Source organism: Hominisplanchenecus murintestinalis (genome assembly GCF_943193015.1).
Classification (GTDB): Bacteria; Bacillota; Clostridia; order Lachnospirales; family Lachnospiraceae; genus Hominisplanchenecus_A; species Hominisplanchenecus_A murintestinalis.
The window spans coordinates 1-42562 of the sequence record NZ_CALPCM010000027.1 but is presented as its reverse complement, the minus strand read 5'-3'; the positions used below and the strand labels follow the sequence as shown (position 1 = coordinate 42562).

General features: G+C 48.4%; 28 protein-coding genes. 23 read left to right on the top strand and 5 right to left on the bottom strand.

Going from position 1 to position 42562, the window contains the following annotated elements; genetic code table 11:
• Positions 1 to 257: 257 nt before the first annotated feature.
• The 6 genes from NFR99_RS10095 (at position 258) to NFR99_RS10070 (ending at position 11781) form a co-directional block, all read left to right on the top strand.
• Positions 258 to 7313 (top strand): cadherin-like beta sandwich domain-containing protein, encoded by a 7056-nt coding sequence (locus NFR99_RS10095; RefSeq protein ID WP_251353539.1) that lies wholly within the window; start codon positions 258 to 260, stop codon positions 7311 to 7313.
• A 185-nt stretch (positions 7314 to 7498) separates the two neighbouring features.
• On the top strand, positions 7499 to 8368 hold the full coding sequence (locus NFR99_RS10090; protein ID WP_120484992.1) for a transporter substrate-binding domain-containing protein: 870 nt from the start codon (positions 7499 to 7501) through the stop codon (positions 8366 to 8368).
• A gap of 20 nt (positions 8369 to 8388) precedes the next feature.
• Positions 8389 to 9177, top strand: a complete 789-nt coding sequence (locus NFR99_RS10085) for an amino acid ABC transporter permease (protein ID WP_120484991.1) — start codon at positions 8389 to 8391, stop codon at positions 9175 to 9177.
• Positions 9178 to 9181: 4 nt separating this feature from the next.
• Positions 9182 to 9922, top strand: a complete 741-nt coding sequence (locus NFR99_RS10080) for an amino acid ABC transporter ATP-binding protein (RefSeq protein ID WP_120484990.1) — start codon at positions 9182 to 9184, stop codon at positions 9920 to 9922.
• A gap of 4 nt (positions 9923 to 9926) precedes the next feature.
• Positions 9927 to 10655, top strand: a complete 729-nt coding sequence (locus NFR99_RS10075; RefSeq protein WP_120484989.1) for a histidine phosphatase family protein — start codon at positions 9927 to 9929, stop codon at positions 10653 to 10655.
• The gene (locus NFR99_RS10070; protein WP_251353538.1) at positions 10621 to 11781 is read left to right on the top strand and encodes a polysaccharide deacetylase family protein; all 1161 of its coding nucleotides are present in this window, start codon (positions 10621 to 10623) and stop codon (positions 11779 to 11781) included. Before NFR99_RS10075 ends, NFR99_RS10070 begins: the two co-directional genes overlap by 35 nt.
• An 86-nt stretch (positions 11782 to 11867) precedes the next feature.
• Here NFR99_RS10070 and nagA read toward each other — a convergent pair whose 3' ends face one another.
• From nagA to NFR99_RS10050, 4 genes are all read right to left on the bottom strand, one after another.
• The gene (gene nagA / locus NFR99_RS10065; protein ID WP_120484987.1) at positions 11868 to 12980 is read right to left on the bottom strand and encodes an N-acetylglucosamine-6-phosphate deacetylase; all 1113 of its coding nucleotides are present in this window, start codon (positions 12978 to 12980) and stop codon (positions 11868 to 11870) included.
• Between the two features lie 206 nt (positions 12981 to 13186).
• Positions 13187 to 13915 carry a glucosamine-6-phosphate deaminase gene (nagB, locus tag NFR99_RS10060; protein ID WP_120484986.1) on the bottom strand — a complete coding sequence of 243 codons (729 nt, stop codon included), beginning with the start codon at positions 13913 to 13915 and terminating at the stop codon, positions 13187 to 13189.
• Positions 13916 to 13932: 17 nt separating this feature from the next.
• The gene (locus NFR99_RS10055) at positions 13933 to 14538 is read right to left on the bottom strand and encodes a carbohydrate-binding family 9-like protein (protein ID WP_120484985.1); all 606 of its coding nucleotides are present in this window, start codon (positions 14536 to 14538) and stop codon (positions 13933 to 13935) included.
• Positions 14539 to 14604: 66 nt separating this feature from the next.
• Positions 14605 to 16215 carry a CTP synthase gene (locus tag NFR99_RS10050; protein WP_251353537.1) on the bottom strand — a complete coding sequence of 537 codons (1611 nt, stop codon included), beginning with the start codon at positions 16213 to 16215 and terminating at the stop codon, positions 14605 to 14607.
• A gap of 354 nt (positions 16216 to 16569) precedes the next feature.
• Between NFR99_RS10050 and NFR99_RS10045 the strand changes: the two genes are divergently transcribed.
• The 16 genes from NFR99_RS10045 to NFR99_RS09970 all read left to right on the top strand — a co-directional run bounded on the left by NFR99_RS10045 (position 16570) and on the right by NFR99_RS09970 (position 38366).
• Entirely contained in the window at positions 16570 to 18048 is a 1479-nt protein-coding gene (locus NFR99_RS10045; RefSeq protein ID WP_120484983.1) for an alanine/glycine:cation symporter family protein, read from the top strand.
• A 58-nt stretch (positions 18049 to 18106) separates the two neighbouring features.
• A complete protein-coding gene (locus tag NFR99_RS10040) occupies positions 18107 to 19039 on the top strand; it encodes a diacylglycerol/lipid kinase family protein (protein ID WP_120484982.1) in 933 nt (310 codons plus the stop codon).
• A gap of 359 nt (positions 19040 to 19398) precedes the next feature.
• On the top strand, positions 19399 to 20631 hold the full coding sequence (locus NFR99_RS10035) for a galactose ABC transporter substrate-binding protein (protein ID WP_135975145.1): 1233 nt from the start codon (positions 19399 to 19401) through the stop codon (positions 20629 to 20631).
• 134 nt (positions 20632 to 20765) lie between these two features.
• Positions 20766 to 22265, top strand: coding sequence for a sugar ABC transporter ATP-binding protein (locus tag NFR99_RS10030; RefSeq protein WP_120484980.1), 1500 nt, complete (start codon positions 20766 to 20768; stop codon positions 22263 to 22265).
• 14 nt (positions 22266 to 22279) lie between these two features.
• Positions 22280 to 23350 (top strand): galactose/methyl galactoside ABC transporter permease MglC, encoded by a 1071-nt coding sequence (locus NFR99_RS10025; RefSeq protein WP_251353536.1) that lies wholly within the window; start codon positions 22280 to 22282, stop codon positions 23348 to 23350.
• Positions 23351 to 23360: 10 nt separating this feature from the next.
• Positions 23361 to 23636 (top strand): hypothetical protein, encoded by a 276-nt coding sequence (locus NFR99_RS10020; protein ID WP_120484978.1) that lies wholly within the window; start codon positions 23361 to 23363, stop codon positions 23634 to 23636.
• Positions 23637 to 23795: 159 nt separating this feature from the next.
• Entirely contained in the window at positions 23796 to 25412 is a 1617-nt protein-coding gene (locus NFR99_RS10015; protein WP_120484977.1) for a response regulator, read from the top strand.
• Complete coding sequence (locus NFR99_RS10010; protein WP_251353535.1) at positions 25396 to 27192, top strand: cache domain-containing sensor histidine kinase; 1797 nt, start codon at positions 25396 to 25398, stop codon at positions 27190 to 27192. The genes NFR99_RS10015 and NFR99_RS10010 overlap by 17 nt, the downstream gene beginning before the upstream one ends.
• Positions 27189 to 28136: a sugar ABC transporter substrate-binding protein gene (locus NFR99_RS10005; protein ID WP_120484975.1), complete on the top strand. Its 948-nt coding sequence runs from the start codon at positions 27189 to 27191 to the stop codon at positions 28134 to 28136. The genes NFR99_RS10010 and NFR99_RS10005 overlap by 4 nt, the downstream gene beginning before the upstream one ends.
• A gap of 32 nt (positions 28137 to 28168) precedes the next feature.
• Positions 28169 to 29212 (top strand): galactose ABC transporter substrate-binding protein, encoded by a 1044-nt coding sequence (locus NFR99_RS10000; protein ID WP_120484974.1) that lies wholly within the window; start codon positions 28169 to 28171, stop codon positions 29210 to 29212.
• A gap of 105 nt (positions 29213 to 29317) precedes the next feature.
• On the top strand, positions 29318 to 30181 hold the full coding sequence (gene fba / locus NFR99_RS09995; protein WP_120484973.1) for a class II fructose-1,6-bisphosphate aldolase: 864 nt from the start codon (positions 29318 to 29320) through the stop codon (positions 30179 to 30181).
• A gap of 231 nt (positions 30182 to 30412) precedes the next feature.
• Positions 30413 to 32524: a glutamine synthetase III family protein gene (locus NFR99_RS09990; RefSeq protein ID WP_135975150.1), complete on the top strand. Its 2112-nt coding sequence runs from the start codon at positions 30413 to 30415 to the stop codon at positions 32522 to 32524.
• A gap of 111 nt (positions 32525 to 32635) precedes the next feature.
• Positions 32636 to 34747, top strand: coding sequence for a glutamine synthetase III family protein (locus tag NFR99_RS09985; RefSeq protein ID WP_135975152.1), 2112 nt, complete (start codon positions 32636 to 32638; stop codon positions 34745 to 34747).
• A gap of 374 nt (positions 34748 to 35121) precedes the next feature.
• Positions 35122 to 36210 carry a PucR family transcriptional regulator gene (locus tag NFR99_RS09980; protein ID WP_120484970.1) on the top strand — a complete coding sequence of 363 codons (1089 nt, stop codon included), beginning with the start codon at positions 35122 to 35124 and terminating at the stop codon, positions 36208 to 36210.
• Positions 36211 to 36357: 147 nt separating this feature from the next.
• Complete coding sequence (locus NFR99_RS09975; RefSeq protein WP_251353534.1) at positions 36358 to 37611, top strand: S41 family peptidase; 1254 nt, start codon at positions 36358 to 36360, stop codon at positions 37609 to 37611.
• Positions 37608 to 38366 carry a sigma-70 domain-containing protein gene (locus tag NFR99_RS09970; RefSeq protein WP_251353533.1) on the top strand — a complete coding sequence of 253 codons (759 nt, stop codon included), beginning with the start codon at positions 37608 to 37610 and terminating at the stop codon, positions 38364 to 38366. The genes NFR99_RS09975 and NFR99_RS09970 overlap by 4 nt, the downstream gene beginning before the upstream one ends.
• Before the next feature lie 102 nt (positions 38367 to 38468).
• Here the strand turns inward: NFR99_RS09970 and NFR99_RS09965 are convergent, their stop codons facing one another.
• Positions 38469 to 39767 (bottom strand): HlyC/CorC family transporter, encoded by a 1299-nt coding sequence (locus NFR99_RS09965; RefSeq protein ID WP_251353532.1) that lies wholly within the window; start codon positions 39765 to 39767, stop codon positions 38469 to 38471.
• Positions 39768 to 39997: 230 nt separating this feature from the next.
• Between NFR99_RS09965 and NFR99_RS09960 the strand changes: the two genes are divergently transcribed.
• Positions 39998 to 41803 carry a hypothetical protein gene (locus NFR99_RS09960; protein ID WP_251353531.1) on the top strand — a complete coding sequence of 602 codons (1806 nt, stop codon included), beginning with the start codon at positions 39998 to 40000 and terminating at the stop codon, positions 41801 to 41803.
• Positions 41804 to 42562 lie beyond the last annotated feature (759 nt).

Genomic DNA, 42562 nt, shown 5'->3' with positions numbered 1-42562 from the left:
GTTAAAGCGAAGAAACTGAAAAAGGCGAAAGACCGCAAAGCTCTGCTTAAGAAAGTAAAGAAAGCAGGGGCAAAAAGCGCAAAAGTAACAAAATAAGCAATACAGGAAATACTAAGAACCGCTCCCGGAAAGGGAGCGGTTCTTTGCGTGCGGCAGTTTACGGCAAATTAGGATTGTGCAGTTGAGTTTTGGGGAAGTTTGGATTATACTATAATTTATGAGAGATTTGCCAGTTTACAGGGGAAGGGAAGGATTTTATGGGCGGAAAAAAAGGAACGGCATTTGTAGTGTTTTTTTGTATGCTGCTTTCCGTACTTATGCCGCAAATGGCTGTGGACGCGGAGGCTGCACAGGGAAAAGAAATTGTTATTGATGTGACAGAATATGGGGTGTCACCAGGCGGCATGAGGGATAATGCGCCTGCTATACAGAAAGCGATTGCGGCTGCAAAAGCAGCATCGGAGACAGCAGAGGGGCAGGTTGTCCTGGACTTTCCGTTCGGGGAATATCATATTTATCCGGATAAGGCTTCCGTTCGAGAGCTTTATATTGCGAACACAGCAGGCTCAGATTCCAGGTACAAGATGAAGACTGTCGGATTTTTGCTGGAAGATATGGAAAATGTGACCATTAGGGGAAATGGTTCGCTTTTTATGTTTCATGGGAAGATGACAACTTTTGCTGCTATACGATGCAGGAATATCAGGTTTGAAGATTTTGCATTTGATTTTTACGTACCCACGGTAGTAGATGTGACAGTAGAATCTATGTCAGGGAATTCGATTACTGTCCATATTCCCGAGTGTTATGATTATGAAGTAAAGCAGGGAAAGAGCATTACCTGGAAGAGTGATGTAAGTCCATATACAGGAAAGCCTTACTGGACGGAAGAGGGCAGTATATCTTCCTATCGGCAGGTATATTATACAACAGAAGGGCGGGTAGCACAGGACGCCAACCGTTTGCTTAATAATGTGGTGAGTATCCGAGAGCTGGGAAACCGCAGGCTTCAGTTCAATTACCGCGACGGGGGAAAGTCCCCTACAATTAAACCGGGGAACTGTTATCAGATGCGCAGGACAGTACGAGACCATGCGGGGATGTTTTTGTGGAAAAGCGAGGATATTGTACTGGAAAATCTGGACGTACATTTTATGCATGGAGCAGGTATCGTGGGGCAGCATTCGAAGAATCTTACTTTTGCAAATATAGACTTTGAGCCGCCGGAGGGCAGCGGAAGAGCTGCAGCAGGCTATACAGACTTCATACGGCTGGCAGGATGCGGGGGAAAAGTACAGATAACCGGATGTATGTTTTCGAATGCCTGCGGTCCGACGGTGGATATTCATGGGATTTACAATCTGGTGACAGAACGTATTTCAGACCGTCAGTACAAGGTTAAATTTACAGATTTGCAGCATCAGACGGAGGGATTCCCTAACTTTTTTAAAGGGGATAAAGTAAAGTTCGTATCTAGGGAAACTATGAAGGCAGCAAGTTCTGAGGCGATTGTTGAAGAGGTATCAGGTCCGGCGGGCGAAGGCGGCGTGCTTGCGAGCGGAAGCGGCTCTCTGAATGAAATCATTATTACGTTGAACCGGGACATTCCACTGAAAGACGGGGAGGAATATGTGGTGGAAAATCTAACCTATATGCCGGAAGTGGAGATTACCGGTAATCTGTTTAAGGAATGTCCTTCCGAGGGTATCCGGGTGGGAACCGGAAAGAATGTGTTGATTCAGGATAATGTTTTTGACGGCATGGGGAAAGCATCCGTATGTATTTCCAGCGATACGGTTGAGAAATTTGAAGCAGGTCAGGCAAGGGATGTGACGGTTGCAAATAATATTTTCCGGCGTCCCGGCTCTGGAGAGGCGGCAGTTTTGGTGGAGCCGCTTATGTCGGCAAGTATTGTAGAGGAGCCCGTATATGAGAATATCCGTATTAGGGAAAATACTTTTTATATGGAAAACAGCTATGTCCTGAGCGCCAGAAGTGTGAAAGGGCTGAGCTTTACAGATAATGAGATTTATCGGTATGCGCCGGATGTGACGGTGAGCCTGCAGACACCGGAAACGCTTCGTGTGAATGGAAAAAGCCGGCTTACGGCAGGGCTGGCGGGGAAGGTGAGTTCTTCGGAACTCTATACCTTTGACGGATGCCGGGAGGTAATGCTTTCAGGAAACAGCTACGATGCGGGACTGAAACTGGGGGGCAGCACAAGTAACATGAACGCAGGAACGGATATTTCTCAGGGAGAAGGGGAAAACCTGGATTTCAGAGGAAATGCGGCAGCGCTTCCGGCAGTGGGAACGATTGCTTATGAAGTCAGAAATGAAGATGTGGTGTCTGTGAACTACGCCGGAGAAATTACAGGGCTACGGCCAGGAACGGCGAAGGTGCGCGCCTGTACAATGGCAGGCGGTAAGAAATACGTTTCAGAGTGGCAGACAGTGACAGTAGAGGAACCGGGTGAGGCGGCGCTTTCTATCCGGTGCGGGGACGCGGATGAGACAGTAAGTGAACATGGCAGAACGCTTCATTATATTGCAGAGCAGAATCCGGCGGGAAGCAGTGAAGTTACCTGGAAAGTGGTAGACGCTGCGGACGGCAGGAGTGAGACAAGGCATGCCGTGATAGACGCCGCGACAGGCGAACTGACGACACAGTCGGACGGTGTGGTTGAAGTGGTGGCGAAGGCCGGGGCTCTGGAGGCACGGAAACTTCTCGTTATCCGGAAAGGGAACTGGATCGAAAATAAAACGTATATGGAGAATGTGAGACGGCGTCCGAATGAATGGCATGTGCTGGCTGACGGAGGGATAAAGATTAATGCTCAGAATGGCGGGATTTATAACCAGAATAAGTTTAATTATGTGGACAACCTTTATCTAAGCCACAAGGAAATATTCGGAAACCTGGAAAATGTAACGGCTGTCGTAAAGATGAAAGGGAAGACCAAAATAAATGGTGATGAGGCAGGATTGGTTTTTTACAAGGATAACGGTAATTTCACAATTCTTGGACGAAGGAACCGTGAGGGGGATCCTTTTATTCAGATGGTGAGTGAAACGGATGATGTTGCTGCGGAGGAAAATGAGCCGTATGCTGATATAGACGAAGAATCTGCGGTTTGGCTGAAGCTGGTGAAAAGTGGGGATACAATTTCGGGTTTTTATAAAACAGAGGGAAATGAAAATACGGAAGGCTGGATAGATGAGGGATGGACGTCTGCAGGCAGCTATGAAAATGCCGGGCTTGGGTCAGATTTTCGTATTGGTATTATGGCATGTTGTAGTGTGAGCGCCCGGGGAACGGCGTTTGAATTTTATGATTTGCAGGTGGGAACTGAAGGCAGTGAGTTAAAAAACGGTCTGCTGACATACCATAACACAGCGCCCGTAATGGCGGAAGGGACATGCAGCTATGGAGCCGGAGCATTGAGTGTCAGCCCTGGAGAGTTCTCAGACGCAGACGGAGATGAGCCTGGGATTCCTATCGTAAGGTGGGAGGCGGCGGATGGTCAGGCGGATACTTATGAACTGTCAGACGCAACGGGCACAGAAAATGTAAATGCATTGGATTTTGCAGGAAAATGGGTGAGGGCAGTGGTCATACCCAGGGACAGCAAGGGCTTGTATGGCGCTCCGGTTAGGACGCAGCCTCAAAGAGTAGGGACAGAAGCGGCAGTTTTGCCTCAGGCAGTGTCTATTGCCGGGGATTCTATTATAAATGTACATGGAGAAACGAAGCAATATCAGGCGGTTTTGGCTCCGGGAGGCGTGAATCCCTGGGTGTCATGGAGAGTCGTTGATGCAGATACCCAGGCCGGCACTGCCTGTGCATCCATAGATTCTGCAGGGAGGCTGACGGCAAATGCAGATGGGGCAGTAGAGCTGGTGGCAAGGACGGCAAATGGGCTGGAGGCGCGGAAGCTGGTAATTATTAATAAAGGCAGTAAGGTGCCGACAATGGATATCCTGAACTCAGACAGGGAAAACTGGAGCGTTACAGGTGAAGCGCAGGATCGGATAGAGATTAAAGCACAGCCGTCGGGGCTGTTCAAGGAGCAGGAACCCAAGAATCTATTTCTGTATACACTGGGTGAATCCATGAAGAAAGTGGAAGCGACAGTAAAGATGCATGGCAAGACGACAGGAAGATGGCAGGAAGCAGGACTGATTTTTTTCCAGGGGGAAGACGATTATTTTTCAGTGGGAAGGAAACATGCCAATTCTGACCCGGATGGAAAAATAAAAGTAACTGTAGAGGATGCGAGAGACAGCGACGACTGGGTATATGAGGGCGAGGGAGAAGACGCCCCGCCGGAAACGGATATCTGGCTTAAGCTGGTAAAGGAAGGAAACACCCTGGACGGGCTGCGGGCATATTATAAGACCTCTGAAGATGGAGAATGGAAAGAGCGGAAATATGTGGGAGGCAGCACGACTACCTGGCAGGAGGACTTAAAAGCGAAGCGTCCGAATATCCGGATGCCGCTTACAGATTCTTTCCAGATAGGATTTGTCACGGGGGGAGACAGCGGCGTGACATGGAGGGATTCCTTTGTGTTTTCAGATTTTCGGGTTCGGATAAATGACGGCGCAGAGCAGCAGATTCCGTTAACGGAGGACAATCAGGTTCCGTTTGCGCTGGGAGCCGTATGTATCTATGATGAGACAGAAGGGATACTGAGCGCTGCCCTGGGAGGTTTTCAGGATGGGAACTATGATAGAGAAGGCACGCATCTGGTAAAATGGGAAGCGGCAGATGAGGCAGAAGGAGTTTATGAGCTGATTCCGGGACTGTCAGGAAGCCGGATTACTGCACCGGCTTCCCTGAGTGGAAAATGGGTGCGGGCCGTGGTGGTTCCGCAAGACGAGCACGGCCTGTATGGAACCCCGGTGGAATCCAGAGCGCTGCGGATCGATACGCTTCCGGCACATGGAGCGGCAGAAGCTTCTCTGCGCATGGCGGTATTTCCGGAGATTGAAGGAATGGAGGAGTTCAGCCGTTATACAAAAGGATATATAGCGGCAGTTCCCCAGAAACAGGATGCAGTGCAGGCCGTATTTGAGACACTGGATGAGGCGGCATCTATGGAAGTATTCTTAAATGGGAGAGAATGCGCAGCGGAGGGGGAAAGCCGTGGATTTTTCATGAAACTGTCTGCCGGGCGAAACGTGGTTTTAGTGCGCGTTACGGCGGAGGATGGGAAAACTCAGGCAGAGTACCGTTTCATACTGAGCCGATGGGGGGATTCTGAGTCTGTGCTGCGCGGACTCAGCCTGGACGGCAGGGCAGTTCCGGTCAACCCGCTGGGCTTTACATTAGATAATCCTTATAGAATATTGCTGGAGAGGAATCAGGAAACTTTGGAGATGCTGATGACCCCTAAATCGGTAAAGGCGTCCGTGAGTGTCTGTGTGAATGGAAAAAATATGGAAGGGACGGAAGCAGAGGTACAGATGCTTCCCGGGATGAATGATATCGCAATCAGGGTAAAGCCTGAGACGCTGGCGCCGGAAACCTGTTATTATATTGAAGCGTATGTGCCCAGTGATAAGAATGCAGCTTTGGAAGAGCTGGGCTTTACGTCCGGTGTTTTCCTGAATGAGGTTTTTTCAGCGGGCGTCCTGTCTTATACAGGGACAGCCAACGAGGAAACAGTGCTGCTGACGGCGGCGGCGCAGGAGGATGCGGCACAGATTCAGTTGTATGTGGGCGGAGAGCTTTTACATGAAATGGATGGAGAGCTTAGCGGAGAGATTCCGCTGAAAGCGGGAATGAACCGGATTTGTTTAAAAGTAATCTCACCGGATAAAAGTGAGAGCAGGGAATATCTGCTGGATATTGACGGGAATGGGGAAACTTATATTGACTTTGATGAGGAGTCTCTGAGCGGGCTGGGAGATTTCCGAAAAGATTTCAGTTTTGTAGACACACCGATTAAGCTTTTGATGGAGGATGGGACGACACAGTTTTTTGCGAAAGGTGTTGGCGGATGTGCAGGAAGCGTAGAAGACCCGATGATACTGATCTACCGTATCGAAGGAATGGGCTTCACATGGTTCTCGGGATATCTGGGCGTCGACCAGGAGGCCAGGGCAGATGAGGCTTCTGTACGCTACCGGGTATATCTGGACGGCAGGCTCATTGACGACGGAGGAGGCGAAGATAATGTGCTGAGGGCGGACACCCCGGCAGTGCTGCTGGACTTTGATGTGACAGGTGCGCAGGAGCTGGTTATTGAAGTAGACGGGACGGAAGACGGCATAGAGAATGATTATGTAAGCCTGGGAGATGTGAAGTTCACACGGCCGCTGCCCGGGGCGAAACCCAGACACACCGTAACTTACCGGACAGATATGGAAGGCTGGGGACTTTTAAAGGCCCGGAGCGGGAATAAACTGACAGTGAATGGAACAATCGGTGTTGACGACGGAGAGTCTTTGACGCTGATGGCAGGAAAGAAGCCGGGATATGAGTTCTGGTCCTGGAATGATGAGGACGGCACAGAGCTTTCCAGAGAGGCTGAATTTACCATTTCCAGTGTGACAAAGAACAGCGCTTATACGGCGGAATATATTACTTCCCTGGCGGCTGCTCGGAACAGGCTGCAGACAGCCCTTCAGGAAGCGGAGAGCAGAAAGGACTTGGATCTGTATACGCCTGAAAGTGTGGCAGGGTATCTGGCAGTTCTTCAGGACGTGCGCAGGGTGCTGGAGAGCAGTGCAGATGAAGCTTCTCTGCGTGTGGCATTGGCAAGGCTGCAGAGCGCGCGAAACTTGTTGGTGAGAAAGCAGGAAAGCGGAGGTACGCCTGCCGTACCTAACCCTCCGGCCCCGCCTGCGCCGCTGCCGGTTCCGGCAGTACCGAAGAAAGGCGCTTCTTTCGCCGTGAAAGGATACCGCTATAAGGTTACAAAGTCCGATGCGAAAAAAGGGACGGTATCGCTGGTAAAAGCGCCGGGAACGAAAAAGATAGAGGTTCCGGCAAGTGTGAAGAAGGACGGGTACACCTTTAAAGTGACGGAAATTGCAAAAGGCGCATGCCAGAAAAGTAAAAAGCTTGTGAGCGTTACGATTGGCGTGAATGTAAAGAACATTGGCGCAAAGGCATTTTATAAATGTACAAAGCTCAAAACAATCCTGTTTAAAGGGAAGCAGGCGCCGTCAATTGGAAGGCAGGCGTTCAAAGGAATGAAAGCGGCGTGCAGGATACGTGTTCCGAAGAAGATGAGCGCAAAGCAGCTGAAAAAGCTGAAAAAGCAGATGAAGGCAGGGAAGAAGGCGGTATTTAACCGGAAATAAAGGATACTCCGGAAAAAGTATTGACTTTCCTACGTTCACTCACTATAATTTATTTATGGAAAAAGGCGCAGAGAGGCGGTGAAAGCGCTCTCGATGCGCCTTTTTCCCTGCCCGTTTTTTAGGAGGCGGGAAACCCTACAGAATATAGCCGGGCGGTTTCCCGGCAGGAAAAGAGGAGAGAAGAAATGAGAAAAACGAAAAAATTGACAGCGTTGGTACTTACATCAGTCATGGCAGTCAGCGTACTGGCAGGATGCGGATCGAATAAAACACCAGAGACGGCAGCAGGTGCAGACGGAGAAAAGAAAACCCTGAAGGTAGCCATGGAGTGCGGCTATGCCCCTTACAACTGGACGCAGCCTACAAACGATAATGGCGCGGTTCCAATTTCAGGAAGTTCCGACTATGCGTATGGTTATGACGTAAAGATGGCGCAGCATATCTGCGATGAGCTGGGATATGAGCTGGAAATTGTAAAGCTTGACTGGGATTCCCTGGTTCCGGCGGTACAGTCGGGAACAGTTGATTGTGTAATTGCCGGTCAGTCCATCACGAAGGACCGTCAGGAAATGGTAGATTTCACGAAGCCTTATTATTATGCATCCATTGTTACTCTGGTAAAGGGTGACGGCGCATATGCGGAAGCGAAGAGCGTAGAGGATTTGAAAGGCGTCACCTGTACATCTCAGCAGAATACGATTTGGTACAATGTCTGCCTGCCGCAGATTGCAGACGCAAATGTCCTTCCGGCACAGGAGTCTGCCCCGGCTATGCTGGTTGCCCTGGATTCCGGGAAATGTGACGCGGTGGTAACGGACATGCCTACAGGTATGGCGGCGTGCGTGGCTTATCCTGACTTTAAGCTTTTGGACTTTTCTGAGAACGCAGAAGGCGCGTTTGAGGTGTCTGAAGAAGATATCAACATCGGTATCTCCGTACAGAAAGGCAACGATGAACTGCGTGAGGCGATTGACAGCGTACTTGAGAAAATGACGGTAGAGGATTACACGAAGATGATGGATGAGGCGATTTCCGTACAGCCCCTTTCTGAATAAGACAAGGAGGAACAGAGACTATGCCAGGTGATTTTGGGGGCAGGATTGTATATTTGCTGCAGCAGTATGGCGGTTCCTTCCTGAAAGGGGCGGGAGTGACTATGGTGATTGCATTGGTGGGAACATTTATCGGATGCCTTATCGGCTTTGTGGCAGGCATTATCCAGACGATTCCCGTGGAGAAGAAGGATTCGGTGGTAAAGAGAGGGATTCTGTGGATTGTCAAATTTATTTTAAATGTTTATGTAGAGGTATTCCGGGGAACGCCTATGATGGCACAGGCAATGTTTATCTATTTTGGCTCTGCGGCAGTATTTAACATTAATATGTCCATGTGGTTTGCGGCATTTTTTATCGTGTCAATCAATACGGGAGCATATATGGCGGAAACTATGAGGGGCGGCATCCTGTCTATCGACGAGGGACAGACAGAGGGGGCGAAAGCCATCGGTATGACGCATGTGCAGACGATGCTTTATGTTATACTTCCTCAGGCGATACGAAATATCATGCCGCAGATTGGAAACAACCTGATTATCAATATTAAGGACACCTGCGTGCTTTCTATTATCGGCATCGTGGAGCTGTTCTACACAACCAAAGGAGTGGCAGGGGCGTTTTATACATACTTTGAGGCGTTCACTATTGCTATGGTTATTTACTTTATCCTGACCTTTACCTGTTCCCGAATCCTGCGGTTCTGGGAAGGCAAGCTTGACGGGCCGGACAGCTATGATTTGGCGACGACGGATACACTGGCATATACGAGCGGGATGCTGAAATACAGCGACAAGGAAAAGGAGGAGTAAAGCGATGGCTGAGACATTATTGGAAATCAGGCATTTAAGCAAGGCATTTGGCAAAAATGTGGTCTTAAAAGATATTGACTTTTCCGTGCAGAAAGGCGACGTTACCAGCATCATAGGCGCTTCCGGCTCAGGAAAATCCACGATGCTCCGCTGTATTAACCTGCTGGAGACGCCTACGGCAGGAGATATCGTTTACCACGGGAAGAATATCCTGGATGGGAAGATGAACGCCGCTTCGTACCGGGCAAAAGTAGGTATGGTGTTCCAGAGCTTTAATCTGTTTAACAATATGACCGTACTGGAAAACTGTATCGTAGGGCAGACGAAGGTTCTGAAGATGGGCAGAGAGGAAGCCGGGAAAAACGCCATGAAATATTTGGAGAAAGTAGGGATGGCTCCCTATATCAATGCAAAGCCCCGGCAGATATCCGGCGGACAAAAACAGCGTGTGGCAATTGCCCGCGCGCTAGCGATGGAACCGGAGGTTCTGTTGTTTGATGAGCCGACTTCCGCCCTGGATCCACAGATGGTAGGCGAGGTTCTGGAGGTTATCAAGAAGCTGGCGGAAGAGGGCATGACGATGTTGATTGTAACTCATGAGATGGCGTTTGCCCGGGATGTGTCCAGCCATGTGGTATATATGGCGAACGGTGTAATTGCCGAGGAGGGGACGCCGCAGCAGATTTTTGCAGAGCCACGGAATCCTTTGACGAAAGAGTTTTTAAATCGATTTACGAGAGGGTGACAGTATGAAGCTTTTAATTATCCGTCATGGAGAGCCGGATTATTCGATAGATTCCCTGACAGAGAAAGGGTGGAAAGAAGCTGCGCTTCTGGCGGAAAGGATTTCGAAGCTGGATGTGAAAGAGTTCTATGTTTCACCCCTGGGGCGTGCGAAAGATACGGCAAAGGCTACGCTGGAGGCGATGGGAAGAACGGCGGTTACACTGGAGTGGTTAGAAGAGTTTCGGCCCAAAGTGCTCCGTCCGGATGGGAACGGAACCAGGAAGGTTGCCTGGGACTGGCTTCCCCAGGACTGGATGGCAGACGAAAGGTTTTATAGTTGTGAACACTGGCATGAGTGCAGCATTTTCCGGGAAGCCGGAGTGAAAGAGGAGTATGACAGGGTCACATCACAGCTGGATGATTTTCTTGCGGTTCACGGTTACCGCAGAGAGCGGAATTACTACCGGGTAGAGCAGGAGAATGAGGATACGATTGTATTTTTCTGTCATTTTGCACTGGGCTGCGTGCTGCTTTCCCACCTGTTCAATATATCGCCGATGCTGCTGTGGCATCATCTGTGCTCTGCGCCCACGGGAGTAACCACGGTTAATACAGAAGAACGCCGTCAGGGTATCGCCAGTTTCCGAATGAGCGCTTACGGCGATGTTTCACACTTGTATGCAGGAGGCGAAGAGCCGTCTTTTGCGGCGCGGTTTTGTGAGACATTTGGAAATACAGAAGAAAGGCATTAGGGTTATGGGGCCATACAGCGGCGATGTATTTCTGTTGGATGGCTTCATCGTATATGAAGGGGGAGTTGTAGTGAAGAGAGGTATACTTGCGTTTTTGCTGTTTTTGTGCCTTCTGGCCGGAGGGATGAATATACAGGCTGCGGACAGCCTGCCTTATCAGAAGGCCGGAAGCCGGAAAGAAATGTTCACAGGAAAGGGATGGCAGACATATAAAGGAAAGAAATATTACATCGCCTCGAATGGAAAGAAAGTAACCGGCTGGCGGAAGATTGGAAACTATAAATATTACTTCAAGAAAAACGGTGTGATGGTTTCCGGACGGTGGGTGAAGGTAAAAGGGAAATACCGTTACTTTGGAAACCACGGAAAGATGAAAAAAGGATGGATGACGCTGCCGGATGGCCGGAGGTACTATCTGGATTCCAAAGGCGCCAGGGTGACAGGAGACTATTTTATTAAAAATAAAGGTTACCATTTCAGCAAAGGGGGCGTTTACCAGCCGGAAGTAAAGGTACGGATAAACCCGGAAAAGCCTATGATTGCATTGACATTTGACGATGGTCCGGGGCCCTATACAGACAGGCTGTTGAAATGCCTGAAGAAGAACCATGCAGTGGCAACATTCTTTCTGGTAGGGAGCAGTGTAGGAAATTACAAAAGTACCGTAAAGAGTGCATATCAGATGGGGTGTGAAATCGGAAACCATAGCTGGAGCCATCCGCTGCTTACCCGCCTGGATCAGACGGCTTTGGCAGCACAGATTCAAAATACCAGACGTGCTATCCATAATGCATGCGGGCATGAGCCCACCTTGCTGCGGCCGCCTTATGGGGCATATAACAGCACAGTGGCTTCTGCAGCCGGGATGCCGCTGATTCTTTGGGATGTAGACACCCTGGACTGGAAAACAAGAAATGTCCAGAGCACGATTCAGTCGGTCATGCGCGACGCAAGGGATGGTTCTATTGTGCTGATGCATGATATTCATCTGCCTACGGTTGAGGCGGCAGAGCGCATCATTCCGATGCTCCGGCAGAAAGGCTATCAGCTGGTAACTGTCAGTGAGCTGGCGAAATATAAGAAGAAAAAATTGCAGGCGGGGAGCGTGTATACGGCGGTACGCTGAGGTATGCTTTCACGGCTCGGAAGAAAGAAAAATCCCCTGTGTACGGTTAATGAATCAGTACACAGGGGATTGATATTTTCGTTGATTTATATTTCGTTTCCTTTGAAGAAAATCTTCACGATATTTAAATCTTTGTCAAGAAGCACCAGGTTTGCTTTCTTGCCCGGTGTAATGCTTCCGTAGTTATCGTAGATGCCGATTGCTTTTGCGGAATTTACGGCAGCAGCTTTTATGGCAGTTCCCAGAGGGATTCCCATATTTTTGACTGCGGAACGGACGCATCCCATCAGATTGGTAGCAGAGCCGGCGATAGTTCCGTCAGCCAGGGTAGCGAGTTGTCCCACTACTTTTACTGCCTGTCCGCCCAGGGAGTAGTCTCCGTCTGTCAGGCCGGTAGCCATCATGCTGTCGCTGATGAGGACGACGCGGTTGCTGCCGAACATTTTGAAAGTAGTGCGTACCACAGCCGGATGGATATGGATGCCGTCTGCAATCAGCTCTACCCGCACATGCTCATTATCACAGGCAGCGCCGATAACGCCTGGCGCCCGGTGTGAGAAAGAGGGCATGGCATTGTACAGATGTGTGGTATGCCTTGCGCCTTTTTGATATGCTTCGTTGGCAATGTCAAAATCTGCCGTGGTATGCGCGAGAGAAATTGTCACTTCGTCTTTGAGAGCCTCAATGAACTTCATGGAGCCTTCCTCTTCGGGGGCAATATCCACCAGCTTAAACAGGCCGCCTGCTTTTTCCTGGAGGCGGCGGAACATGTCTGCATCCGGTTTATGGATGTATTTTCCGTTCTGTGCGCCTTTCTTTGCCGGGGAGATAAACGGGCCTTCCATGTTGATGCCTACCAGTTCCGCACCGGAGGCATTATCATAGCTGGCAGCAGCTTCGGCAATCTTGGAAAGGGTATCTTCATCATAGGTCATGGTGGCGGGGCAGATGGCAGTCACGCCGTTTTTCAGTTCGTATTCTGCAATCGCGCGGATAGCTTCATGGGTGCCGTCGCAGAAGTCGTGTCCTACACAGCCATGAAAATGGATGTCGGTAAGCCCCGGAATCGCATAAAGATTAGAAGCGTCAATTACTGTATCGTCTGTGGAAGAATCTGCAAACAGCCCGTTTTCAATATAAACATCTTTTGTGACAAAAGTTCCGTTTTCTTCAAAAACGCTTGCATTTTTAATAATCATGGATGATCAGCCTTTCTGTTTGATATTTATAGTTCAGCCCGGCCAGTCTGCATCTGGCCAGGCTGAACTCTGGTTACATATTTAATTTATACTCATGGCTGATGAAATCTGCCATGAGTATCGCGCTAGCCGCAGCCGCAAAGCGGCATAATTCCTTATGTGGCTGTGCGCATCGTGTTATGCTGAGTGGCAGATTTATCTGACACTCAGCTTAATTTTGCTGCGGCAGCCTCGTCTGCCACGATGGTAACATCCGGATGAAGCTGGAGAATGGAAGCCGGAACCTCAGGGGTAATCGGGCCTTCTACCACTTTCTTGAGGATGTCTGCTTTGTCTGCGCCGCTTACGACTACAACGATTTTACGGGCAAGCATGATATTTCCGATACCCATAGTATATGCCTGTTTCGGCACATCGTCTTCGGAATCGAAGAAACGCTTATTTGCGTCGATGGTGCTTGCGGTCAAATCTACACAGTGAGTCACAGGCGGGAAGCAGTCGGCAGGTTCGTTGAAACCGATGTGGCCGTTGTGTCCCAGACCCAGAAGCTGCAGGTCGATGCCGCCTACGTCAGCGATAATCTGGTTGTATGCGTCACAGGCTTTGTCTGCGTCCGGCTCTGTTCCATCTGGCACGAATGTACGCTCTTTCGGAAGATTTACGTGGTCGAAGAAGTTGTGGTTCATAAAATAGCGGTAGCTCTGGTCATTGTCGCCAGGCAGACCTTTGTACTCGTCCAGGTTTACGCTGGTTGCTTTGGAGAAATCCAAATCACCGTTGTTATAGCGTGCGATCAGCTCTTTATAAGTGCCGATGGGTGAGGAGCCTGTAGCAAGTCCCAGAACGCAGTCCGGTTTCATGGTAACCTGTGCAGCGATAATGTTTGCTGCCTTTCTGCTCATGTCGTCATAGTCTTTGGTTTTACAAATCTGCATAGTCGTTGTTCTCCTTTTTATTCTATCACTGCTTTTGCAAAAAACTGCGGTAAGTGGAAGTTCGGCGTCTCGTTTTCAATTACCGTATAGCTTCCAAAATGAGTAAGCCCTTCACTTTCTTTAATCTTGTAGAAATTACAGGTGATGGTGTCACCGGCGCTCAAATCACTTTTGCCGTAGACAAAGTCAATCAGCTCCAGCGGTACGGTTAACTCAAGCGTCCAGTAATCCTCATATACCGTTCCTTTGCAGGCGCAGGCTTCGTGGAGGTTTGCAGGGAATGTGCTTCTGTTCTTCCGCCCGTTGCCGTATTTGGCGTGAAGCGCCCCGTTTGAGTTGGCTTCAAAGTTCAGGTACATTTCCGGAAATTCTTCCGGATAGAACTGGAAGAATGCCTCCATGGTGCTGTCTAAATGTACCGGGTCATTTGGCTGAGTGTAGACGCGCGCCGGATTTTTCTCCCGGCAGGTCATTTTCACATAGAATCCGGTTCCCGGGATAAAGGCAAGGGCGCCGGAAGTTTCCGGGCGGTAATCGCCGCCCCAGTTGTATTTGTCCACCTTGAACTGTGGGCAGGAAGTAATCTCAGATTTGTTTGAAATAGTTTTGATATGATATTTCATAATTCCCTCCAAACTCCATTTTGATACAACAAGTGTAACGCATTTATAGAAAAAATGCAACAAAATTTAGTTACCCCTCATATTCTTTAGGGCAGAATCTACAAAGCCGCGGAACAGCGGATGAGGGCGGTTTGGACGTGACTTCAGTTCAGGATGAGCCTGTGTGCCGATAAAGAAAGGGTGGTTTTTCAGTTCGACCATCTCCACGATACGCCCGTCCGGAGAGAGGCCGGAGAGTCTCATACCGTGTCGGGTGAGCGCTTCCCGGTAGTCATTGTTGACTTCATAGCGGTGCCTGTGGCGCTCAAAAATGGTTTGTTTTCCATAAAGCGCGTAAGCTTTTGAATCTTCGTCCAACACACAGGGATATGCGCCCAGGCGCAGAGTGCCGCCAAGATCTTTGATACCGTCCTGTCCGGGCAGCAGGGCGATAACAGGATAAGGAGTATGAGGATTTAGTTCGATGCTGTGGGCATCCTTCAGCCCAAGGATATTCCGGGCGTATTCTACGATGGCAAGCTGCATTCCGAGGCACAGTCCGAGGAAAGGGATTTTGTGTGTGCGTGCAAAGTGGATAGCCGTGATTTTCCCTTCAATACCCCTGTCGCCAAAACCGCCGGGCACCAGGATGCCGTTTACGCCGCCCAGAACCTCCCCGGCATTTTCTGCCATAAGCAGTTCTGAATCTACCCATTTTATGTGTACCGTGGCATGTCCTGCGATACCGCCGTGTTTCAGGGCTTCTGCGACACTGATGTAGGCGTCGTGAAGGGTGATGTATTTACCAACCAGTGCGATCGTTACTTCAGAGGTGGGGTGCCGCAGCGCGTCCACCGTGGCTATCCAGTCCTCAAGGTCGGGCTTCGGGCAGTCCAGGTGCAGGCATTCACAGGCTGCCTGGGCGAGCTGTTCCTGTTCCATGGCAAGCGGGGCTTCATAGAGGTATTCCACGTCTAGGTTTTGCAGGACATGGGCGCTGGGCACATTGCAGAACAGTGCAATTTTGTCCTTAATGCCGTCCTCCAGGGGACGCTCGGAACGGCAGACCAGGATATCAGGACGGATACCCATTCCCTGCAGTTCCTTTACGCTGGCCTGGGTAGGCTTCGTTTTCATCTCTCCGGAGGCTTTTAAGTAGGGAATCAGCGTTACGTGGATTAAAATGGCGTTTTCGTACCCCACATCGTGCCGAAACTGCCGGATAGCTTCCAGGAAAGGCTGGCTTTCAATATCGCCTACCGTACCGCCGACTTCGATGATGGCGATGTGCGTTTCCGTAGAGCCAGGATTCCGATAGAAACGGCTCTTAATTTCATTGGTAATATGTGGAATAACCTGTACCGTACCGCCGCCGAAATCTCCTCTCCGCTCCTTCTGGAGCACAGACCAGTAAATCTTTCCGGCAGTCACATTGGAATCCTTATCCAGACTTTCGTCGATGAACCGCTCATAATGCCCCAGATCCAAATCCGTTTCCGCCCCATCGTCAGTGACGAACACTTCCCCGTGCTGGATAGGGTTCATGGTTCCGGGGTCGATATTAATATAGGGGTCAAATTTCTGCATGGTGACCTTGAAGCCCCGGGCTTTCAAAAGGCGGCCGAGGGATGCGGCTGTGATACCTTTTCCAAGCCCTGAGACAACTCCTCCCGTGACAAAAACGTATTTTACTGACATAGTTCTCCTCCTTCTTCTCCATTGGTGTTTTCTGAAAACGCAGATGGAAGCCCCTGATTCCACATCTTTGTGGTATCCGGTGCTTCCATCTCTGTATTTGGCACTTCCATATATTCTTGTAACGGAAGCATTATACACCCGTTTGCCATAAAAGAACAGAGGGAATTTCAGAATTATTCCGGTCTGTAAAATACAGATTGACATACAATATAAACTACGATATATTAATGTAGGAAAGCAAAGGCGCTTGGCGGGATTGGATGTCTGCCAAGTCCTTTTTGTATCTGTACGGAAGGGATTCGGCAGGGTTTCCGTGCAGAAAATTATCGTATACGGAGGAAAGGGGAAAGAACAATGGGATTGATAGAATCGATAAACAGTGCGGTGAACGGATGGGTGTGGGGGCCGCCTATGCTGGTCTTGATGGGATTTGTGGGGATTCTGATGACCGCTCGGACGGGCGTTTTTCAGATTCGGCATATTGGCCACTGGATGAAAAAAACAATTGGAGATATCTTTAAAAGTAAAGAAGTGACTGCTCATACGACAGACAAATCTATTTCACAGTTCCAGTCACTGTGTACTGCCCTGGCGGCTACGGTCGGAACCGGAAATATTGTGGGTGTGGCGGGGGCTATTGCCACAGGCGGTCCGGGAGCCGTGTTCTGGATGTGGATTATTGCATTTTTCGGGATGATGACAAATTATTCAGAAAATGTGCTGGGCATTTTTTACCGTAAGAAAAATGCAGCCGACGAATGGTCAGGCGGCGCAATGTATTATCTGCGATATGGTTTGGGGGAGAAAAAGAATTGTAAGGCAATCGGGATCTTCCTGGCAGGGGCATTCTCCGTTTTCTGTTTTCTTGCTTCTTTCGGAATTGGTAATATGACGCAGGTCAATTCCATTTCCAGCAATATGAATTCTGCATTCGGAATTCCGACCTGGGTGACAGGGCTTTTTATCATGGCGGCCGTGGGTATTGTGGTATTGGGCGGTCTGAAACGTATTGCGGCGGTTACGGAGAAGATTGTTCCGCTTATGGTAGTTTTGTACATAGTGGGCGCTGTCGTCATTTTGGTGACACACATCGGGACAGTTCCTGCGATTTTCACATCTATTTTTAAGAGCGCATTTGGCATGAAGGCTGTGGGCGGCGGTATTGTCGGTTTCGGCATCAGGCAGGCGGTGATCCTGGGGATGAAGCGCGGTGTGTTTTCGAATGAAGCAGGACTTGGTTCTTCGGTTATGGTTCATTCAAGTTCAAATGTAGCAGAGCCGGTCCGGCAGGGGATGTGGGGAATCTTTGAAGTGTTTGCAGATACGATTGTGGTATGTACGCTGACGGCAGTATCCATTCTGGCTTCCGGCGACATTGATTTGGCGACGGGGCAGCTGGTATCCGGAGTAGAATCATCGAACCTGGCGTCTGCAGCGTTTGGAGCGATGTTTGGAAAACCGGGGGAGATGTTTATTGCCATTGCGATTCTCCTGTTTGCTTTTTCCACTGTCTTAGGATGGAGCCATTACGGAAGTAAGGCGTGTGAATATCTTCTGGGTTTGAAGGCTACAATGATATATAAGATAATCTTTACGCTCGCGACTTTTGGCGGCGCAGTGATGGGACAGAACTTGGCGTGGGATATCGCAGATACTCTGAACGGATTGATGGCGATCCCGAACCTGATTGGCGTACTGGCGCTTTCCGGTACGGTGGCTGCTATTACGAAGAATTACGTGGACCGTACTTTCCGTGGAAAGACGGTAAAGCCGATGCTGTCTGCGTATGAAGACATACAGGCAATGCAGGAAAAGAAAATAGCTTCCCAATAGAGGAAGGAAAATTATATAATAGAAGTAAGAGATTTGGATTTTCCGGAGGTTTCAGGAAATGGATGGGAAAAAGCGCAGAATCCTCTTTATTGTAAACCCCAAATCAGGAAAGGGGCTAATCAAAAACCATCTGCTGGAAATCATCGACGTGTTCGTGAAGGACAGGATGGATGTAGAAGTATATGTGACACAGAGAAAAATGGATGCGTGCCGGGTTACGCGCAGGCGCGCACAGAATTATGACATAATCGTGTGCAGCGGCGGCGACGGTACTCTGGATGAGGTTGTCACAGGCATGATGGAGCTGCCTCGGCAGCAGCGGGCGCCTGTGGGGTATATTCCGGCAGGCAGTACAAATGATTTTGCAGGGAGCCTGGGACTTCCGGCGAATATGAAAAATGCAGCAATATGTATTACGCTGAAGCAGCCGTTTCGGTGCGATGTCGGAGGATTTAATGAGAATTATTTTGTATATATAGCTGCCTTTGGGGCGTTTACGGACGTGTCTTACCAGACAAAGCAGGAAGTGAAAAATGTGCTGGGACATCTGGCATATGTTCTGGAGGGCGCCAAGCGGCTGTTTAATCTGAAATCTTACCGTGTAAAAATACACATTGGAGAAGAATTGATTGAAGATGATTTTATTTTTGGAATGGTGACGAACTCCCAGTCCGTAGGGGGATTTAAGAATATTACCGGAAAAAATGTCCTGTTAGATGATGGTGTATTTGAGGTCACTCTGATACGCAGGCCGAAGAATGCACTGGAAATTCAGGAAATTCTCGGAGCTATCCTGCGCCAGGAGATGGATAACAAGCTGATTTATGCCAGAAAGGCAAGGCAGGTGTACTTTGAATCAGAAGAGGAGATTCCCTGGACGCTGGACGGGGAATTTGGAGGTATCCACCGAACAGTGGAGGTGAAGAACTATATGCAGGCGGTTGCTATTATGGCGAACCGCGAAATGCAGGAGGAAATAACAGAGGAATAGGGACGGCTATTCCTCTGTTATTTTTTGATGATTATGATTAACGGGCAGCCTGGCACTGAGAACAAAATCCCCCGGCATGAAAGACGCCCTGGTTTTGCAGGGAAAATTATACAGAATCACGAAGCTGTTCGAAGGGCAGGGAAGAAAGAGTAGTGAAAAGCTGGCATTTTGACCAAGAAAATGCAATAGAATTTTGCCGGAATTAATAAATTCGATAGAAAATCCAAGAAATTTGTATGTTTTTATAGCGGGACAGCTGTTATAATGTGCTTAAGCGGAAGAGGGCAAATGTCTTTTTTCGCAGGAAACTGTATGGGCAGGTGCCCATAGAAAATAATTAAACAGGAGGATACTAAAAAATGAAAAAGAAAGTAATCAGCGCATTGCTGGCAACTGCTATGGTAGCAGCTATGGTAGCAGGATGCGGCAGCGACGACAAGACAGCAGCTACTCCGGCAGCAACTGAAGGCGGAGAAACAGAAGCAGCAAACGACGAAACAGAGGCGCCGGCTGGAACAGAGGCACAGGATGTAACAGAGGCTCTTGATAATGCAGGTGTTGATTTATCAACAGCAGACGTAGCAGTGTTCTACTATACATACAGTGATGCTTACATCTCATCTGTACGTACAGCACTGGACAGCAAGCTTGATGAGCTTGGCGTTAAGTACACAGACTATGACTCAAACAACACACAGGCTACACAGAACGAGCAGATCCAGACAGCTATCGCTTCCGGTGCAAACGTACTGGTAGTTAACGTTGTAACATCCGGTACTGTTGATGTTTCTTCTCAGATCGTTCAGATGGCAAAAGACGCTGATATCCCGGTTATCTTCTTCAACCGTGCAGTTGAGGATGCAGACAACGAAGGAACTGTTCTTGGAAGCTATGACAAATGTGCATTCGTAGGAACAGACGCTCCGGAAGCTGGCCATATGCAGGGTAAGATGATCGGTGAGTACCTTGTAGAGAACTTTGACGCTATCGACCTGAACGGCGACGGAAAGATTTCTTACGCTATGTTCATGGGCGAGCAGGGTAACGTAGAGGCAATCGCTCGTACACAGTACGGTGTTGAGGATGCGAACGCAGTCCTGACAGAAGCAGGTAAGCCGGAACTTGAGTACTTTGACGCAAACAACGCAGACAAATTCCAGGTTGACCCGAACGGTGCATGGAGCACACAGGCAGCTCAGGAGTACATGACCACAAACCTTTCCCAGTTCAACGAGGAAAGCGGAAACATGATCGAGCTTGTTATCTGTAACAACGACGGTATGGCTGAGGGCGCTATCGCAGCTCTTGCTGTAAAAGGTTACAATACAGGCGAAGAGGGAGCAAAAGTTATTCCGGTATTCGGTGTAGATGCTACAGATTCTGCAAAAGCTCTGATTGCTGACGGCAAGATGACAGGTACTATCATGCAGGATGCTCAGGGTATGGCTGACTGTATCTCTGACCTGGTTGCAAACGCAGGTTCAGGACAGGATGTTGTAGCGAACGTTGATACAGAGAGATTCGTAATCGCTGAAAACGTAGCAAACAAGATTTATGTTCCTTACGGAATTTACACTGGCGCTGCTGAGTAATAGCCCGGTTAAAGTAAAAGGTGCGTTTTATGCATCTGTGTAATATCATGAACATGATGTAAGACAGACAAGAAGGCGGCCGTCCACAGGTTGGCGGCCGTCTCCTTGAGTATAAAAAGACAGGAGGTCAGGATATGGGGCATGATGTTTTGCTGGAGATGAAAAATATCTGCAAGGAATTCCCGGGCGTAAAAGCGCTGGACAATGTTTCCTTGACCGTAAGGCGGGGGACGGTTCATGCACTGATGGGTGAGAATGGCGCGGGGAAGTCCACATTGATGAAGTGCCTGTTTGGGATGTATGCAAAGAACAGTGGATCAATTTATCTGGAAGGGAAAGAGATTAATTTCAAAAGCTCGAAAGAAGCATTAGACAATGGTGTTGCAATGGTTCACCAGGAGCTGAACCAGGCACTGAAGCGTAATGTAATGGATAATATCTGGCTGGGGCGTTATCCCAAGATTGGCGGTGTCATGGTAAATGAGAAAAAGATTTACAATGACACAAAAGCGTTGTTTGAGGAGCTGGAGGTCGAGGTTGATCCGAGAAGGATTATGAGTACAATGCCGGTATCCCAACGTCAGATGGTAGAGATTGCGAAAGCAGTTTCATTTAATTCGAAAGTAATCGTGTTTGATGAACCGACTTCTTCACTTACAGAAGAAGAGGTAGAGCACTTATTTAAAATTATAAATATGCTGAGAGACCGCGGCGTGGGTATTATTTATATTTCCCATAAGATGGCGGAGATTCTCAGGATTTCAGATGATATCACAGTTATGCGCGACGGTACATGGGTAGCTACCAGGCCGGCGAGCGAGATGACGATGGATGAAATCATCCGTCTGATGGTAGGACGAGAGCTGACAAGCCAGTTCCCGCCAAAGACGAACAAACCGGGTGAGGTTTCACTGGAAGTTGACAACCTTACCGCACAATATTCACTGCTGAAAGACGTTTCCTTTAAGGTACGCAAGGGTGAAATCGTAGGACTGGCAGGACTGGACGGCAGCGGCCGTACGGAGACGCTGGAAAATATTTTCGGTGTTGCCACAAGGAAGTCCGGTACAATTAAGCTGAACGGCAAAGAATGTTTCAACCGGAATTCCCGGGAGTCCATTAAAAACGGATTTGCGCTTCTGACAGAGGAAAGGCGTGCGACAGGTATTTTTGGGATTTTGAATATCCGTGAAAATACGGTTATTTCCAGCCTGAAGAAGCATAAGAAAAAGGGCATTTATCTGAGTGAGAAGTCTATGAGGGTAGATACGCAGTGGTCAATTGATGCCATGCGTACAAAGACCCCGACACAGGAGACGAAGATTCGCTCCCTGTCAGGAGGTAACCAGCAGAAGGTTATCTTGGGAAGATGGCTTCTTACAGAGCCGGAAGTTCTGCTGTTGGATGAGCCGACGCGAGGTATTGACGTTGGTGCAAAGTATGAAATTTACCAGTTGATTCTGGATCTTGCAAATAAGGGAAAAGTTGTTATGGTAGTTTCCTCTGAAATGCCAGAGCTTCTTGGAATCTGTGACAGAATCCTTGTTATGTCGGGCGGACGCCTGGCAGGCGAAGTAGATGCCCAGAATACGACACAGGAAGAAATCATGACCCTTGCAGCAAAATATGTATAAGGAGGCTGAGATTAGTGAAAGCGATTACAAATATGAAAGAAAGCTATGCCAATTTTCAGGCAATGGACAGCAAGGATAAGAATAATTTTATTAAAGAGACCTTGCTGAATAACCTGCTGTACATTTTGATTCTTATTGCTATTATTTTTACAGCGATTAAGAATCCGAAATTCATGTCAGTTTCTGCAGTTGCAACTATCGTTACCCTTTCGGCAGCAAGTATCCCGATTGCACTCGGTATTGCCGGATGTATTGTATTGACGGGTACAGACCTTTCTGCAGGGCGTGTTGTAGGTTTGACAGCATGTATTACGGCTGCTCTGCTGCAGGCTTCCGATTATCCGAATAAGATGTTCCCGGATATCCCGGCTCTGCCGATTCCGGTAGTAATCCTGATCGTTATGGCAGTGGGAGCGATTATTGGACTTGTGAATGGATTCTTCGTTGCAAAGTATAACCTGCATCCATTCATCGTAACGCTGGCTACTCAGCTGATTACATACGGTATCCTGCTTGTATTCCTTATGACAAATGGAAATAACGGACAGCCTCTGTCCGGTCTGGATAAAGGTTTTGTAGGCTTCGTAACAGGAAGCAAGATTAGCTTATTTGGCGTTGCGATTCCGAACTATGTATGGTATGCTGTAATTTATGTTATTGTGATGTGGTTTATCTGGAATAAGACTACATTCGGTAAAAATATGTTTGCCGTAGGTTCCAACCCGGAAGCTGCAAATGTATCCGGTGTAAGCGTATTCAAGACAACTATCATGGTACATACTCTGGCAGGCGCTATGTATGGTATTACAGGTTTCATCGATTCTGCACGTAACAGCTCCAATACCGCAGGCACCGGTTTGAATGCGGAGTGTGATGCAATTGCGGCCTGCGTTATCGGTGGCGTATCTTTCGTAGGTGGTACTGGTAAAATCAGTGGTATCGTGTTGGGTGTATTCATCCTTCGTATTATCTTCGTTGCCCTGACTTACCTGTCTGTAGACCAGAACCTGCAGTACATCTTCAAGGGTGGAATCATCCTGGTAGCATGTGCAATCGATATGAGAAAATATCTGGTACGTAAATAAGGAGTAGAAAATGAGCGAAAAAGTGAGAAATAGGGGCAGGATGGCAATCTATTCTATGGCGGGGTTTTACTTGCTGTATATGGCCTATAAATTGAGTTCCGGTTTACCGGACAGCAGCGGAAATACCAAAATCCTGATGATTGTGTTTATGGTATTCTTTGCTCTGGTGGGAGGCGGAATGCTGATTGGCGGGATTATAGGAGGATATAAGCTTTCAATGCCTCAGAAAGCGGATTCGTCTCAGGAAATGCTCGAACCCTCGGAAGAAAATGAGGAAGAAGAATAGCCATAAAGGCGGTTTCTTCTTAGACATATGTAAAAACGGAGGAGCTGCCGATTGGCGGCTCTTCTTTTCTGCATAATAAAGCAAAGTGGATTATGCAACAGGGCCAGGTTGCCTTCGGGCGGGCGATATAGTGAGAAAGCAGAATGGAGGCGGGGATAGATGGCACTTTATGGGGTAATGCTGGTAGATGACGAAGAAGCGGTGCGCCAGGCAATCGCCAGCAAGTTAGAATGGGAAAAGATAGGATTTGAAGTGATTGCTACAGCCGAAAATGGAGAAGAAGCTTTGGAACTGGCAGAGAAATTGCGGCCGGACGTGGTAATGACGGATATTAAGATGCCCTTTATGGACGGGCTGACTCTGTGCCACAAATTGAAGGAGAGACAGCGGGACACTAGGATTGTGATTTTTTCAGGATTTGATGAGTTTGAATATGCCCGTGAAGCAATTAAACTGGAGGTAGAAGAGTATATTTTAAAGCCGATTGATTCGGAAGAACTGGAAAATGTATTTCTTCGGATAAAAAAGAACCTGGATGCGGAGATTGATGAAAAACGGAACCATGAAAAGCTTTATGAGTATTATCAGAAAAGCCTTCCGGTCATGAAAGAGCAGTTTATGGCCGGGTTGATGGAGGGGAAGCTGTCGGGCGAATTGATTGAGGAGATGAATAGTTCTTATGAAGTGAACTTGAACGCGCCTTATTATGCGGTGACAGTATTTTGTGCAGATATGGGAACATTGGATACGGAGAACCGCAGCCTTCTAAAGCTGTCCCTAAAGCAGATTGTAGATGAAAATATGAAGAAATCGGCAGATGTGCGCAGTTTTCTTTATTTTGATATGGTAGCGGCCATCCTGCTTTTAAATGGAATGGCAGAATTAAACAAACAGGTACAGGAAATAGATCAGGTCTGTAAAGCGGCAAAACGTCTGCTGGGAATCAATGTGACAGCCGGAGTCGGACAGGCAGTGGCACATTTGGGGAATCTGGCTGCATCCTATCAAAATGCAGTAGATGCAGCGGACTACCGAGTGCTGCTTGAGCCGAACCAGGCAATTTATATCCGGGATATCCAGCCGGCGGTCAACAGAGATTTTGTGCTTGAAGACCAGGATATCCAGAAAGTCATGCGGGCGGTGAAGCTGGGAACAAGGGAAGAAGTCAAAGCGTCAGTGGATGAAATGATGAGCCGATTTAAGACTTCCAACATATCCCTCCACCGCTATCAGGTAGCCTTGATGGAGCTTCTGACGGAGTTTCTGAAACTGGGACGCTCTTATCATCTGGATTTGGAAGAAATATTTGGGGGAAATATGGATTTCTACCGCCAGATTGCCAAGTTTGACTCCCTGGATTCTCTGGGGGAATGGCTGTATCATGTATGTATGAAGTTCCGCTCGCTTATCCGCCAGGAACAGACGGATTCTGCGAAGCTGCTGGCAGGCAAAGCGGAACAGTTTATCAAAGAAAATTATGCGGAAAGCAGCCTGTCGGTGGAAATGCTTTGTGGGCACCTGAATGTGAGCGCAGCATATTTTTCAACCATTTTCAAAAGGGAGACAGGCCAGAGTTTTGTAATGTATCTCACCCATGTCCGAATGGAAGCAGCTTTAGAGCTGCTGAATAATACACAGGATAAGACCTATGTGATAGCGGGGAAGGTGGGGTATACCGAGCCGAATTATTTCAGTTATGTATTTCGGAAGCAATATGGTATGTCTCCCACCAAATATAGAATGAGTAAGATGGAGAATCATGAGACAGAAGGTTAGGAATATTTGGGAATATATAAAGGAGCGTTACCAGACGGCGAGCATCAGTTCCATTACGGCTGTATCCTTCACAATCGTTTCCGTGATATCCCTGGGCTTTGCAGGGGTCCTGCTTTATGGCAGGTTTAGCTCCAGTACAGAGGATTTGATTGCCAGAAATAATATCCAGTTGATGAATCAGGTTAGTCTGAACCTGGAAACCAGTGTGCGCAATATGATGAGGCTTTCCAATTCCATGTATTACTGCGTCATCAAAAATGTAGATTTAGGGGGGGAGAAGCTTGACGGGGAAATGAATCTGATGTATGAGTCGAACCGGGATGATTTGGTGAGTCTGGCGTGCTTTGACGAGGAGGGAAACCTGGTAGCGGCTACGCCGATTGCCAGTTTAAAGCCTTCCGTAGAAATAACGGCGCAGAGCTGGTTTCAGAAAGCAAATGAAAAGATGGAAAACCTGCATTTTTCCACGCCTCATGTGCAGAGTATTTTTGCGGACAGTACCTCACGGTATTCCTGGGTGATTTCTCTGAGCCGTACCGTGGAGTTGACCAGGGGCGGGGAAATCAGCAGAGGAGTGCTCCTGGTAGACATGGCATACAGCGGGATTGAGCAGTTGTTTGATAAAGTAAATACAGGCGGCGCGGGTTATACGTACCTGATAGACGGAGCCGGGGAGATTATTTATCATCCCAGACAGAGAGCTATTTATTCGAACCTGAATAAAGAGAATAATCTGGAGGCTGCGAAGTATGAGGATGGAAGCCATAGGGAAAATTTTGAAGGAAACGAACGTTCCGTTACAGTGAAAACAGTGGGGTATACCGGATGGAAAATTATCAATGTGGTTCCGACAGATGAATTTTATCTGGATTTGACGCAGATGCGGCTGTTTGTTTTCTTGATTGTGGTTTTTGCAATTTTGTGTATAGCGATGCTGAATATTTTTATTTCCGGACGGATAGCGACGCCGATCCGCCGTCTGGAAGCGTCGGTCAGGGAGCTTGAGAAAGGGAATCTGAATCTCGAAATCTATGAGGATGGTTCCCAGGAAATACGGCATTTAGGGAGGACGCTCCGCTCTATGGTAGAACAAATGCAATGCTTGATGGAAGATATTGTGGTGGAACAGGAAGCAAAACGTAAAAGCGAGCTGGATGCCCTGCAGTCACAGATTAATCCGCATTTTCTTTATAATACGCTGGATTCCATTGTGTGGATGGTGGAGAGCGGACAGTATAAAGAGGCTATTTCCATGGTAACGGCGCTTTCACGGCTTTTCCGTATCAGTCTCAGTAAAGGTAAGACAATTATTACGCTGGCAGAAGAAGCAGAGCATGCAAGGAACTACATGAATATTCAGAAAGTGCGCTATAAAAACCGGTTTGAGTTTACGATGGAGATAGAGCCGGGAATCCAGCAGTACAGCACGATTAAACTTGTTATCCAGCCGATTTTGGAGAATTCTATATATTATGGCATGGAGTATATGGATGGAGATGGGATTATAAAGGTGCGGGGGTATGAGAAAGACGGCGATATCCTGGTAGATGTGCTGGATAATGGACCGGGGATGCCCCGGGAAGTGGTGGACTATCTTCTCACGGACGGAAAGCGTGTCCGTAAGAAAGGCTCCGGTGTGGGGCTTATGAATGTACACCAGAGAATCCGCCTTTATTTTGGGGAACCTTATGGTCTGGAGATTATTAGCGAGCCGGATGAAGGGACGCTGGTAAGAATCCATCTCCCCAAAACATTTGAAAGAGAGGGGAGAGAGCAGTGACAAAGAAAAACTGGCTGGCAGTGGGGATTATCGGCGGGATACTGCTTCTTCTCGCTGTTATATCTTATTTCTATATGACACAGAGAAAGATTGTACAGAAACGGGTAAATATTTCAGTGGTAGTTTATGGGAGTACTGCGGAAAGATGGGTAGCATTTAAACAGGGAGTAGACCAGGCGGCTTCTGATTTCGGAGGCATTGTGAATTTTGTGGTTCTAACAGAATCGGGCAGCAGCCGTGAGCAGATGGAACAGATTGACCGCGAGCTGGAGAACGGCGCTCAGGGAATAGCAGCGGCAGTCACGGACAGCTCCGGGATGGCAGAATATATTGGCAGTATTTCGAACAGGGTTCCGGTGGTGCTGGCAGAAAATAAGGTGGAGGGGAGCCAGGCTGTTACCTGCGTGGAAGCAAATGCCTACGAGATGGGGCAGGCATTGGCGCACCAGGCAGCGGAGGGCACGGCGAAGGAAGTGCCTGTCAGCATTGTCCTTATGGGAGAAAATAAAAGCAGTCTAAAAGAGCGTTTGGATGGTTTCCGTGCAGGATGTGCGGATGAGGGGCGGAAGATAGAGCAGAACTTTTATCCAAGCAGGGATTCCATGAGCCGTATATTGGAGAGTGGAAAGGAGAATATTTTGGTGGCTCTGGATGATTTGAGCCTGGAAATGACAGAAAAGGTTATCCGTGATTCAGAGGCGGATATCAGGCTGTACGGAATTGGCAGCAGCGAACAGATTGTATTTGCGCTGGATCAGGGATATATCGAAGGGATTGTATTTCAAAATGAGTATAATATGGGATATGAAGTGACAGACACCCTGATACAGAAAATAAGGAAAGGCGTGGCAGATGAGGCTATGGAGATAGATTTTCATCAGGCTACAGGCGCCACTCTGCACAATCCGGAAAATGAGAGGCTTTTGTACCCGATTATCCAGTGACAGGTAAGCAAAACAGGAGGGAGAAGAGGAGAATGGGAAGGAGAAAATTGTGTGGAATCGCGGCGGCAGGGGGAATGTTTTTGCTTACGGGATGTTCAGGGATTTTTGGGGATGGGACAGCGGAACCTATCCAGAGCATGAAAATAGGTATCTGTACGTATGACCAGTTTGATACGTTTATCGGGACGCTGGTGGAAGAGTTTAAAGAAGAGGCGAGGCAGAAAGAGCAGGAAACGGGAGTTACCATTACGGTAGAGGTAGTGGGAGCGGGAGGAAAACAGAATATCCAGAATGACCAGGTGGAAAGCCTTATCAATAATGGATGCGACATCCTTCTGGTAAACCAGGTGGACCGCACCGATACGACGATGGTGATTGATAAGGCAAAAAATGCCGATATTCCTGTTATTTTTTTCAACCGGGAACTGGTGCGGGAAGACTTGGAACGCTGGGAAAAACTTTACTACGTAGGAGTAAAAACCCTCGAATCAGGAGTTATGCAGGGAGAAATTGTCGTGGATTTGTGCTCAGGAGAGCAGGGCATTGCTCCCTATGACAAAAACGGCGACGGAAGGCTGCAGTATGTCATGCTGGAAGGAGAGGCAGGCCACCAGGATGCATTGATACGGACAGAGTATGCGGTTAATACGATTACGAATGCGGGCATCCGCCTGACAAAATTGGATAATGAGATAGCAAATTGGAGCCGCGCGCAGGCACAGACAAAGATGAACCAGTGGCTGGAAGAATTCGGGGACAGGATTGAGCTGGTGCTTGCGAACAATGATGATATGGCGCTGGGGGCTATTGATGCGTGGAAGGAATCAGGGAAGCCTTATATGCCTGTCGTAGTGGGGGTAGACGGCACCGAAGCGGCGCTGGACGCCATGCGGGAAGGCACCCTGGCAGGGACGGTCGTAAATGATACGGAAGGGCAGGCAAGAGGGATGATGGAGCTGGCGTATTCTCTGTATTTCCAGACGCCCCTGCCGGATGATATTGAGCTGGAAGAGGACACTTATATCCGCCTGCCCCATACGGTTGTGACGGCTGAAATGCTACAGGATTTGGAATAAATATCTATTTAGCTATTTCATTTTGCGGCAAGTTGGGTTATAATACAGAAGAACGTAGTGCGTACAAGGCACATATGTATTTCATAACAAACGGAGGTAAATAAAATGTTAGTATCAGCAAAAGAAATGTTGCAGAAAGCAAAAGCAGGTCATTATGCAGTAGGTCAGTTCAACATCAACAATCTGGAGTGGACAAAAGCAATCCTGCTCACCGCACAGGAGAATAACTCTCCGGTAATCCTTGGTGTATCTGAGGGCGCTGGCAAATATATGGCAGGATACAAGACAGTTGTAGGCATGGTAAACGGAATGCTGGAAGAGCTGAACATTACGGTGCCGGTAGCGCTGCATCTGGATCACGGCAGCTATGAAGGATGCCTGAAATGTGTAGAAGCAGGATTCTCATCCATCATGTATGACGGTTCTCACAGCCCAATTGACGAGAACGTAGCAAATACCAAGAAGCTGGTTGAAATCTGCGCAGAGCATGGAATGTCTCTGGAAGCAGAGGTTGGTTCTATCGGCGGCGAGGAAGACGGCGTTGTAGGTATGGGCGAGTGCGCAGACCCACAGGAGTGCAAGAGAATTGCAGACCTGGGAATCGATTTCCTGGCAGCAGGTATCGGAAATATCCATGGAAAATATCCGGCAAACTGGAAAGGGCTGAGCTTTGAGACACTGGATGCCGTTCAGCAGCTGACAGGGGACATGCCTCTGGTACTTCATGGAGGTACAGGTATCCCGACAGATATGATTCAGAAAGCGATCAGCCTTGGCGTAGCTAAGATTAATGTAAATACAGAGTGCCAGCTTGCATTTGCAGCAGCTACACGCGAGTACATCGAGGCAGGCAAGGATCAGCAGGGTAAGGGCTTTGACCCGAGGAAACTTCTGGCTCCGGGCTTTGATGCTATCAAAGCTACCGTGAAAGAGAAAATGGAAATCTTCGGTTCCATTAACAAAGCTTAATTTAAGAGAATTGCAAAAGAACCGCGTCCGGAAGGGGCGCGGTTTTTTCTATACTGGAGAATTGCGGTTTCAGAGAATTCATTGTTCTGAAATTAGTGCTTGCATTTTCCCCTAAAGTAGAGTATCTTATATACAGATTTTAAATCTGACAATAATACAGGCGAACGAGGGCGTTCCACCGCAGGTGGAGCGCCCTTTTGTGCGTGGCTGACAAAGAAAGGATGAGGAGATATGAGTGAAAAAGTGAATGCAGCAGCGATTTTTGGTGAAAATGTGTTTAATGACAAGGTGATGCAGGAGCGTCTGCCGAAAAAAGTTTATAAAGAATTGAAAAAGACGATTAAGGAAGGCAAGGAGCTGGATCCCGTGGCGGCGGACGTGGTGGCAGAAGCTATGAAGAACTGGGCAGTAGAGAAGGGGGCAACCCATTACACCCATATTTTTCAGCCGCTTACGGGTATGACAGCCGAGAAACATGATTCGTTTATTACGGCGCCGGGGGAGGACGGAACGGTATTGATGGAGTTTTCGGGCAAAGAGCTGATTAAAGGCGAGCCGGATGCGTCCTCGTTTCCGTCGGGGGGATTGAGGGCTACGTTTGAGGCAAGGGGATATACAGCCTGGGACTGCACTTCCCCGGCATATGTGAGGGAGGATGCGGCAGGCGCGATTCTGTGCATCCCGACAGCGTTCTGTTCTTATACAGGGGAGGCGCTGGATCAGAAAACCCCGTTGCTGCGGTCTATGGAGGCGATTAATGAACAGGCTCTCCGGCTGCTGCGCCTGTTTGGGAATACGACATCGAGAAAGGTAACCCCGTCGGTAGGGCCGGAGCAGGAGTATTTTCTGGTGGATAAGCAGAAATACTTGCAGAGGAAGGATTTGATTTTTTCAGGGCGTACCTTGTTTGGGGCTATGCCGCCGAAAGGACAGGAGCTGGACGATCACTATTTCGGAACGATCCGCCAGCGTATCGCTTCTTTTATGAAAGATGTAAACGAGGAACTGTGGAAGCTGGGCGTGTCCGCAAAGACGCAGCACAATGAGGTGGCTCCGGCGCAGCATGAACTGGCTCCGGTGTATGCGGAGGCAAATATCGCGGTAGACCACAACCAGGTGGTTATGAAAACTTTAAAAAAGACAGCCTGCCAGCATGGTCTGCAGTGCCTGCTTCACGAAAAGCCTTTTGCGGGAGTAAACGGTTCCGGGAAGCACAACAACTGGTCAATTACTACGGATGACGGTATTAATTTGCTTGATCCGGGGAAAACCCCTCATGAGAATATACAGTTCCTCCTGGTTCTGACCTGCATTCTGAAAGCCGTGGATAAACATGCGGATTTGCTGCGTGAATCTGCGGCAGATCCTGGAAATGACCACAGGCTGGGAGCAAATGAAGCGCCGCCGGCCATTATTTCGGTGTTCCTGGGCGAGCAGCTTGAAGATGTGCTGGAGCAGCTTATCAGCACCGGGATGGCGACCCACAGTTTAAAGGGAGGCGTACTGGAGACAGGGGTTAAGACACTCCCCAGCCTTGCAAAAGATGCTACGGACAGGAACAGGACTTCCCCCTTTGCATTCACAGGTAACAAATTTGAGTTCCGTATGGTAGGTTCCAGAGATTCCATTGCAGGGCCGAACATTGTACTGAATACGATTGTGGCGGAGGCATTTGCAGATGCTTGTGATATTCTGGAAAAGGCAGATGATTTTGATATGGCAGTGCATGATCTGATTAAAAAGCAGGCAACGGATCATCAGCGCGTGGTATTTAACGGAAACGGCTACTCGGATGAATGGGTAGCGGAGGCAGAGAGAAGAGGGCTTCCGAATATCAAATCCATGGTAGAGGCGATTCCGGCGCTTGTCAGTGAAAAGGCAATAGAAGTGTTTGGGCGTTTTGGGGTGTTTACGAAGGCAGAGCTGGAGTCACGCGTGGAGATTAAATATGAAAACTACGCAAAGGCCATCAATATTGAGGCAAAGACGATGATTGATGTAGCCGGAAAACAGATTATCCCGGCAGTGATATCTTATACAAAAAAACTGGCGGATACCGTAAACTCTGTGACGGCAGCAGGAGCAAGGGCAACGGTTCAGGCAGAGCTGCTGTGCGAGGTAAGTACATTGCTGGAAGAAACGAAAGCGGCGCTGGGGAAATTGGTACAACTAGATGCAGAAGCAGCGCAGAAAGAGGAAGGAGCAGCTCAGGCAGCATTTTTCCATGAGGTAATCATGCCTGCCATGACAGAGCTCCGCACACCGGTTGACAAATTGGAAATGCTGGTGGATAAAGAGGTATGGCCGATGCCTTCTTACGGGGATTTGCTGTTTGAAGTATGAAAGCAGATTCAGGTGTGAACAGTTCTGCTAAGGTTTGCTTGCTTTTTCGGAAGATTTGCGGTATTATGCCTATGACAAAGTGACAGAGGTATGTGAATCGTGGAGGTTAAGATGAGCGATAAGATGAATGTGGCGGAACTTTTCGGGCAGAATGTGTTCAATGATAAGATTATGAGGGAGCGTCTGCCTAAAAAAGTGTATAAGGAACTGCATAAGACGATAGATGACGGAAAAGAACTGGACCCTATGACCGCAGAAGTAGTGGCGGGCGTGATGAAAGACTGGGCGGTGGAAATGGGCGCGACCCATTACACCCACTGGTTCCAGCCACTGACAGGCTTTACCGCAGAGAAACATGACGCGTTTATTACCGCACCGGACAAGGAAGGAAGCGTACTTCTGGAGTTTTCCGGAAAAGAGCTGATAAAGGGAGAGCCAGATGCCTCTTCTTTCCCGTCCGGCGGTCTGCGTGCTACTTTCGAAGCCAGGGGGTATACAGCCTGGGACTGTACCTCCCCGGCATTTGTTAGGGAGGATGAAGCCGGAGCGATTCTCTGTATTCCAACTGCGTTTTGTTCCTACACAGGGGATGCGCTGGATCAGAAAACACCGCTGCTGCGTTCTATGGAGGCTGTTCAGAAGCAGTCCCTGCGCCTGATTCGCCTGTTTGGAAATACCACGTCGAGAAAGGTGACCCCATCTGTGGGAGTAGAGCAGGAATATTTTATCGTAGACCGTAAGAAATATCTCAAGAGAAAAGATTTGATTTTCACAGGGCGCACCTTGTTTGGAGCTATGCCTCCCAAGGGACAGGAGCTGGATGACCATTATTTTGGGGTGATTCGTCCGAAAATTGCAGCTTTTATGCGGGATGTGAACCGGGAACTGTGGAAACTGGGCGTCTCGTCAAAGACACAGCACAATGAGGTGGCGCCGGCACAGCATGAAGTTGCGCCGATTTATGTTCAGTGCAATGTGGCTGCCGACCATAACCAGATTATTATGGAGACATTGAAACGGGTAGCCGAAGAGCATGGGCTGCAGTGTCTGCTCCATGAGAAACCTTTCGCGGGAGTGAACGGTTCAGGCAAGCATAACAACTGGTCGCTGACTACGGATGACGGCATTAACCTGCTGGAGCCGGGAAAGACCCCTCATGAAAATTTTCAGTTTCTGCTGATTATCATGTGCATTCTCCGGGCGGTGGACCGCCATGCGGATTTACTGCGGGAATCTGCAGCAGATGTAGGAAATGACCATCGCCTGGGAGCAAATGAGGCGCCGCCTGCGATTATTTCCGTATTTCTTGGGGAGCAGCTGCAGGATGTGATGACGCAGCTTATCAGCACAGGTACGGCTACTCATAGTTTAAAGGGCGAGAGGCTTCATACGGGCGTAAAGACTCTGCCTGATTTTACAAAGGATGCTACGGACAGGAACAGGACGTCTCCATTTGCATTTACCGGAAATAAATTTGAGTTCCGTATGGTAGGCTCCCGGGATTCGGTGGCGGAGTGCAATGTGGTAATCAATACGATTGTGGCGGAAGCTTTTTCTGAGGTGTGCGATGTGCTGGAGAAAGCCGAGGACTTTGAGCTGGCGGTACATGACTTGATTAAAGAGCTGGCGGTGAAGCATCAGCGTATCGTGTTTAACGGAAACGGCTATTCCGAGGAATGGGTAGCAGAAGCAGAGAGAAGAGGGCTGCCCAATATTAAGTCTATGGTGGAGGCGATTCCGGCGCTGGTAACAGACAGGGCAGTGGAACTGTTTGGAAAATTCGGCGTATTTACCAGGGCGGAGCTGGAGTCCCGTGTCGAAATCCAGTACGAGGGTTATGCAAAGGCCATTAACATTGAGGCAAGGTCGATGATTGACATTGCCAGCAAGCATATTATTCCGGCGGTTATGCGCTTTGCCAGAAATGTGGCGGGAACGGCGAACGAAATCAAACAGGCAGGGGCAGATGCGACAGTACCCATGAATCTGCTCAGAGAGACAACGCAGCTTTTATCAGAGACGAAAATGGCGTTAGCGAAGCTGGAGGAGATGACCGACACCGCGGCGGCAATGCCTGCAGGAAAGGAACAGGCAGAATACTATCACAGGAAAGTATGCGCTGCTATGGAAGAGCTGCGTGCTCCGGTAGACAGACTGGAGATGCTTGTGGATAAAGAAGAGTGGCCGATGCCGTCATATGGGGATTTGTTGTTTGAAGTATAAAAAATGCCCTGAAAAGGGAGGATGCCAGACAGTTTTCTGTCTGGCATTATTATGAAAAAGTTTATTCGAAAGTATACTATAAAATATCATCTTTGATAGTCTTAGTATAAAGGCTACAAATGAAGAAAAAATGAGAGTAAAATGAAAGTTTTTTGAATGATAAATGAATAAAATATGAACGGGGGAGGGAAAACGTGCAAGAGCGTGTATGATGTAAAGAATGCATAAAAAATGCATAAAAAACAGAAATTTTTCCTTTCTTTTTTTGTGGTTTTATATTAAAATGTATTGTAAGGCTATAGATACCGACTTGTTTTTGTAAGATTTGTGCAATGACAGGGAATGATAAAACTAAATGAAAGAGAGGGAATGTCATGATATCAAATCAAGTTCTGCAGACAACGCTTGAAGGGATAAAAACTATCTCAAGAATTGACTTGAGCGTTATTGATCTGGAAGGAAATGTTTTGGCGGCAACATTTCCCGAAACAGAGGAGCTGGGGACATCAATCGCCGCATTTGCTGATTCGCCGGCCGAGAGCCAGACAGTACAGGGAAATCAATTTTTTAAGGTATTTGATGAAAATCAGCTGGAGTATGTGCTGCTGGCAAAAGGAAGCAGCGATGATGCATACATGGTAGGGAAAATGGCGGCATTCCAGATACAGAACCTTTTGGTGGCGTATAAGGAACGCTTTGATAAAGATAACTTTATTAAGAACTTGCTGTTAGATAATTTGCTTCTGGTGGATATTTATAACAGGGCGAAAAAGCTCCATATCAGCACGGAAGTGCGGCGTGTGGTATTTCTTTTGGAGACTGAGCATGATAAAGACGGGGTATCGCTGGAGAGTGTGCGGACGATTCTGGGAAATAAGCCCGGTGATTTTGTTACTGCTGTGGACGAGAAAAGTATTATTGTAGTCAAAGAGCTGGAGGCGGAAGAGGGTTATGCCCAGATGAACCAGGCGGCACAGAGTATCCTGGAATGCCTGCCGCAGGAAAAGCGCAGGGAATCCCCTATTGCGTATGGTACGATTGTGAATGAAATTAAAGAAGTATCCCGCTCTTACAAAGAGGCCAGGATGGCGCTGGATGTAGGAAAGATTTTCTTTGATGAGAGGGATATCATCGCATACAGTTCCCTGGGGATAGGGCGCCTGATCTATCAGCTCCCAATTCCTCTGTGCAAGATGTTCATACGCGAAATTTTTGATGGGAAATCGCCGGACGATTTTGACGAAGAGACGCTGACGACGATTAACAAGTTCTTTGAGAACAGCCTGAATGTGTCAGAGACTTCGAGGCAGCTTTATATCCATAGGAATACGCTGGTGTACCGGCTGGATAAGCTGCAGAAAAGCACGGGGCTGGACTTGCGGGTGTTTGAGGATGCGATTACGTTTAAGATTGCCCTGATGGTTGTCAAGTACATGAAGTATATGGAAAACATGGACTATTAAGGGAAGCTGCTGCAGAATGGCCGGGACTGTTCTGCGGCAGTTTCTTTACCCTGCGGACAGGGTTTTCCGTGTGGCATTTCGATTGGCTGTGCAGGCATAAAATGAAAAAAAGGATATATAGTAGAGTAAAGCAAAGGAGTTAGCAGTATGGAGAGAAATGATAAATTTAAGACAGGTTTCCTGAGCGGGCTGTGTGCGATGCTGGTGATAGCAGGCATCGTTCTTTTTGCGAGAGGCGAGGTGATTAAGCAGGAGAACGCCGCTTTGAAGGCGCAGAAAGAGGCAGAAGCGCAAGCTTCTGACGGATTGTATCTCGATCAGGAAAGGGTGGAGCGGAAGCTTGCGAATATAGAAAGTATTATTAACCAGTACTATTTGGATGAAATTGACCGGGAAGAAGTAGAAAGCTGGATGTACAAGGGACTTGTTGCGGGGCTGGGAGATACGTATGCGGCATATTATACGAAGGAAGAGTTGGAAAAGACGGAGGAAGCCAGCAGCGGCGCTTACAATGGGATAGGAGCGGTAATGACCCAGAATCGTACCACGGGAATGGTGGTGATTGTGCGCTGTTATGAAGGGACGCCGTCGGCAGAATCCGGCCTGCTGCCTGGGGATGTCCTGTATTCTGTGAATGATACGCAGGTGACAGGAATGGATTTAACAGAAGTGGTATCCATGATTAAGACGGAGCCGGGGGATACGGTGAAGATTGAAGTAGCCCGGGAGGGTGAGGAAGATTACCTGTCCTTTGATGTGCCAAGAGCGCCTATTGAAGTACCTACGGTAGAGTATGAGATGCTGGACGGTAAAATAGGCTATATTGAAATCGTGGAGTTTGATACCGTGACGGAGGCGCAGTTTAGCAATGCTCTGGATGATTTGGAAGAACAGGGTATGGAAAAACTGATTATTGACTTGCGGAACAATCCGGGGGGCGTTTTGGGGACGGTGTGCAATATGCTGGAGCAGATTCTTCCCAAGGGATTGATTGTGTATACAGAGGATAAAAACGGGAACCGAACAGAGTATAAATCAGACGGAAGCCATGAATTTAAAAAGCCGCTGGCAGTTCTGGTAAACGGCAACAGCGCCAGCGCGTCAGAAATCTTTGCAGGAGCAGTAAAAGACTACGGCATCGGAACCCTGGTGGGAACAAAGACCTTTGGGAAAGGCATTGTGCAGCGGATTATCAGCCTGAACGACGGGACGGGAATTAAACTAACGGTGGCAAAATATTTTACACCGAAAGGGAATGACATTCATCAGGTGGGGATTGAGCCGGATGTAGAAGTAGAACTGGATGAAGCTTTAAAACAGAAGGTCACGATAGAAAAATCAGAAGATAACCAGCTTCAGAAAGCAATAGAAATTTTGGGACAGACAGGAGAAGGACAATGACGGAGAAGATAATTTTTAGAGAAATGCTGAGTGAAATCAAGGAGCTTGCAGATAAAAAAGGAAACTGCCTGACGGTAGAAGAGATTAATGAATTTTTCTCTAACGCGCATTTAAAGGAAGAGCAGCTTTCCATGATTTATGAATATCTGGCAGGTCAGAAGATAGAAGTACAGGGCTATGAACCAAAAGGCGGCGGGGAGGCCGCAGCCCCCGGCTCCCGCGGGGATGCAAGTCTGACGGAGGATGCCTGCATGGAAATGTATCTGGCGGATTTGCAGGGAATTTTCCGGGTACCGGATGCGGAGGAAGAAAAGCTTTTCCTTTTGGCGGCAGCCGGGGATGGGGCGGCAAGGGAAAAGCTGGCTGAGCTTTACTTGAACATGGTGTGTGAGATATCCCACACGTATGCTTACGGCGGGCTTCCGGTTAGCGATTTAATCCAGGAGGGAAATATGGCGCTGGTACTGGCTCTTGGCAGGCTGGAGGTCATGGATAACCTGCAGGCATACAGAGAGTTTCTTTATCAGGCTGTGAGCCGGGCGATGGAAGAAGCGCTGGCGGAGCAGCAGGGATGGAAAGATATGGATAAGAAAATCGCTGAGAGGGTGAATCATTTGGGGGAGGCGGTGCGGAACCTGTCCCGCGATCTGGGACGTAAGGTTTCGATGGAAGAGCTGTCAGTGTACCTGGAAATGCCGCTGGAAGAAATACGTGATATCCTCAGGATGGCGGGGGATGGAATAGAAGTCGGATAATCATGAAAAGAAAAAGCTCCCTGCACGGCAGATTATTCTGTGTCAGGAAGCTTTTTAAATTATTTTGCCGCCTTTTGTGAGGTATTTCTCTGGGCAGAAGCTTTAATCTTTTAGAGAAGAACTATCTTCGTCCAGGGGGGCGTCTTGGATTTCCGGGAGATAGAGATGAACTTTATCAATCCGGTTTTTGTCTACAGTATCTACGACCATGCGGATATCGTGTCCATCCACAATAAATTCCCCGGCATGGGGCAGGTGGTCTAAACGTTCAATGACGTACCCCCCGACAGAATCATAATCTTCGGAATCCAGCGTAAGGCCCAGGGCATTGTTTAAATCGTCTAATTTCAGAGAACCCTCTACAATATATTCCCGTTCCCCGATTTCACGGATTAATTCTTCTTCATCTTTGTCATATTCATCCCGGATTTCACCCACGATTTCTTCAAGAAGATCTTCCAGAGTAATCAATCCGGCGGTAGCGCCGTATTCATCCAGTACAATGGTAAAATTAATGGAATCTTTCCGCATTTCCATCATTAGTTCGGAGGTTTTCTTAAATTCATAAGTAAAATATGGTTCCCGCAGCAGGCTGCGAAGGTTAAATTCCCGGGAAGAGTCATGTACCAGCAGGTCTTTTACATTAAGCACGCCGATAACATTGTCCGTGCTGCCCTCATATACAGGAAGCCTTGTGAATTTCTCACGCCGGAAAACGTCCAGCATTTCTTCGTACGTACTTTCTACATCAAGGAAGGTCATATCTACCCGGGGAACCATGATATCTTTTGCCAGAGAGTCCCCGAAGTCAAAAACATTGTATATCATCTGCCGTTCTTCACTTTCAATTACGCCGTCCTCGTGGCTTACATCCACGATAGTACGCAGTTCATGCTCGGTCATGGAAGGCGCCTTTGCAGAAGGATCCACCCGCAGAAGCGTGAGTACGAGAAACGCCAGCTTATTGATAATGAAAATAGCAGGTGTCAGTATTCTCATGAGGAATAAAATAGAGCCTGCGTATAGGCGTGCCATTTTGTCAGAATGGATCGTTGCGAGCGTTTTGGGGGTAATCTCACCAAAGATTAGGATGATTATCGTAAGCGTCCCGCTGGCAAAGGCGATGGCGGCGCTTCCCCAGAGATTTAATGCCAGGGTAGTAACCAGGGAGGCGGCAGAAAGGTTTACAATGTTATTCCCTATTAGAATAGCGCTCAGCATCTTTCCGGAGTCCTCCGTTGCTTTCAGAACGGTTTTTGCCCGTTTATCTCCTTCATCAGCCAGTGCTTTAAGTTTTATTTTGTTTGCCGTGGTGAGGGAAGTTTCCGCAGAAGAGAAAAAAGCGGAAAGAAGCACCAGGATTATCAGTATAAAAAATTGTATCGCAGACGTTGCGTCCAAAAATCATCATCTCCTTTTTGATAGCAATATACCGTATTTTATGTATGATTGCAAGAAGTCAAAAATAATGCAAAAAAAACTTAACATATACGTAATAAAGGGTTGTAAAATGTGACAGAACTATGATATAATTAGCCCTGATAAAAAGCTTTTATATAACTGCCTGGTATACAGACAGATCAGACAGGTCGTTTTAAAGGGTTGTAAAGAACTGGAGGAGGAAAATGGTCATGAGGAAAAGATACAGAGCTCTGGCGCTGGCTTTGGCGGGCGTATTGGTGCTGGCTTCAATGCCGGTCAGGGCAGAGGGATATACTGCCTATGCCGGCGGGAACGGTTCCTGGGAGAACAGCGGAATGACGGCAGAAAGCCCGCTGGATTCTATCTATGAGGCGCAGAAGCTGCTGCCGGAAGGCGGAACGATTTTAGTGACTGGCACGATTTATATTACAGGGGAGAGCAGCTATTCACTAAATGACGGGATTACACTGCAGGCTGCGGAAGAGCTTGACGGTCCGATTTTCGCGGTAGAGGAGGGCGGCAGCCTGACGCTTAATAATATTGTAATAATTGGTAATGGCAGTACAGTAATTTCAAATAGAGGTATCCTAAAGCTTGATGACAGCGTGTCCCTGCAGGTGAAAGGCGGGGAAGGCGTAGGATGTGTATACACAGGTGAAGGGGGAGCTACTTACCTGAATGAAGAGCTGGTGGCAGGCGATGCCGTGCAGGATGGGGAGCCGGGCATGGAGGAGAGTGAAACCGGAAACGAAGTACAGGACGAGACAGGCGAAAGCGGCGGAAAAGATGAGGAAACCGCGCAGACGGAAGAGGCCGTAAGTACGGAAACAGGGGAGACGGCTGTTCCTGACGAGACGGAGAAGGTTACCTCATCCGATAAAGAAACGGACGAAACAGAAAATACGGAAGAGGATAACAATACAGAAACAGAGAAAAATCCTGAGGGAACAGAGAAAGATACGGAAGAGTCAGGTGAAACCAACGCGACAGAAGGAGAAACAGCTGAGACGGATGAAACGTCCGCGACAGAAGTGAAGCCGGAAGAGACAGAAAAACTTCCGGAAGCAGACAAGAAACCGGATACAGTTCCGGAAACTGAGAAAAAACCGGAAGAGACAAAGCAGCCGGAAACAGCCCAGACAGAGAAGAATGACGGTGCATCCGGAGTAGAGCAGGGAATAAAAGAAGAGAAGGAGCCAGTACGCAGGAAAGCTGTAGAAACGGTTACGGACGCTATTATCGCCCTGAATATCCATTCCAGAGAGGATGTGGGCAGCCTGCTTCCGGTATCACAGGCATATGACGGATTGACTGCGGCAGAAAAGCAGGCTGTTCCGAATCATGTGAGACAGCTTCTGGAATCAGCGAAGGAGATGGCGGCAGCATATAACCATACACAGCTTGGCGTGAGCGTATACGGAAATCTTCCCTGGTATGTACAGTTCCGGGTGAAGCTGACAGACGTGGGCAAGAAAGAAGAAAACGGGCTGAAAGTACTGGTGCCCTATGAGCTGACACTCTGGAACCTATATACGGATTCCGTATATACCCTTCCGGAAGGAGAGACGGTAACAGTCACCATGCCGGTTCCGGATGTAGAGATTGACGGAGAATTTACCGTTTTCCATTACAAGGCAGACGGCTCCGTAGAGACGATTAAACCGGTAATCCACGGAAATATGATGAGTTTTGAGACAAGTTCCTTCAGCCCGTTCAGCGTGGCAGGAAGTACTCTGATAGCAGGAATCGGCATTGGAAGCGGAACTCCCGGCAACAGCGGAAATAATAGTACAAACAATGGAAACAGTCCCGCCGGGAACGCGCCATCGAAGAACGACGCCCCATCCACCAATAGCAGCACAGAGAAGACCTACAACAGTCCGGGAGGAAATTATGTGGCGGCCGCGGCAAATACATCCGATACTACCAATGCATTTCCGGCGGCAGCAGCCGGAGCTGCGGCATTGTTTGTGATAATTGGGATTACAGTAAGAAAGAGAAGATGGCTAGATTGAGTCAGCTCCCCGGTCGGTCTGTACAGATACAGGATTTCCTGTAGCTGTACAGGCCTTTTTGATGTGGTGAAGAAAATACCTGAGAGATTACGTGTAAATTACGGTTTGTCGGGGAGTTTGTCTCTTACCCCAGATAGTCACGGAACCGATAGTCCCCATGTTTATGCCGGACGCCGGGAAGCCTGCCGCATATCCCACACGGACGGGGACAACGTTCCGTCGAACTAGCCGCTAACTACAACTAAATACGCTCAGGAGAGCCTTCGCGCATAAGTCTCCGTAAAGCGTGGATTTCGCCTCCACTAAAAGCGTCTCCTGAGTGTCCGCCTAGGGATATGCGGCAGGCTTCCCGGCTGGGTGACGGCTGGCATTACGGGGATGCACGGCTGCGTGGACTGTTTCGGCGGCAACGAAACTGCTGGAAGTTCCCGTCTCGGAAATTGTACAACTAGGCGGACTATTTTTGTGGCAGGACTGCTGATATTGCGAAAGCTGTCAGCTATGCAGACTCCCGACGCAAGTACTGGACTCCCCGATAAATCGTCAATACTTACGGTTAAGCGCATAAACAGCGCCATTTGCCGTGCCTTATAGCATGGTAGTTCCATACAGCCATACGCCCATATAACGCCAGTCTCCAGTAGTTTCGCTATAATCGGAACAGTCTACGCAGCCACAGTTCCCCTGCCGCCAGCCGACACACAGCCGGGGCACCTGCCATATATCCCTAAGCGGACACTCAGGGGACGTTCTTAGCAG

Bases quoted from the DNA above. Each gene is read 5' to 3' on its own strand.
- NFR99_RS10095 (WP_251353539.1), top strand. From the start codon at position 258: ATGGGCGGAAAAAAAGGAACGGCATTTGTAGTGTTTTTTTGTATGCTG.
- NFR99_RS10090 (WP_120484992.1), top strand. From the start codon at position 7,499: ATGAGAAAAACGAAAAAATTGACAGCGTTGGTACTTACATCAGTCATG.
- NFR99_RS10085 (WP_120484991.1), top strand. From the start codon at position 8,389: ATGCCAGGTGATTTTGGGGGCAGGATTGTATATTTGCTGCAGCAGTAT.
- NFR99_RS10080 (WP_120484990.1), top strand. From the start codon at position 9,182: ATGGCTGAGACATTATTGGAAATCAGGCATTTAAGCAAGGCATTTGGC.
- NFR99_RS10075 (WP_120484989.1), top strand. From the start codon at position 9,927: ATGAAGCTTTTAATTATCCGTCATGGAGAGCCGGATTATTCGATAGAT.
- nagA (WP_120484987.1), bottom strand. From the start codon at position 12,980: ATGATTATTAAAAATGCAAGCGTTTTTGAAGAAAACGGAACTTTTGTC.
- nagB (WP_120484986.1), bottom strand. From the start codon at position 13,915: ATGCAGATTTGTAAAACCAAAGACTATGACGACATGAGCAGAAAGGCA.
- NFR99_RS10055 (WP_120484985.1), bottom strand. From the start codon at position 14,538: ATGAAATATCATATCAAAACTATTTCAAACAAATCTGAGATTACTTCC.
- NFR99_RS10050 (WP_251353537.1), bottom strand. From the start codon at position 16,215: ATGTCAGTAAAATACGTTTTTGTCACGGGAGGAGTTGTCTCAGGGCTT.
- NFR99_RS10045 (WP_120484983.1), top strand. From the start codon at position 16,570: ATGGGATTGATAGAATCGATAAACAGTGCGGTGAACGGATGGGTGTGG.
- NFR99_RS10040 (WP_120484982.1), top strand. From the start codon at position 18,107: ATGGATGGGAAAAAGCGCAGAATCCTCTTTATTGTAAACCCCAAATCA.
- NFR99_RS10035 (WP_135975145.1), top strand. From the start codon at position 19,399: ATGAAAAAGAAAGTAATCAGCGCATTGCTGGCAACTGCTATGGTAGCA.
- NFR99_RS10030 (WP_120484980.1), top strand. From the start codon at position 20,766: ATGGGGCATGATGTTTTGCTGGAGATGAAAAATATCTGCAAGGAATTC.
- NFR99_RS10020 (WP_120484978.1), top strand. From the start codon at position 23,361: ATGAGCGAAAAAGTGAGAAATAGGGGCAGGATGGCAATCTATTCTATG.
- NFR99_RS10015 (WP_120484977.1), top strand. From the start codon at position 23,796: ATGGCACTTTATGGGGTAATGCTGGTAGATGACGAAGAAGCGGTGCGC.
- NFR99_RS10010 (WP_251353535.1), top strand. From the start codon at position 25,396: ATGAGACAGAAGGTTAGGAATATTTGGGAATATATAAAGGAGCGTTAC.
- NFR99_RS10000 (WP_120484974.1), top strand. From the start codon at position 28,169: ATGGGAAGGAGAAAATTGTGTGGAATCGCGGCGGCAGGGGGAATGTTT.
- fba (WP_120484973.1), top strand. From the start codon at position 29,318: ATGTTAGTATCAGCAAAAGAAATGTTGCAGAAAGCAAAAGCAGGTCAT.
- NFR99_RS09990 (WP_135975150.1), top strand. From the start codon at position 30,413: ATGAGTGAAAAAGTGAATGCAGCAGCGATTTTTGGTGAAAATGTGTTT.
- NFR99_RS09985 (WP_135975152.1), top strand. From the start codon at position 32,636: ATGAGCGATAAGATGAATGTGGCGGAACTTTTCGGGCAGAATGTGTTC.
- NFR99_RS09980 (WP_120484970.1), top strand. From the start codon at position 35,122: ATGATATCAAATCAAGTTCTGCAGACAACGCTTGAAGGGATAAAAACT.
- NFR99_RS09975 (WP_251353534.1), top strand. From the start codon at position 36,358: ATGGAGAGAAATGATAAATTTAAGACAGGTTTCCTGAGCGGGCTGTGT.
- NFR99_RS09970 (WP_251353533.1), top strand. From the start codon at position 37,608: ATGACGGAGAAGATAATTTTTAGAGAAATGCTGAGTGAAATCAAGGAG.
- NFR99_RS09960 (WP_251353531.1), top strand. From the start codon at position 39,998: ATGAGGAAAAGATACAGAGCTCTGGCGCTGGCTTTGGCGGGCGTATTG.